The sequence below is a fragment of the Chryseobacterium vietnamense genome (genome assembly GCF_031454475.1).
Taxonomy (GTDB): Bacteria; Bacteroidota; Bacteroidia; order Flavobacteriales; family Weeksellaceae; genus Chryseobacterium; species Chryseobacterium vietnamense.
This window is the reverse complement of the sequence record NZ_JAVDQX010000001.1, coordinates 634,385-692,055: the sequence shown is the minus strand read 5'-3', so window position 1 is coordinate 692,055 and position 57,671 is coordinate 634,385. Positions and strand designations below refer to the sequence as shown.

Genomic DNA, 57,671 nt, shown 5'->3' with positions numbered 1-57,671 from the left:
TTCCAGTCATCACCAAAATAAGTCTTCATTTCATTGTCCAGTATTGTTTTTTTGTTGGTATCGCCTTCATATTTGAGAATAAGCATTGAAGCTACAAACCTCAGACTGCTCTGTTCTCTTGCCGAAGATTCCATCAATTTTGCTATGTCCAGACATTTTTCAAAATACCGGATCATTTTATCTTTTGTCAGAACCGTATCATTCAATGTAGCAATGATTCTGTAACACTCAATCGCCATTGCATATTCTCCTATTTTCTGAGCGGTTTCTGCGGCTTTTTCAAATATTTTTTCTGCTTTGGACTTTTTGGAGTTCCCTAACAAGTAGCTGCCATAATTCATGTACATCTGAACTTCCAAGGGTGTATCCGGCTCTACTTCTTCTAATATCATCTGATAGGTATCTTCCGCTTTATCTTTCTTCCTGTCTGCCGTATAAGTCTGTGTAAGCATAAAATAGGCAGAGATTTCTCCCTGTTTATTCTTTTGTTCTTTGGCAAGCTTCACTGCTGTTTTCAAGGCTTGCTCTGCTTCTTTGAATCTTTCCTTGCTTAAATGATTACTTGCTATAAGAATCTGCTGTTGAAAGTCCGTATCCGGACTATTCTTCTTTCGGTTGGTATGAGCAGCCGTATTCTGCATTAACTGATGAATGTCTACCTCTATTCTGAAGCTATGTGCTGAAGAGATCTTGGGCAAAGTTCTGTAAGTGTGATGCTCAGCCCAGACCAGTTTAATATCTTTATTTCCCGTTCTTTCACAGATACTACACCATTCTTTCACCCATAAAGCAAGTTCTCCGGTATCACTAATTCTGAGCGGAGCAATGTAGAGGTATATTTTAGCATCCTTAATATTCGGGAAGTTTTTCTTTAATTCCATTAAAGGATAAAAGGCTTTGTAAGCATCTGTTTTAAATTTTTCTTCCGGGTTTTTCAGCTCCCATTGCGGAATATTCTCTTCGCTTTTCTTCAGCATCTCGTAGAACTCAGTCCATTCATCCAATAAGGTTTGTCCGAAAGAGGCCATTCCTTTAAATTCCTGATAGTGCAGTAAAAAAATATCATTTCCATCCTCATCTTCAGAAAGCTTCGATTTAATAAATCCATCAAAAAGATCGGTTTCATGTTTTTCTCCCCAACAGATCAGCATGGGTTTTTCTTCATTCTTCGAAACAACTTTCTGCCATTGTCTTTTTAATTTAACCAGCTCCAAATCTACAGGATTCATTAATTCAGTTTTACAGTTCCACTTACAATATTCGTTTCGCTTCCCCCGCCGACATTAATTTTGCCTCCACTGCTAAGATTGGCTTCAGTATCACCTCTCATGGAAAGCGTATTGGTTCCGATATCCAGGGTATCAGATTTGATTCCAACACCGGAAGTAGGCTCACCGTCTTCAGGTCCTACTCCAACACCAATACTCGTTGTTCCACCAACACCAATATTGACTCCCTGTACAAATATTTCTTTTCCTTTAATCTGGATATTCCCATCTTTATCCATATAGATTGAACTGCTTCCGCAATTCAGCGTAATGGAAATTTTGCTGTCTATGCTTATATTTCCTGCTCCATCCAGAAAAACAGAATTCTGATCTTTATCTTTCACGGTAATTCCACCAGCATCGTCCAGACTCATTGTATGTCCGCTTTTACTGCTTAAGCTTTTAATATTATTTCCGGCACCGCCGCCACCGCCAACTCCGCCATGGAACATTCCTCCCATCACAAACGGACGGTCAGGATGCTGGTGTGCAAAATTGACTACTACCTGATCTCCTTCTTCCGGAATTGCCATGAAACCACGGTTTTTACTCACTTTTTCGCTTCCGCCGCCATCCGGAGTCATTACCCTGATATATTCTGTGGTGGTAGAACCGTTTTGCCAGTCGAACTGAACTTTAACCCGTCCCTGATTTAAAGGATCTGCATTGGAAATTACTTTGGCAAATTGTGCATCTGCTTTTGGAGTATGAAACTCCGGGCGCGGAATAAATCCAGTATCAGAAGCTATAGCCTCAAAAGTTCCGGTGTAATATCCTCTGGCATCTACCTCATGATGCATATCTGTAATCATCAGTTTGGTAAAATAGGTCGTTTCACTGCTTTCAGCTTTTCTCATCTCAATATCTGCAATACAGCCAGGATAAAGAAATGGCACTGTGGTAATTCCTGAAATAACAAATACTTCAGCAGCCTTACTTCCGGCTGTTCCTTTCTGGGAATTTTCCACATCCATAAAAGACACCGCTTTTATGGGAGCTACCCTTAACGAGGGAGTTGTAAAAGTTTTTCCTGAAATTTCATACGCTCTTTTGGCTATATCAGAGGTATGATTAATTTTTGAATTCCCTGCAGTCAGCTTTTCATTTTTACTGCTGTTATAACCATAAAATGAAGGATTCACATGCTGGGCTTTCATTTTTATTTTAACATCGCTCACACTGCTGCCATAGGTGAGCTTTACAGGCTTTTCCTGAGGAGGAAGTTTCCCGAAATGCAATACTTCACCATCATAATAGAACTGTTCACCATAGGCTTCTGCAATTCTGGCCAGATAGTTATAATGGGTCTCTTCATATTGTGAGCTGTAGGAAACGTTTCCATGGGCGGCATCTACTCTAAAATCAAATGTACCTTGTCCCAGACCTTCTTTGATCACCTGATCTGCAATACTGTTAAGACTGATTTCCTGCGTTCCGCCAAAACTTTGAATATGAGGAGCTGCATCTAAAAGCACTGTCGGGCTTGATCCCGTAAGAACAATATTTCCCAGACTTCCTTTTTCCTGGCTAAAACCAACCTCTGTGATAACTCCTACAAAGTTTCGTTCCGGACCGTCTTCAACATCTTTATACCTGAAAATTACAGTAATTCTTTTTCCAAGAAAGTTTTGAGCTTCTTCCAGGTTATGGTTTTCTGAACTTCCTAAAGTATCGTGAGCAAGCATCAAGTCGAATTCATGATGTTTTACTGCACTTTGTTTTAGCTGAAAATGCTTGAAATGTTTAATTACTTTTCCGTCAATTACGATTTCAAGTTTTACCACACGATTGATTCCTGCCACCTGGTTTCCCGGTATCGTACTGGCATTATAAATTCCTGAAGTAGGCTGTTTAGCCCATACTTTATCTTCTACCAGTGTGGGAGGGTTCGGTTGTTTAACCTGGTTCATAAACATTTGGGAGCCGTTTTGAGCCATTCCGGTATATGCCTGAGCCTGAACCATTTTTTCTGTAGCTTTTTTAACAGTTTTGCCCGATTTTTCCTGTACCTCCTGCGCAGCTTTGCTAACTGCCTGATCTGTCAAAGTTTCTTTAATATTCTTTACAGCTGAGATTTTATCTTTGGAAACAGGCATTTTGGGTGAATGATCGTCCTGAAACATAATTGTAATATTTTGATTGATTGGGTGTCAGATTTTTTTAAGTCTGAAATTGATCCGGACAATAAAGTTCAGATACATTTTCGTTACCCGCACTCCATCAGTAAAGAGGATTCCGGATATTAAGGTCAGCACAGGGCAGAAAAGGAAAAGCAGAGTAGTAAGTTTACTTTATATCCCTGTTGAAATTCAAGATATCTCTTGTTTTTATTGTTGTAATATGCAGATTTTAATCATTATTAATTTTTTGTAATCGGATTGGTGGTATTACAAAGATAAAACGGTAATTGCTATTCAGAAAATTTTCAACAGCTAATCTGAAATTTTGTCGTAGTTCTACGACTTTTCATCAATAATTCCAAAATAAATGAGTAAAAAAAAGAAATAAATACCTCTTTATCAACCAAATATTTAACAATTTTTAATAAATAAAAACAAAAAATTTATCCCTTATCATAGAAATAAATTAAAACATAAGAGCTGTTAACAAAGAAAAACCAGCTGTACATTGGCAGCTGGTTTATTTTTTAATCATCTTATGATCTTCAGTATTTTTTCTCCTGCAATTTCACACTTTTTTCCTGTACTTCTTCTGCAGAAAGTCCATAAATCTGGGGTGTTTTTACATCCAGAAGATTCAGATAGATATATAATTCTGCCCTGTGATGAATTTCATGTTCTATCATGGCACGAAGCCATTTCCATACAGAAATTTCACTATTAGCAGGAGTAAGGCATTTCCTCATAAGATCTTCGTCTGACAGTGCTTTGATAATTTCAAGGGTCTGTCTATGCATTTCATTGAAAAACTGAACTGTATTTTCATAGCCGTCAGCGAGATCTTTACCACATCCCGGATAAGCGCTTTTCCTTCCTGAAATAGTTTCTCCATACATATACCTTTCAATAGCTGCAATATGTCTTATCTGATCACCAATGGTAAATTTCCCGGGTTTATAGGAAAAATCAAGATGTTCAGGAGGAATAACTTCGATAATACGGTTGGTCCTTTCTCTTATTTTCCCATAATAATCAAGAAATGAATCCACAGTTTTTATTTCCATATTTTTTGCTTTATTTTATTTAAAGTGAATATAAGAAATCTAATGATATTGGATTCAGGGTTTTATTATAAATCATTCATAAGGTTGAAAAAATCCCCAAGAAGTGAAGATAAAATTTGGAAGCTTAATAAATAACCAATATTTTAGTTAAAAAATAACCATGATGAAAAGAGGAATTTGCTTGTGTATTATTCTGTTAAGCTTTAAAAATCTTACTGCCCAATCCGTAAAAATTGATCCTGAAAAGCTTCTTGAATATTATGAAACACAACGTTATGCTGATGCAGCCCAATATCTTCAGGGCCTATACCCCGGAGATACACAGGATATAAAAGCCCTTTCACAAATTGCTTATTGTAATATGATGGCCGGAAAATTACCGGATGCAGAGAAAAACTATCTGAAAATCAATACTATACACCCCAACAATCTGCCTACTTTATTCAGTTTAGCAACTATCAACTCCAGAAGGGGAAATGTTTCCAATGCCAAGAACTACCTTCAACAGATTATTCAACTTGACAGTCTTAATTTCAGTGCTTATAAACAACTTGCGGCTTATGCAGAAACCCCTGAATCCAGACTTAATTATCTTAAAAAAGCCAATATCCTGAACGCTACCGATCCTGATGTAGCTTATGATCTTTCCACAACCTACAGTGGTCTCAAACACTATCAGCCTGCTTATGACGTATTGAAAACAGCGATTGCTGCTGATCCTGAAAATTTTACTTTACAGCAAGCTCTGCTGCCCGTTGCCAACCAGCTGACCAAATACCCGGAAGTGATTGAAATTGGTGAAAAACTACTGAAAAATCATGCTGATGTCAATGTAATGAACGATATGGGACAGGCGTACTTTTATGTAAAGGATTATCAGAAATGTATAATGTTTTACAAAACGATGGAAGATATGGGGGTACAAAATGAGGGTACCTTATATTTTATGGCACTGAGCTACCGTGAACTGAAAGATTATAATAATGCTGCCCTCTATGCACAAAAGACTATTGATGAAGCTATTTCAGATCATACCAGCCTTTACTATGCAGCGCTGGCAGGTATTTACGAAGCCAAAAACCAATATAGCGATGCGGTGACAGCTTATAAAAGAGGACTGACTTTTGGGACCAGCAATATTATTTATTACCGTTTAGGCCTTCTTTATGATCTCAACCTGAAACAGCCTAAAAATGCAGCAATATATTATCAGATGTACCTCAAAAACAACCCGGATCAGGAAAAGGAAAAAGAGCAGATTGCTTATGTAAAAGAGAGAATTCCTGTTTTAAAGTAATTCAAAAAGAGATAAAAACACTTTGTGATTATAGTCACAAATGGAATGTTCAGTGAACCTTAATTTTGTATTGAACAATAAAAAAACATTTATGGACAATACATATCAAAACGTAGCAGAACAGTTTATTCAATATTTAAATGAGGAAAATTTTGAGAAGGCAGAAAGCTGCCTCGATCCTGATTTTACATTTACAGGAGTATTGGGCAAAAGAGAGGGAGCTTCTGTTTATATGAAAGATATGAAGCAGATGAAATTTAAGTATGAAATTCTGAGAGCCTTTACTTCCGGTGAGGATGTGTGCTTTTGGTATAATATCAACATGGGAGAAAAAACTATAGAATCTTCAGGATGGTATCACATTCAGGATGGAAAAATTCAAACCTTAAAAGTTCTGTTTGATCCAAGACCTTTACTGGATAAATAATAATCTGATAACAGAGAAGAAGATGGCTGTATTTCGTTTAAGGCAGGCTGAAAGAAAGATTTTAAAATACATTAAAATGCTGTCCCAAAATAAACTGGCGGATAAAAAAAATACTTTATTACCGGCTCCGGACGACGCCAAAACTGTAAATTGAGGTTCGTGAAGTTATGAAAACAGATCAGTAAGATTGATGATAGAAGATGGCAATTATTGCGGTTTAAAATGAAATCTTTTCATGCATTAAATCCATCCTGTTCTTTTTCTCCAGTCCATATATTCAATGTCTTTGCTGTCAATTTCCGGAATATCTTCGGATTCCGGAATTCTGTTGATATCTGATTCGGACAGAGCCCGAAGATTTACCTTTTCACGCTCTGCATTTAGATTTCTTTTGCTTTCTACCGGATAAATTGTTCCTTCAGAGGTCAATTGTGTCCCATACTTTTGAGGCTTACTCTGAAAAACCTGAATCCGATCGTATAAATAGGCTTTATGTAAAGGATTAATATCATGAGAATGCTCCTCCATCAAGTCATAACATGCTTTCATAAATTCAGGTTCACTAATAGCGTGCTGGATAATTAGCCAGGCTGCATCATTTGCTTTTTCGCCTACTTTTGAGATGGTGGGATAACCGATTTCTGCTATTATTTCCCTCAGCCTTTTTGCATTGGTTTTATGAATATTTTCCATTTCAGGATGGTAACCTCCGGATAATTCTCCGGCCAGCAGCAGCTTTTCCCGCAAGGCCAGGTCTTTGTCAGCCAGTTCGATGAGTTCTTTTTCAAAAGTAAGATTGTTCATATGATAGGTGGTGATTGATAATTGATAAATGATAAATGGTGATTGATAATTGAGGGATGATGGGACGTTTTAGATAATTGTATCAAGGATAAAGCGGGCTCTGTTTTCTACTGAAATTTTTGGAATTTCTATGATATTATAATCATATTCAAGATAAATTTCTTTCATACACTCAAAAGTTTCCACTGCTTTTTCAAAGGTCTGTTTTCTTTCAGGATCGTTTTCATAAATATCTTTCCATGGCGGAAGCATAAAAACATTGTTATGATAAACCATTTCTCCTGCTTTTAATGCCATAGATGCCGGAATTGAAATATTTTCAAGTTTCATATAGCCCAACGTGTCCAATATCCCTCGGTCAAAGAAAACAGGTTCTGTATTCACCATCTGGCTTATTTTCAGGTAAGTTTTTACAGATTCTTTAAACATCAGTTCTGCAAAAAGTTCTTTATCAAGCCATGGAAGACCTTCGCCACCGGAATTTATCTGTTCTTTAATGATTTTCCTTCCTTCTTCAGGTACGGTTATCAATCTGTGCCGGTTTAATTCATTCAGCAATGTTGTTTTTCCAGCTCCGGGACCTCCGGTAATGATATAGAATGTTGAAATATTCTGCTTCATGGATTTGAATTATAGTATAAATAAAGTTCCATCACACAACAGAAATCTCATACTGTGGAGTTTATCTGTTATTTTTAATGATACTTTTATAAGTGTTAATGCGATCCTCTTCCCGGTGCATATTACACAAGATCAGAAGATCATCTGTATGGTACTTTTGGGAAATCTCCTCCAATCTCTGATGAACAGATTGTGGCGTTTCTATAATAATTCTGTTCAAAGTAGTAAAGAATTCTTCTTCATCCTTTGTTCCCAGAACTTTCTGTTCCACTGCTTCCGGAGAAAGAACAGCATCAGGACTGACTAACTGCCTGGATTGTAAAAACTGATAGGCCATTCCGTAGGCGTTCCGTGTGGCATCTTCAATTTTATCTGCTACTGATACAGCTACCGTAATCTGTAATGAAGGCTGAGGAAAATATTGCATGCTATCAAATTCTCTGAGATACGTGTCGGTATTTTCGTTCCCATTTTCACGATTCATAAAAGCGGCAAAAGAATATCCGACTCCGTGTTTGGCGGCTTCTCTGGCAGAAGTCATTCCTGATCCCAACCACATAATTTCCGGAATATGCTGTACATGAGTTGGCTGCGCAATAAGTCGGTCATATACCCCTTCTTCATCTTTTATGAATTGAATGATCTCCTCCAGTTTTGTTTCCATATTGGATAGAATTACAGGTTTATGATTGTTCAGTGCCATTACAGCATCTTTTAATCCTCCGGGAGCTTTTCCCAGTCCAAGCATAAAACGCCCAGGATATAGGGTTGACAGCATTTTGGTCCACTCTGCGATTTTGTAGGCAGAATAGTTTCTCATCATGATTCCTGCTGTTCCTACTTTGATCCGGTTTGTTTTACTGAGGACAATTGCAGCTAAAAGTTCGGGACTGGAACTGGCATAGGCTTCTACTCCATGATGCTCAGAATACATAACACTGTGAAATCCTGTTTCTTCAGCCAATACAGCAAGATTCAGACTATTTTTCAGTGCAGATGCTGCACGATCTCCCATTGCTGTAGGTGACTGATCTAATATCCCTAATTTCAGCTTCATACTGTTGAATCAATTTTATGTGAAGGTATGAAAAAAGGTGATGTAATAGAGTAATGTAAACTTATTATTCTTTGGGTGGAAAAACAATTCCCTCATCCTTAATCAAGTCGTAGCCAAATGTCATAATGGTCTCTATCACAGGAATAGATTTCTTTCCTTTCTCTGTAAGGCTGTACTCTACTTTCGGGGGAACTACAGGAAAAACTTCTCTGTGAATCATCTCTTTAGCTTCCAATTCGCGCAACTGGCTCGTCAGCATCTTGTCAGTGATGTGCGGAATATCCTTTTTAAGCTCACTAAAACGGAGAGGCTTCTCCTGTAATCTCCACAGGATAGGCATTTTCCAGGTCCCACCAATATGACTTAATGCGAATTCAATCGGAGTATAGTACAATCTTTTATCATGGAAAAATTGAGGCATAGCTTTGTTTTTTGTATTAACACTTTCAAAAAGGTAAGTATAGAACTAAAAGGTAAGTATATAGCTTTATGATAGTCTATTCTGCAAATTTGCAAAAAAAATAATGAAAATGAATAAAAATCTTTATGTACTGGCACTTGGGGTTTTCGGAATTACCACCACAGAATTCGGAGTAATTGGCGTCTTACCGGAAATTGCTTCTACATTCCGTATCTCCATTGAAAAAGCAGGATGGTTACTCAGTATATTTGCAATGATTGTTGCTGTTTTCGGCCCTTTTATGCTCTTCTTATTATCATCATTCAGAAGAAAAAATTTATTGATCGTTTCCTTACTTATTTTTGTTGCTGCGAATATTCTGTCGGCATATATTTCAAATTTCCATATGTTGCTTATTGTCAGAATGCTTCCGGCATTTTTCCATCCTGTGTACTGGTCCATTGCCTTATCTGTTGCCGGTCAAAACTCAGATCCTCAAGAAAAGTCAAAAGCTGTAAGCATTATTTTTTCAGGGCTTACCCTGGCAACTGTTTTAGGAGTTCCATTGGCAACTTTTATGTGTGATCTGTTCTCCTGGCGGTCTTCTTTTTTACTTACAGCTTTCATTAACGGGATCGCCCTGATAGGTGTATGGATCTATTTACCATCAATTCAAAATACGGGAATATCATCCAATAAATTCTCCATGAAAGTATTTCGGAATAAACAGTTGTGGAGCGGGCTTTTCCTCGCATTTTTTATCATTACAGCCATGTATTCAACTTATGGCTATATGGCCGAATTTTTAAGAAGTGTTACCCGAATGGACGGCGAACAGATCAGTATTATGCTCTTCCTCTTTGGAACAGCAGGAATTGCAGGAAATAAAATTGCGGGGAAATATATGAGTAAATTTCCGTTCCAGACAACTTTTGTATTTTTAATTTTACTATCGGGAATCCATTTACTTATTGGATATTATGGAAGTCATTTTGTACCCATGGTACTGATCGTAGGTTGCTGGGGATTGGTTCATTCCGGAGGATTCCTGATCAGCAATATTAATGTAACCTCTTCTACTTTAGATGCATCAGAATTCATCAACAGTATTTTTACTTCCTGCGGAAACTTTGCAGTCACAGCCGGAACTCTGCTTGGAGGAGCCTGGATTGCCAATTATGGTATAGAACACATTATTTGGTCTAGCATTACGGGACTAGCTCTCGCTGTTATGATGGTGTTTATCAAAAAGAAGTATACAGAAACTAAGCTTTAATATAAAAAATAAAACCTTCCGAAATAAGGAAGGTTTCTTTATAAAAAATGATTATGCACATCTGATATCAGCACAACCGCCACCGCCTCCATTACCGTTTTTGTAATAACATGCTGAAGTTGGACATCCACATGCTATACACTCACTCTCTGCAGGCGGACGACCTCCTGTAATTGTTTTTAAATTTTGCCTTGCAATTTTCTTTAGATTTTTCATAATAAATAAGTTATTAATTTGCAGTGACAAAATAGTCAAAAAACCGCAAAATACCTTTAACACAGACTGTTAAATAATAATAAATTTACGATCCTGTTTTTTAAATGTAAAATAAAGAATCTCCCGTTGCTTCTACAAGGGGAGATTCTTTATAAATGTAATATTTTAGTGCCGGATGCTATTCGTGCATTATCTTTTTAACTTCATTAAATTCACTTTCAATCAAAGGATCAGGCTTGTAAGTTAATAAAGAAACGATCACATTGGTTACCAGAGAAAGTACAAATCCAGGGATGATTTCGTACCAGTCTTTCAGTGGATGCTGAAGATAGACCCATGCTAATACAGTAATTCCTCCTGCCATCATCCCGGCAAAACCTCCCTGCCATGTCGCTTTTTTCCATAAAAGAGACAGCAGGATCAGTGGTCCGAATGCAGAACCAAAGCCTGCCCATGCATTTCCCACAAGATTAAGAATACTATCCTTGGGATCCAGGGATAAAAGTACCGCAATGACAGCTACGAGTAAAACAGAAAGCCTGCTTGCCATTAATAATTGTCTGGAAGTTGCTTTTTTATTGAGAAAAGCTTTGTATATATCTTCTGTTAATGAGCTTGAAGTCACCAATAATTGCGAAGAAATAGTACTCATTACTGCTGCCAGAATTGCAGTAAGTAAAAATCCTGCAATAAACGGATGGAATAATATACGGGAGAAATAAATGAAAATAGTTTCCGCTTCCGTCTTTGATCCGTCAAATTTCATCATAGTATTCATATCGAATTTTTGCAGATAAGCAATTCCTACCAATCCTATGGCCAGTGCTCCGGCAACAGTAAATATCATCCATGTAATCCCAATACGTCTAGCTTTGATCAGATCTTTTGGCTTATCAATTGCCATAAAACGTACCAGAATATGGGGCTGACCACAATACCCTAATCCCCAGGCCAATAAAGAAACAATGCTTACGGTTGTTGTTCCTCTGAACAGGTCCAGATATTTTGGATTTTTTGCTTCAATCAGAGAAAAAGTCTCTCCCACACTTCCAATTTGGGTAATCGCTACAATCGGAACAATCACCAATGCCAGTACCATGATGGTTCCCTGCACAAAATCCGTAAGACTTACTGCCAGAAACCCACCTAAAAATGTATACAGCACTACCACCAGACTCGTCAGGAGAAGGCCTACAGTATAGTCCATTCCGAAAGCAGATTCGAATAATTTTCCTCCGGATACCATGCCTGCAGAAGTATACAGGGTAAAAAATACCAGAATGAAAACAGACGACGTGATCTTCAGAAGCTGATTTTTATTTTTAAACCTGTTTTCAAAAAATACAGGCAGTGTAATAGCATTCTGTGCCACCTCTGTATAAATTCTGAGTCTTGGTGCTACAATAATATAATTGAGATAAGCACCGATTGTTAATCCTATCGCAATCCAGGAACTTGAAATTCCGGACAGATACATTGCTCCCGGAACGCCCATCAAAAGCCATCCGCTCATATCAGCTGCTCCTGCAGACAATGCTGTTACAGCAGCTCCCATTTTTCGGCCGCCAATTAAAAATTCTTCTGAATTACTTGTTGATTTTCTATAAGAATATATGCCTATACCTATCATTAATAACAGATACAACCCCACAGAAATCCCTTCATATACTTGCATATCATTATTTTTACGAAGCCGAATATAACCTTTTTTTGAAAAAGGCGGAATTCCCTTCCATAAACAGAATCTTATCAAAAATCCAAAAAAATCAGAAAATCAATAAAATTTTAACACATTAACAACAGTAGCATCAAGGATAAAAGAAATTTACTTTAATATCTTTCTTATTAAATATCCGTATACGAAGAAACTATTGATTGCCGGTTTTAAACTTTATAAGAAGTTTTTCATCTTTCAGAAGATGACCTTCTTTAGAAATAAAGCCTTTATTGGTAAGGACAAACTCATACTCTTTATTAGGTTTAAGACCTACCAATACCAGCAAAGTTTTATTATTGTTTTCCATCCCTGCAATTTTGGTCATTGGATTATATTCTTTTCCCTTATCGGACAAATTGAAGGAATATTTTCCAGGAACCATTTCCTGTGAAAAAGTAATCCGGAGTTCTTTGGTATCAGCACTGACGTCTTCGGAACCATTGGCTGGCTCTATTTTCACTACATAAGGTAATTGATTTTGATATTCTTTGGCTAGCGTACCGACTTTTTCTTTAAAAAACATCGATTTGTCCACGAAATCGTCAACAGCTTTATTATCACTATAGTTCAGTTCAATAATGTCTTTGATGGCCTGTTTTTTATCTTTTGTATTCTGGTAGTACATTTTACTGATCACATATCCTACGTAGTATCCTAAGTCTGCTTCCTCTCCTTTTTGTCTTCCATTATAAAACCAGTTGGCAAGATTACCGGTAAACATTTCTTTTTTAAACCGGGCTTTAATTTCAGCTTCATGAGCCATTCCGTAAGAAATATATTTTCTTTGCGCAGATTCATTCGTCACAAGTTCAGCAATCAGATCACATGATCCTTCCTTTATGGCCTGGTTTAAGACCCTGTTTTGATTTCCGTTTTGCTGGGTATGAATATATTCGTGAATATTCAGGGAAACGATATTATCCAGCGACTGATTGGCAAACATACCCTTCAGCCATTCATCTTTAAATTCCGAGACCTCTGTAGACCCAATTCCGGTGGCAAGCTCAGCACCTACCAACACCATATTTCCGCTCACCGTTCCTCCAGCGTTAAGTCCACCGATTGTAAAATACATTTCAGCATCTTTAAGTTCAGGATACAATTGCTTCAGCCTGGCAACACCGGCTTCCAACTCTTTGGTTTTGGTTTTTATCGTTAAGGTATTCGGTCTTACTGAATTCCAGAATTCAGGATATTTTTCTATAGCTTTTACATACACACTATCGTTATAATCTCTGGCATTCATAAAAGCTTTTAAGCCTTTTGTTGCTTTATCAGTATAAAGTCTTTTAATAAGATCAAGCTTTGTGGAATAATCATTTGTTTTTTGAATGCTGTCATAAGCCATCCAAAAATTATCAATATCTGAAGTAAAAATTTTGGTTGATTTCTGTGAAAAAGCGGTTACAAATACGAGTGAAAAAATAATGGTAGTAAAACGTTTCATGGTCATTTTTAATACGACAATTATACATACAATTATTGTATTTCACAACTATCTTTTACCTTATAAACACTATAGATTTTAAAAGAACAGGAGATAAAGGCATCGTATAATAACTCCAAAAAAGCGAAGCCAAAACAGGTGTTTTATTATTTATTTATATTAATTCCAAATAATTTTAATTCTTTCCATTTTATTGTCACAAATATTTAATACTTTAGCTTAATAATTTGAACGAATGGGAATAATCCTTAAACCAATTGATATTGTAGATGACATTTCACAAGAAGATTTCCGTGAAAAATATCTAAAGCCATGTAAGCCAGTGGTAATCAGAAATATGGCAAGAAAGTGGCCCGCCTATCAAAAGTGGACGATGGATTACATGAAGGAAGTAGTAGGCGACGTTGAAGTTCCCCTTTATGACAGTTCCAAAGCAGATCCTGCAGCTCCTATCAATACTCCGACTACGAAAATGCCATTTCGCGATTATGTGGACCTTATTCAGAGAGAGCCTACTGATCTGAGAATTTTCTTCTTTGACCCTATAAAATTTGCTCCCAAACTGCTGGACGATTATGTTCCGCCAAAGAATCTTATGGGGGGATTTTTAGATAAATATCCAAGTATGTTTTTCGGAGGTAAAGGTTCTGTGACTTTCCTTCATTACGATATCGACATGCCTCATATTTTCCACACTCACTTCAATGGAAGAAAACATGTCCTTCTATTTGAATACAAGTGGAAAACACGTCTGTATAAACTTCCTTACGCTACCTATGCACTGGAAGATTATGATATTTCCAATCCTGATTTTGAAAAATTCCCTGCCCTGGATGGTATAGAGGGAATTGAGTGCTTCCTGGAACACGGTGATACATTATTCATGCCTACAGGTTGGTGGCACTGGATGAAATATCTGGATGGATCTTTCTCTATTTCACTGCGTGCATGGGATAAAAGCTGGGCTGTAAAAGCACATTCTCTTTGGAATCTTGCTGTGCAGCGTAATTTTGACAATTTCATGAAAGCCCGATACAAAAAGAGGTATATGGACTGGAAAGAAAGAAAAGCTGTAGAAAGAGCCCATATTGCACTGAAAAAAGGGCTTCCGAAGAAGTAATAAAACTTTTTAAAATAATTAATGAAGTGGATGATTTACCCTGAGTCATCCACTTTTTATTATCTTTTGAGATGTATTGCAAAAAATAATTAAATTGCAAACGTTCCCTAATACAAATACACATATATGTTTGAAAAATTAATCGATAGCTTTGAAAAGCTATGCCTGCAAATCATTATTGAAATATTGTTAGTTCCGGTAACCATCTTCAAGTTGTTTCAGGACCCGCGACGTTGCTATGATTTGTCTGTTCACGAGATGGAAAAAGAAGAGACTGAACGTTTTCACGACTACCTCTCTCCTATCAAACTTTCGGTTTATACATCGGTAATCGTTTCCGTTATTTTAATGGATTATGGTGGTGAGCACAATATTATTTCGAAGATCAAGGGACTCAGCATGGTAGAAAAAGCGCTGTTTATATTTTTAATGAATAATATTACTTCTGTTATATTTTCTGTTGCTATATTATGGTACAAAAAAGAGAAAGTGAATACAGTTACCTTCCGGACGTTATTATTTTCTTTTATTTATACAACGGTCTACACATCTACACCTTTTTTTATATTTATCAGCTCAGCTATGTTTCTGGGACAAACTTTGAATGCCAATGCTTATCTTGATCATTTGACGAAGGTAACTAAGCATGGAACAAGAGATTATTTGTTTTTTGTGGCCTTTCTGGTTTTTATCATCGTTGGAATTATCGGAATTTTCAAGCTTTTCAAAGCGTTGCACTACATCCTGAAGAATAATTTCAGCTACCATCCTTATATCGTATGGTTTTTCACCGTCCTTTTCTTCACTATTCAGCTTTATTATACTATGGGATTTATTTAAAATTATACTTTTTTCAGACATACTGGTCCGTTTATTTTCTACATTTGTAAAAATTTTATTTCATGCCCAAACCTCGCGAAAGAATATTAAATACAGCAATGGTTCTATTCCATAGGCAAGGTTATAACAATACGGGTATTAATCAAATCATCGATGAAGCTGAGGTATCCAAAGCAAGTTTTTACCAGCACTTTAAATCTAAAGATGATCTTTGTATTGAATTTCTGAATAAAAGATATGATTACTGGGTGTCTGAACTGGAAAAATTCACCTCAGAAGTAGAAACACTGCAGGAAAAGTTTCAGAAGTCCTTTGATTTCCTGATTGACATGAATGAAAGAGAAGACTTCAGAGGATGCAGCTTTCTGAATATTTTGTCGGAGATTCCTGCAGATAAGGACGAAATTCACAAAGTCATCCGTGATCATAAAATTAAGTTGAGAGAATCCTTCAATGAGGACATTCAAAATGATATGGTTTCAGCACACATCTATCTTCTTTTTGAAAGTTCCATTCTCACCAGCCAGCTTTACAGATCGAATGAATTAATCGAAAAGTCTAAAATTATCGTGCAGGATCTATTGAGTACTTCTCACTAAACGGAAATTCCAGGATTGGGCTAAGCCATTAGAATTATTTACAATATGTAAGGCGGGCTAAAGCCCACCCCTATTGAATTTTAACGACAAGATCTTTCATCTTTCATCTTTCATCTTTCATCTTTCATCTTTTATCTTTTATCTTTTATCTTACAAAACTCTCTATATTAACAATTCTTAAGAAAACCTTAATTTTCTCTTCAACTCTTTTACCAAACAGACGTTTAATTTTGTTGTGATTTTTATCTAAAAGTAAGAAAAGTGAGAAAAATTTTTACATCTGTTTTATTTTGTGCTTCTATTTTTTTCTATGCACAAACCGGCTCTTTGTCCGGAAACATCAATGACGATTCTAAAATTGCCCTGCCAGGAGCCAAGATCTCTCTAAGCCCGGGAAATATATATACAACCTCGGATGAGCACGGAAATTTTGTATTTCTGAATGTTCCTCCGGGAAGTTATACCATGAAAATTGATTATCTCGGTTATGGGGTGCATGAGTACAATGTGACAGTAGAACCAGAAAAAAACACCCGTCAGAATATTATTTTCGACAAGAAAGAAACATCAATTGCGGCTATTGTAGTTTCGGGAGCTACGCTGAAAAATCAGGCAAGAGCTTTAAACAAGCAAAAAAATAACGCCAATATCACCAATGTGATTTCTTCAGATCAGATCGGACGTTTTCCAGATGCCAATATCGGGGATGCTTTGAAACGTGTTCCGGGAATTACGATTCAAAATGACCAGGGTGAAGCCAGAAACCTTATCATCAGAGGGCTTGCACCTAATCTTAACTCAGTTACCCTGAATGGAGACCGAATTCCGTCTGCTGAGGGAGATAACCGCAACGTACAGATGGACCTGATTCCGTCTGACATGATTTCCACCATAGAAGTTAACAAGACTTTAACTCCGGATATGGATGCCGATGCCATCGGAGGTTCTGTCAATCTGATTACCAGAGCCTCCCCGAACGGACAAAGAATATCTGCAACCGTTGCCGGAGGCTACAATCCCATCCGTGAAAAAGGAAATTACACCGCCGGATTTGTCTATGGAAACCGATTTCTGGATAAAAAATTAGGCGCTGTATTCAGTTTTTCCTATAACAACAACAATTTCGGTTCTGATAATATAGAACCTGTATGGAGCCAGGCCAATGATCTTGCCCAAACGGTTTACGTGAGTAAAATGGGAGTCCGCTATTATAATGAACACCGTATCAGACACAGCTTTGATCTTAATATGGATTACGAATTTAACTCCAAAAACAAGATCTATGCTTCTGCAATGTACAACTTCAGAAATGATAAAGAAACCCGGTATGCCTTAGGATATAAAATAAAGCCAGTCTACAATGCTGATGAAACTGAGATTACAGACTGGAAAGGAAGCATTACAAGACAGAATAAAGGTGGCGATGCTGATAACGACAATACCCGTCTGGAAAAACAAAGAGTTCAGAACTATGCTTTAAGAGGAGAACATTTATTAGGATCTAAAGTGGATCTTGACTGGTCCGTCAACTATGCCATAGCCAGTGAAGACAAGCCTCATCAGCGTTATATTGAGTTTGAAAACAGCAAGATGAACTTCTCTCCCAACCTTAGCAATCCTGAAAAACCGATGTTCAATCTCCTTGCTGCGGATAACCTGGGAAGCTATAAACTGAGTGACCTTTCGGATGCCAATAGCTTTACACAGGAAAAAGAGCTGGGAGCAAAAGTGAATGTACGTTTTCCGTTCTCTGTGATTGATGGTCAGAAAGGACGTCTTCGTACCGGTTTCCGTATGCGTTTGAAGAAAAAGGAAAGAGAGAATGATTTCTATGCTTTTACCCCTGTCAACAATATGGGAAGTCTCTTATCTGTACCCACAATACATCTTGACGGTCAGAACTTCCAGCCGGGAAATTATGTTCCGGGAACATTCGTTGATCCTTCTTTCCTTGGAGGGTTGGATTTATTTAATCCTGCGTTGTTTAATGGTAAGCTGAAACCTGAAAAGTATCTTTCCAGCAACTACAATGCAAAAGAGCAGATTTATGCAGGCTATATCCGTTGGGATCAGGATTTTAATGACAAACTATCCATGATCGTGGGAGCTCGTCTTGAAACAACACAAATTGATTACACCGGAAACTATGTGATGAATGAAAAAGATCTGGTAGGGAAAATCAATAATACCAATACGTACACAAACGTACTTCCGAATATTTCCTTTAAGTATGTTCCAATGCAGGACCTTGTCCTTCGTGCAGCATTTACTACCGCTCTTGCCCGTCCGAATTACTACTCATTGGTTCCTTATCTGAATGTTATTTCAGAAGATGAAATTGTTGCAGCAGGAAATCCTCATCTAAAGGCAACCTATGCTTATAATTTTGATTTCATGGCTGAAAAATATTTCAAGTCTGTCGGAATTCTTTCCGGAGGATTTTTTTATAAAAACCTGAATAATTTTATTTATACCTATTCGAAAAGAAATTATACAGCCAATGATTTCGCTAATGATTTTGCAGGACAGACCAACCCTATTCCAGCCGGAGAGAACAACTGGAAATTTACGCAGCAGCGTAACGGAGACAATGTAGATATTTATGGTTTTGAAGTTGCCTTACAAAGACAGCTCGATTTTATTCCCGGAGCTTTCTGGAAAGGACTGGGTGTTTATGTCAACTATACTTATACAAAATCCAAAGCAAAAGGAATTACCAATGAAGAAGGGATTGAAAGAACAGATGTAGGATTTCCGGGAGCTGCCCCTCATATGTTCAACGGATCTTTATCGTGGGAAAACAAGCGTTTTTCGGCCAGAATCTCCATGAATTATGCTTCTCATTATATTGATGAGCTCGGTGGCAAGGCATTTGATGACCGTTATTATGATAAACAGTTTTTCCTTGATGCCAACGCTTCCTACAAGATTACGAGCAAGCTCAGAGTTTTTGCAGAAGCCAATAATCTGACCAATCAGCCGTTAAGATACTATCAGGGAATCCCCAGCAGAACCGCTCAGGCTGAATATTACAGACCGAGGTTTACGATGGGAGTGAAATTTGATTTTTAAATAAGCATGAAAAACATACAATATATACTGGCTCTTTCAGTTCTTCCTTTTGTGATCAACTGTACAGGGCAGAAAGAAGTTACGGAAAAATTAAAACCTACTGTTATCACGGAGACAGTGGTTCATGATACAGATGACCCTGCTATATGGATTAATCCTCAGGATGCCTCAAAAAGCATCATCCTCGGAACAGATAAAGATACTGATGGAGGATTGTATGCCTTTGATCTTAACGGAAAAATCATCAATAAGGTTTTAGGATTAAAACGTCCCAACAACGTTGATCTTGAATATGGTTTTATTTTAAATGGAAAGAAAACGGACATTGCTGCCGTAACGGAAAGGGAAACGAACAAAGTAAAATTATATTCGCTTCCCGACCTGAAAGAAGTGGGAGAAATCTCTGTATTTGACGGAGAATCAGAACGTGGCCCAATGGGAATTTCTCTCTATAAAAATCCTGAGACAGATGAAATATTTGTCATTGTGGGAAGAAAATCAGGCCCTGCTGACGGCTATCTATGGCAGTATAAGCTTTCTGAAAAAAATGGCTCCGTCACCGGAAATGTTGTGCGCAAATTTGGAAAATACAGTGGTCTGAAAGAGATTGAAAGCATTGCTGTAGATGATGAAATGGGTTATATTTATTACTCTGATGAACAGTTCGGGGTTCACAAATATTATGCTGATCCTGAAAAAGGAAATGAGGAACTGGCAGTTTTCGGAAAAGGCGATTTCAAATCTGATGTGGAAGGAATTTCCATCTATCCTTCTGCTGAAGGGAAAGGCTATATTCTGGTTTCCAATCAGCAGAATGATACTTTCAATGTATATTTGAGAGAAGATCAGTCCAAAGGAAGAATTGCAGAAATTCCTGTTTCTACGCTGGAAAGTGATGGGTCTGAAGTGACAAATGTTAACTTAGGTCCAAAATTTCCGAAAGGAGTTTTTGTTGCAATGAGCAACGGAAGAGTATTTCATTTTTATGATTGGAGAGAGGTTGAGAAAGCCATCAAATCTGCGGTGAAAGCCAAAAAATAAATACATTTTAAACCATTAAGGCTAATAAGGTTTTAAGAGTATTAAGTTGAGTTACAAGTATGAGATTGCTTCACCTTTGGTTCGCAATGACAGGTTGCTCTTCTTAATGCTCTTCTTTTGTTCTTAATTAACAAGACTTTAGAATTCTTCAACGCAAAGGTTATTTTGCAGTACGTATTATTTTTAGGAAGCTAAGAAAGAGTCGATTTTCAATCGGCTCATAAAGCAGAAGGTTATTCATAGCAGCTTTGTGACTCTACTTTCGTTTCTATCACTACATTTTTACTGCACATGTTTCCTTAAAAATTCTGCGGTGAATGATCTTTTATTTTTTAACAGATCCACCGGAGTTCCTTCAAACAATACTTCACCACCAAATTTCCCTGCGCCGGGTCCCATATCAATAATCCAGTCTGCCTGTGAAATGATATCAAGATTGTGTTCGATAACAATCAGCGTATTATTCTGATCCACAAGACCTTTAAAAAATGTAAGCAGTTTTTGGGTATCACTTGGATGCAGCCCTGTGCTGGGTTCATCAAGAATAATGATCTGATTGGTATTTTTCAGTTCTCTTGTCAGTTTCAGGCGTTGTCTTTCGCCTCCGGAAAAGCTGTCCAGCCTTTGTCCTACAGTCAGATAATCCAGTCCCAACTGTATCATCAGATCAAAATTTCTGAGCACAAATTCATCCTTAAAAAAATCAGTGGCTTCAGAAACCGTCAGGTTCATCACTTCAGCAATTGTTTTTCCATGGTATGTAAATTTCAGTACATCGGGATCAAATCCTGAACCTCCGCAAACTTCACAAGGCTGCTCGATATCATCCATAAAAGCAAGATCAATTTTTTCTATTCCTAAACCTTTACAGTTTTTACAGGCTCCTTCACTATTTCTGCTGAACAGTTTATCAGAAACATGATTAGACTGCGCAAAAAGCTTACGTACAATATCTGATATTCCCAGATAAGTAAGCAAATTGGAACGGGCACTTGCAGCAAACAAAGATTGATCGATAATGGTCACATCCGGATAAAGTTCCGGCAGAATACGGTTAATCAGAGTACTTTTGCCGGATCCTGCGACTCCTGTTACGACGGTCATTACTCCGGTCGGAATATTTACGGTCACATTTTTAAGATTATACCTATTCGCATTTTTAATTTTCAGGTAACCATCCGGCTTTCTGAATTTTTCGTTGATGGAAGGTTTCTTTGCGAAATAAGAACCTGTTTTACCAGCCGAATTTTTTAAGTTTTTAAATGTCCCGTCATAGACCACTTCTCCTCCATTTCTTCCTGAACCTGGCCCTATATCAATAATATGGTCTGCCATTTTTATCAGATCCGGATCATGCTCTACGATTAAAACAGAGTTTCCTTTATCCCTTATCTGCTGGATGATGGTGATGATATTCTGCAGATCTTTCGGATGAAGACCAATACTGGGTTCATCAAATATATATAAAAGATCTACCAGACTGTTTCCAAGGCTTCTTACCATTTTGATACGCTGAGACTCTCCTCCGGAAAGCGTGTTGGTACTTCTGTCAAGAGTCAGATACTGTAGTCCGATCGTGATGATATTCTGCAGTTTTGCGGAAAGCTCTTTGATGACAACTTCATATTGCTTTGAATCCAGTGAAGTAATAAACTCAAGCAGTTCATCCACGGAAAATTCCATACAATCAGCAATATTTTTACCTTCGATCTTACAGGACAATATTTTTTCATTTAACCGTTTTCCGTTGCATGATGGGCAGGTCTTGGTGATCACAATATTCTTCAAAGCATCTTTTCTTGTGATGTTTTCTTTAGAATCTTTTTTCAGAAATGCTTTTTCGATTCTTGGAACAATTCCTTCATATTTTACCGTTTTCCCCCATTCTTTATGAGGATGTCTAGGCTTGTGCTCCGGTGCATACAACAGGGTTTCCCATTCTTTATCGGAGAAATCTTTCAGCTTCTTATCATTATCGAAATACCCTGACAAAGTATATCTTGTTAAGCGCCATCCTCCAGGCTGAAAAGTTGGGAAACGGACAGCTCCTTCATGCAAAGATTTGTCACGGTCAATCAAGGTATTCACGTTCAAAGTTTGCACAAATCCTAATCCTTCACACTCCGGACACATTCCTTGAGGATGATTAAATGAAAAAACGTTAGAATATCCTACAAACGGCTCTCCCATCCTCGAAAACAGCAGTCTCAGGGAAGCAGACACATCCGCAGCCGTTCCCACCGTAGATCTTGCATTTCCGCCCAGCCGTTTTTGATTGATGATGATAGGAACATTAAGGTTTTCAATTTTATCTACATCCGGAACTCCATAATGCTGCAGACGGTTTCGGATAAAACTGTTCTGCGTCTCATTAATCTGTCTCTGTGCCTCGGCTCCTATGGTTTCAAAAACCAAAGATGATTTTCCGGATCCTGATACTCCCGTAAAAACCACGATCCTGTACTTTGGAATTTTTATGGAAATATTTTTGAGATTATTTTGCCGGGCATTGGTAATTTCTATATTTTCCATATTTAAAATGCTTAACTTTGTTAATAATTAACTAAGTTAAGTATATTTATCATGAAACCTATTGAAAAAGAATTTTTTAACACATTTACGGATTTCCAATGTCTCATTCTGGCACACATGAACCGGGGCGATATTAACGGAGTCACTGCAGCTCATTATAATATCATTGAATTTATTTTAAGAAAAGGAACAGCCACGGGAGGAGAAATATCTACTGCATTTAATATCAGCCAGGCAGCCATTTCAAAACAGTTGAAATTTTTGATCAGCCATGATTTTATTATCAGAAAGCAGGAGAAAACAGATCATCGAAAATTCAATCTTTCAGTAACGGATAAGGGAAGATTTATCATAGAAAATTCAGAGACATTCCGTAAGAATATTACACGGCAGACAGCTTCTATCCTTAGTTCTAAAGAACTGGAAAATTTTAATTATCTGCTGGGTAAAGTTTTGAATGAAATAAAACTGTAATACCCTGCTCTTACTTATAGGTTCCAAATATTCTGTCCCAGATAGATGTATAGAAACCGAAATTTTTACTTTCATCCAAATGATGCTGATTATGAAACCTGGTTGTACCCACAAAAAAGCGGTCAAAAGAAGCCGGAAAAAATTCCCTGTTCAGGTGCCCTATGGTTCCCCAGATAAGGTTCAGCAAAAGATAAATGGAAATAGAAACTATAGAAAAGTTATATCCTACGAGTAAAACCAGCAGCATCAGTCCAAATCCTATGGTTTCCAAAGGATGCAGAACAAAAAGGCTTAAAAAATTGGTACTGATATGCTCGTGGTGCTTTCGGTGCAGCACTTTATAGAGGAAAGGTAAATGCGCTGTAAAATGGAAGAAATACATCAGAAGATCCATTAAAAGCAGTAAAACAGCGACTTCGGTTATTATTCCAAGTACGGATTGTGTCTGTCCAAGCAGTATCCATCCGTTTTTCCATAAGAAAGCTCCCAAAAGCATAACAAAGCTGTTACATACTATGGTAAGAAAGCTGAGATAAAAGTCGGATCTGGTAACAGGATGATTTTTTTCCTGCAACTGACTTTTTCGGCAAGTTTTTTCGATAAAAATATATAAACCTATAGAAAACAGATATAGACAAATATTAGCGATCAGGCTGAATATAATCCATTCCGGCCATGAAAACTGCCAAAACATCTGTAAATAACCGGAAAGTTCTGCCTGAGTAAAATTCATAAGTCCTTCATCGTTCTTCTTGATGTTATAAAGGTATGAATTTCACTGTAAAATCAACTGATAAACTACATTCCGGTCTTATTTCTGTCTTGCCTTCCTTCTGAGCTCGCGCAGCCTTGATGTAAGTTTTTTCCTCAGATCGTTATGATAGGCGCGGTAATTTTTGATGCTGTTTTCCAGATTTTTTTTATTAAGCAGATATTCCTCGTACAGATGCCCCAGTTCTGAAATCTGGGTCATCACCTCCGAAGGGTGGCTTTCAGGATCTTCCGCAGCTTCTATCAGCAGACGGTAATATTCAATACGGCTGGTCAGGTTCATGTGAAGTTTTGGTTCTATTCCCTGCATGATTTTATGATTTTATGGTGTTTCTGAATAAGTAAAAGGACAAAAAGGTTTTATCCTTTTACTATTCGATATATTATTTTTACTATTAAATAAATCTTTTAATTTTTTTTCTTGAACCATTAAGACGGTATTAAGGTGCTAAGATGATGAAGATAAGCTTCGCATTAACTTAAAATCAGAATGATTGGTCTTAACTGTACTTTATTTCTTCAAGCTTCTTAATGGTTTAAAATATTGACATTCATTTTCTTTCTTTGTCTTTTTCATTCAAATTATTTTTCCATCATCACCGGGGGCACATCACTCTGATATACAATCTTAACTTTTCCATTCTTTTCGTACCCTGCCGATTTGAAATAACCTCCGTTAAGAGCAGAATAAATAAGGGTTTCATTAGGATCCCCCAAAGGTAATAAGGGAAACTCTGCATATTCATTAACAATGATCTGCGGTGAAATTCCACTGCTGTATTCTCCGGCTCCGCTGGCATTAAATACTTTATAAATAACCGGATGAATCTGCCACGAAATTTTTCTGGGTTTACGTTTATCTTCCACTACAAATCCTGCCATATCTTTCCCCAGTGTGGTATCTCCCATTTGAATCACCTGCATATACGGTTTCAGATTGTTCACCACAATTTCAGCGGCAGAAGCTGTACTGTTCGATGTGAGAATAAATACTTTCTGTAATCCCAATGCATTAGTACGCAACGTTGTAAAGTCCAGCGCTTTGGGATCATAGGCAATTTGCTGGGCAAAAGTTCTTTTTACTTCACCTCCATTTTTATTTCCTTTAAAAATAATGAATGGTGAACCGGATGATAATCCTGAAGGAATCAATGAACACAGTGTCGCAGCTGAAGACACCGAACCTCCATAATTATAACGAAGATCGAGAATCAGTTCCTGTACTCCGGCCATTTTGAATTCCCCGAACTTTTGGTACAAGGTCTGTGTCATTCCGTCAGGAAAATCATAGATGTACAGATAGCCCACTTTTTTACCGTTTTTTTCAAAGATTTTGCTTAAAACTGGCTGTTCAAAAGAGAAACCATAGTAAACGGTAATATTTTTTTCATCTGTAACGCCACCGTTTTGCCACTTTCCAACGGTAAGTTCTACAACGGTCTGATCTTTAATAGATGAAGCCATTGCTTCGGCATTAGCAGCGGTCATTGCTTTTCCATTCACTTTGGTAATGATCATTCCTCTTTCCAGCCCTGCATTGAAAGCTGGAGAATTTTGAAGCACCAGCTTCACTACAGTAACCACTTCATTATTAGCCAGCTGAACAATGGTATAATCAAAACCGTACATATTCCTTATGGAGCGTGGATACGAAGAAGAATCTTCAGTATTTACCATGAAAGAAAACCGATCTTTGGAAGATAGCAGACTTTTGAAAAAATCTTTTACAGGAAGCTTATAATCCGGCTTTGCAGGCATCTCATCTGCCCAGTAATAATAGCGTTTCATGCTGTCCTGAACCCATAGATTTACACTTTCTGTACTTCCTTCCGGAAAGACGGGTGCATTTTCGTCATTATTATTCGTACACGAAATAAGAAAGACTGCGATAGCAATACACTGAAGTTTTAAAAAGATTTTCATACGTAATTACAGATATTCTGATACATCAATATCTCCTTTTACCACCCATTCTCCGTTTTCCATTTTTTCCTGAAGGACAATCATATTAGCTCCTGTGTGCTGTTTTAGTTTCACCTGAATCATCTTAGATCCTGCATAAGGCTCTGTAGTTCCCGGCTTGTATAATTCGAGATATACAGGAGCTGTTGAGCTGAAGAAACTATAGATTTTCACTGTCGTAAAATTATCTTTTCCAATGGTATCGAACTCAGCAAGCACTACTCCATTTTCTCTTTTCAGAACACCTTTCACATCTTTCAGTGGCGTTCCGGAAAATTCGCCAAGATTGGGAAAAATAAATTCAAAACCTACCTTCCCGAGATTCACCTGGGGTTTTACCGCATAGGTCTGCAGATAAATTCCGGGGAGATTAAAGAAATACAGGTTTTTATAATCATTTATATTGTCATATGTAATATTGTATTTTGCAATTTCAGCGCCTGTTTCATTATTGTAGACAGACAATTTATTGATTTCTCCCTGATCCAGAACAAACTGAAGCTGGGTTTCTATTTTATTGGTGTAAGACGTTTTTCCATCAATAGATACAGGTTGTCCGTTAAACCTCAACTGAATGACATCAGGTTTGGAAAATCCTTTGATATTAACTTCTCCGGGTTTCTGTACAGTATCATACAGCTCCATCGTATTGTTGTCTGTACATGAGAAAAGTACAGTAAAAAACAGTAGTAATGCGAAGATTTTATTCATCTTTCTTCAATTATTTCTTGTAAAAACTTAAAAATATTGCCCGGCCCATGAGCCGGGCAATATATAATTATAAAAAAACTAGTTGGATATATCTGGATAGCCTTTCAAAGAGTATCCATTCTTTTATATTAAAATTTCATGGTGTTTCTAAAATCAGATTCTAAGGGGATAGAATGATTATTTTTTAATAAACTTCAGCCTTTCCGTAGTCTTTCCATCTGTAATTTCTGCAATATAAGATCCGGATATAAGACCAGCTATATTAATACCTTTAGAATACTGAGAGTTTAATACTTTTTGTCCTGCTGCATTGTAAATAGAAACTGACGTCATGTTTTCTTTCAATGCCGGGTTAAGCTGCAGCTGTAAAGATTCTCTTACCGGATTTTCTGCTATTTGTGTTATAATTTTGTTGTTTTTTACATCCTTAGTTCCCAAAAATGAAGTAGCGTAAATTCCTATTTCATCAATATTAATGTTCTGGACATTATTTCCACTTGTTTTTCTGTTTGACCACATTCCGATATAGATCTTTTTCCCGGCAAAAGCAGAAAGATCAACAAGGGATTCTACAAACTGGGTTAGATCAGCCGGAAAAGGATTGGCTGAATCACCTACCTGTATTTTATACATACTCTGAACATCATTTCCCTCTGCATCTACTGTCATCGCCTGAAAGTCCGACAACGTAGGAACTTCTTTCTGCGGTATGCTTACATAGATAAAAAGCTCTCTGGCAACAATCGTATGAGTAGATCTCTGTCTCCCGATATAGGCGGCCAGCGTAACGGTTCCTGCAGTATTGGTAAGATCAATCTGAGGAGAAATAATCCAGTCATTTTCGGTAGCAAATCCAGTAGCACTTCCACTTGGGACCAAACTTATAGAATGGCGTAAAACGCCGGCAGTTCCATAGGCTAAAGCAGTTCCGTTGTGATAGATGTTCTCTCCTTGTATCCATCCATTGCCATTGCTGTTAAGGTCATGAAAGGTCCATCCCTGCAGATCGGCAGGAGTATCAAAAGAATTTCCCCATACCAGAGACTGTGCTGCAGCCAGGTGAGATAAAAACAGAACAGATGATAAAATTATTTTTTTCATAATACTGATGATTAAAATTTTGAAGTAAAAGCAAGGAATCAGCATAAGCTGTTCCCTGCTTTTTAAAGTTTTTTATTATTCTACAATAGAGAAATTGTATTTTGTCCAAAGTCCCTGGAAGTTTCCACAGTTTCTTGGAGATACATTCCAACCACCTTCGTTGAAGAAAGGCTGGCTCATACCCCAAAGAGATGCAGGAGTACCAGTCGCCAGGTTAGCTGCAGGGATTCCTGCTGTACCTGTACCCGTAACTGAAGTCGTAAATCCATGAACCTGAATTGTGCTGTATGCTGAAGCCGAAGAAAGTTCAGAACCTGTTCCTTCCACTTTGATTCCTACAGGATATCCTGTAACTACAGCGTTATTTAATGTTAATCTTCCGTGTCTTCTGATATGGATACCGTTTTCATACAAAGCACCTTTAGTAGAGTTTTTAGAACCAACAATCGTAAGGTTGTTGATCACCGGATGAGTCAACAATGTTGTAGAAGAACCTTCTGCGTTGTTATCAAGCTCGATACCGTTAGAATCAGGGCTTGCTCCGCTAAGACTGTGTGTAGAGTTGTAATCTGCCAAAGCTAATGCGCAAGTAATTGTTCCTGTATATCCGTTATCGAAGTCGAAGTTATCATCATCTGCAGCAAAAGAAACAAGGTTTGAAGCGTTTACAGTACCTCCGAAGAATTCAAAAGAGTCATCTTTTCCGAAAGAAACCTGAATATGATCCAAAGTAGTTCCGTTTCCTACTCCTCCTAACGTAAGACCGTTGATTTCATTACCTGAATTCGGAGCTAAAAGATCGTATCCCGCAAACTCGATACGTACATATTTCAATGTTCCCCCGTTATGAGAAGCATTGGTACCTCCGTAATAGAAATCAGAACCGGATAATCCTTCAATTGTTTTTGTGAAAGGAGTGTTTGTAGGCGCATCTCCTAATATAACAACACCACCGAAGTCTCCAGGAGCCGCTGTTGTATCTTCGTTTCCGTCTAACAATTTGTAGCTGGTGAAAATGATCGGCTGAGCTTCTGTACCCGCTGCGTTGATTTTTCCTGTTTTAGAAATTACCAAAACTCCTGTAGCTGTATTGTTTGTGCTTGGTTTGGCTTTAATGAATGTTCCAGGCTGAATTGTTAATGTAGCACCATTTTTTACCGTTACAATTCCATCTAATTCAACTACTCCACTCCATGTAGTATTTGAAGTAATAGCACCACTTACGGTAGTTACCGGAAGAGCAGAAGCTGTAAGGTACTCAGCAGAAGTAGATTTCATTTCGAATGGAGAAGATGAATCTGCCAGTTGATCGTTTTGACAAGCTGTAAGAGATAATGCTGCCACTGCAATTAGAGTTAGTCTTTTCATTGTTATAATTTTTAATAAATCCGGTTGTGTTATTTTTATACCAGATCAGTTTTTTATTCAGGAATATCTTCCTCTCTATTCCTTCGATTTGTTTTTTGGTGTTCATCCCATCGCTGCAGGAGGAGCTGCATTGCGGGAGTTCCCATAAGGTCCGTTAATGCCTGGGAAAAGCTGTTAACGTCCGGTTTTTTCAGAACTGTACTGCTGTGCGCATCATCAGTATCTTTCAGTTTTGATCAGGTTCCCGAAACCTGTACGTTTCTATAATTAAGATATCTTTCTATTGTTGTACTGGGCATATTCTCTGTCTAAAACATATAGTTCACACTGAGGCTGAACATTCTTCCGCTGTAAGCCCGAAACATAATTTTATCAATATTCTTATCATACCTGTCTGTTGCACCAGGCAAAAGTCCCCAGGCTTCGCGTTCCGTTCCGATTGCACTACCCAATCCCAGCGGTATTGCGTAGGAATTGTAATTATTATAATATTCCTTCACCCTGTTGAATAAGTTTCTTGCATTGAATTTTAATTCAAGGTTTTTATTCCGGAGAAATTTATAGGAGATCTGTGCATCTGCTACGGCGTAAGGGCGTTGTATTTCTTCCCCTTTGTACGCATACCCGACGGTAATGTACTGGTCGCCTTTTGCATTGTATAAAAAGCTCAGTCCCAAACGGTCGCCATCATAGGTCAATCCAAGATTATAGGCATAAGGAGTCTGCCCGAACAGAGGACGTTTTACTTCATAGGTTTCATCATTGTCACCCGTTTTATAGATATCCTTAAAGGCAATTACTTTAGTATGATTATAGGTAAAGTTTCCGCTTATGAAAAGTTTTTCCAGAAAAGTTCCTCCAGCAATAAATCCTAAATTCTTTCTAACCTCTGCCTCAACTCCTGCAAGCTTTGCATTTTTTGAATTACCGTTATAGAGATATAGATTCCCTTCACTTGAAATATGCCCTTCGCGTTCTATGGGTCTGTCTATATTTTTATAGTAAAGTCCTGCCGAAAATATTTCTCCAAGGCCGGGAAACCATTCGAATTTGAAATCATAATTATTAATGACAGAAGAGGTCATTTCTGTATTATAAATCAAACCGTTGGCAACAGGGTCAAAATAAGGAAGTCCTGTTCTTTCATTAAACTGCGGACGAATTACAGATTTATTATAGGCAAGCCTGAAATTGATTTTATTCGTAGGGCTGTAAGTAAAATTTACAGAAGGCATCCATTGCCACGGTTTATCTTCAATGGCCGCCCTTTCAACGTTCTTTGTATCACTTGGATCCAATTGCTGGGAAATAAGATCATACTTAAAATATTCTGCACGAACTCCCCATACCAACCTTAATTTATTTTTCCAACGGTTATCAAACATTACATAAAGAGCATGCTGTTTTACTTCTCCTTCATATTTATCATTTTTATACAATGCCTTGGTTTCCCACCCAATACCTCCCGGAATATAGTGAGATCCATTGAACCAGTCCGCAAGCGTACCATACATTGTCAGGTAATTTTTTTCACTATTCGGAACATCACGGTTTTCGTCTACCCTTAAGAAGAATTTCTGCTGCTGGTTGGTATTATTCTTTAATGTTCCTGCGTATCCTGTTTTCAACGTATTTTTAAAACTTCCGAAATCCTGATCCCACTTCACTGAAGCTCCGTAATTGTAATCGGTTTCTTTATTGGCGATGTATCCTCTGTAAAAATTTCCTCCGGTATTATAAATCTTGTGGTACGTAAGAATTTCACTTCCAATAAAATCATAGAGAGTAAGATACTGTGTATAATCTTTTGTATCAGAGGTTATCCCGGTTCTGGCTGCAAACCAGCTGACTTCTGTATTGCCTATTTTATGGTTTCCTTCCAGTTTATTCTGCAAAAGGGTCTGAAAAATGGGATAATTGGTATTATCAGTATAAGGTCTGTCTAAATTTTTGATCTGAGCAGGATCATTATTGGGGATGATTCCGTTATAAAAATAATTATAGGCCAATTCTGCATTGGAAGCCATTGAACTTCCAGTTGTATATTCATTCCAGCCGGTAACTCTTGTTAATGTATTATCAAAAATATGGGTGTACGAATTACGGAAGGAAATTCTGTTCTTCCCTAGCTGTAGTCCAAAATTGAGCATCCCCGCCAACGTAGAGTTATAATTATAGGAAGCTCCCTGGTTTTTAAAATTATAAAATGGTATTGGAGCTACTCCTTTTGTTTCCCAGTCGGCAACATAAGGCCCTGTGGTATCCAGCCAGTTTCCTCTTCCCGTATGGTCGATCTCCAGTTTATTTTGCTCATTTCTGATGACAAATGCTCCGGCAAAGCCCCACTTATTATTGTTTTTAAGGGCGTAAGTTCTTCCTAATGCCAGCTGGATATTAGATCCCATATCCCCTCTGGTTTTATAAGTACTGAAATTATCATGGGTAAACTGTCTTGATTGTTCAAAAAATCTTGGATCTGTCCAGTTCATCGGCTCAAGTCCTTTGGGAAAATCCCTTGTTCCGTCATCATACCCGAAATAGTCATACTTTCCTCGTTGACGGGTCAGAAACTCTTTGAATGCTGACTGGTCATTATAAGAAGTTCCCAATGTTACGGTTGTAAAATTTTCGTTGGGAATATCCTTGGTTCTTACTTCTACATAACCTCCTGCAAAACTGGCATTCATATCGGGTGTTGCAGATTTGCTGACCACTACACTTTCTACCATGGCGGTAGGAATGATATCAAATGAAAAGTTCTGATTATAGGCTTCTGTACTTGGCAGGTTGATCCCGTCCATGGCGGCGGTGTTCCAACGCTCTCCCATGGATCTTACCACTACATATTTATTGTCAATGGTAGTGATTCCCGTTACCCTTTTCAAAGTTCCTCCCACATCGCTGTCCGGTGTTTTGGAAATCTGCTCTGCGGAAATACCATCACTCATCTGGGCTGCCTTCTTCTGCTGGGCAAGAAGTCCTGCCTGAGTATCTGCTTTACGGGCTGCCGTAATTACAACTTCTTTGATATCTGTAATTTTATCAGAAGCCTTGTTTAAAGCAAATGAAACAGCATTCGTTTCTTTGTTCGTAACGGATATTTTTTCTACTCTCAGCGTATTATATTTAGGAGCTTTTATGGTCAGATTATAAGTTCCCGAAGGAAGATCGATGGTAAAATCGCCGTTATTGTCTGTGATCACAGTTTTCTGAGCAACAGTAATTTCCGCTCCGGTAATGGGATTTCCTACTTCATCCACAATTTTACCGGAAATTTTTCCGTTTCCCAGTACGGAAATAGTAGAACTTTCATATTTTATCGAAATAAGGTCACCATGCAGCCGGTACACAACAGGAAGTCCGTTGGTAATATCCTTCAGACAGTTATTGACAGAAGTATTTTCGCATTTCACTCCTCTTACCTTCAGCTCTTTAATATCTACCTTGGAATAAGCCAGTCTCATCCCCGTCTTTCCGGCAAACTCTTCTAAAACTTCAATTAACGGTCTGTTGGCAGGTACAGAAAATGTTACTTTCTGAACCAGCTCCTGAGCTTCTGCGGCTACAGTAAAAAATAAGGCTGCTATGGTAATCCCACATTTCAAACTTTTCATACTTAATAGTGTTCTCTTGATTATGATTATTTAATTTTTTTTGAATAATGATTTATTTCTTAAGGATATAGGTGTTTTCTTTTTTCTGTACTTCCAATCCCAGGATGAAGGCCAGTGATTCAATATTCTCACCAACAGTGCCGCCAGTGAAATCAGCAGTAATCTTCTTATCTTCAGCTTCCTTAGGATACTGAACCTTTGTATGATAATTGCTTTCCAGTACTGCTACTACTTCTTTCAGAGGAACATCGTTAAAGCTCAAAGACAATATTGCGGAAGCTTTGTTAACTGAGTTTTTCCTAGGTTTCAATGAAATAATTGCTGTAGTATGCGCAATTCCGAAATTCGTCCACTTCTGATTCGGCTTGAGGAAAGAAACAGGAACACCCGGTGAAGAAACAGCCACCTTCCCTTCATAAAGATCAACCGCTTTTTTCTTCCCTGACTGTGAAATTTTAAATACCGTCCCCAATACTTTGGTACTGAAACCATCCGCACGGACAATGAAAGGGTGTATTTTAGATTTTGCCACAGAGAATATTGCATCTCCTTTCAAATCCACAACTCTTGTAGACGAAGGAAAAGATTTTTCTACCGTCAGTTCTGCCCCTGGCAAAAGAGTAACTGTAGATCCATCTTCAAGATGAACAATACGGTTTACGGATTTTGCAAGATAAACATCCGGCTTAATGAACATAGTGTAGGTAAAAATTCCTCCCAATGATAAAAGCAGAATAATAACTGCAGCTATTTTATATAGATGTGTTCTAAAGCTTTTTGCCGATTGGATAGGAATATGGGCTGGCTGAGAAAAGTAATGTTCCAGTCCGGATAATATCCTCTCTCCCGATTCTTTAAGATGAAGAATATCCAGATCTTTTTCTGCAAGATTCTTCCATTGTTTTAAAAGTTCATTTTCTTTTTCAGAAATTGAGTCTTCCGTAACTTCCCGTTCCCAAAGTCTGAAAACAAAGGCTTCAATATTTTTAGATGTTAAACGTTTTTTCATAAGGTCTTTCATGTATTCACAGATACTTCTATCTATAAGACAGTGAAAATGAAAAACTTCCCCGCGGTATTCTTAACGTTATATTCACATTACAACCAAATTGTTAATAATTTTCATCATATTTCACATTTACTCAACATTAACATCCCATTTGACCCCTGCTTTTCAGAAATATTTAATCTTATCATACCCAAAGTTCACAAAAAGTTAATTTTCCTTTAGGTAATTTTGTATCACAATATGAGCCCAACAGACTATATATTATTAAAGAAAATAAAATCAGGCGACCGTCCTGCATTTATGCTGCTGTATGACCGGTATTGGGATAGTCTGTATCGCTTTGTTTTTATACGGACACGGGATAAGGAAGCCTCTGAAGAAATCCTCCAGAACCTATGGATCAGGATTCTTGAGAATACGGATGCCATACAAACCGATGATACAGAAAGTGCCAAAGGCTACCTTCTCCGTCATCTTCATTACCGGATTATTGATTTTTATAACAGCTACAAGAAAGCACCTCCTACTTTGAGTATTGACGAGTTTGATATTCCGAATGAAATTGAAATAGCAGATTCCGATTATTTTGAAATCCTTGAAGAAAATGAGATCAGTACTTTGTTAACCATGATTGATGAAGTAGTTTCCCGGCTTCCCTCAACGGAGCAGCAGGTCTACGATATGAGAATCAGGAAAAATATGTCTGTGAACGAAACAGCAGAAGCCCTGGGAATAAGCAACAAGACGGTGAGTAATAAATTAAGCAAAGCTTTAGGAGAAATCCGTGAGCAACTGAATCCGGAATATCAGTCTTCCAAGAAACTGGTCTCTATTCTGTTGTTGATGGAGGTTTTGACGAGGTATTGAGAGCGGGGTTCGGGATTCGGGGGTTGTGTTAATCATAAAGTATTAAAATTCACAGCGAAACGGATTCACTATTCTCCAAACACCGTCAGTAAAGCATTTTCAAAGTTCAATATTTTAAAGTCAGCAAGATCAGAATCAATGCTTTCATCATCATTGGTGAAAATTACAGTCTGCATTCCGGCTTCTTTTGCAGCTTTTAATCCCGATGGGCTGTCTTCAATTGCAATGCAGTGTTCCGGGGAAACTCCAAGATTTTTTGCAGAACTAAGATATACGGCCGGATGAGGTTTTCCCTGAGTTTCAAATTCTGATGAGTGAACGGTATCAAACAGATCACGAACCTGCAATTTTTCAAGAACCACATGGGCTACCCGCAAAGGAGCATTGGTAGCCAACCCTATTTTATATTCTTTATTCTTAAGATTTGTAATAAACCCCTGCACACCAGACATTGTACAGTCCTGGTCTTGAATCATTTCGATTACTCTTGTAACCACTTTATTTTCCAGATCGGATGAATCAAAATTTTCCCAAGGGAATCTTTCATACCAGAATTCCGTAACTTCCTGGGTGGTCATATATTTGGTTTGTGCCGCAAGATCATCCGTAACCTTAACGCCATAGGATGAAAATACATCCAGTTCTGCCTGAGTCCAGAATTTTTCTGAGTCGATCAATACACCGTCCATGTCAAATATTACTGCTTTTAAAGCCATCTTTTGAATAATAATTTAGGTTATGAAATCATGAATTATTGACTGATTTTATAAACACAGCGCTGCCCTCCGGAAATAATATGGTCTATTCTTTCCACTGTGTACTCCTTTCCTATCAGCGATTGGAAATTGGACAGTTCTGCACGGCAGAAACCCTGGCATTCTTTTGCGGCTGCACATATCGGGCAGTGGTTTTCAATCAGAAAATAGTCTTCACCTTCTTTTTTCCATTCTGCCATATAGCCTTCTTCACTACGGACTTTTGAAAGAGATTCGAGACGCTGTTCCAGTGATTTTGCCTTTGAAAGTACTTTTTCATACCGTTCATGGGTATTTTTTTCCCTGTCACTGATTAATAAATCCAATGCATTTTCACCCAAAAGATTTTTTACTGATTTCAAAATCTGAACTGTAACATCGGCGTGGGTATCAGGAAATTGGGCCAATCCTTTTTCAGTAAGCGTATAGTATGTAGACGGACGGCCAACTCCTTCGCTCTTCACCGAAGACCAGATCAATCCTTCCTGAGCAAGATTCAGTAAATGCTTCCTTGCCCCTTCTTTGGTGATGGACAATTCTTCAGCTATAAGAAGTGATGTAGCCTCACCTCTCATCTTTAAAAACATCAGAATACGATCCACAGCCGGCTTCTTCATTTGACAATATTTTGGTTGTTTTATTTTTCAACAACAAATATAGTCATTTTCTATAACCTCAAAAAAACAAAGGTTAAAACAAAGATTTACAATGGTTTATTTATTCCAAGCACGAAAGCAATAAAACAACCTAAAAGTTGTTTTATTAAAATATATTTCTACCTTTGTGTCATAGTAATCAAAAAAATATACGATGAATCCATTTACATTACCACAATTACCTTATGCTTACGATGCTCTGGTTCCTTTTATAGATACAGAAACAATGACCATTCATCATCAGAAACATCATCAGGCTTATGTAGACAATCTGAATGCTGCATTGGCACAAACCAATGAAGTTAATCCCGACCTTGATTCGTTACTGCAGAGGATAAGTGAATACAGTCCGGCTATAAGAAACAATGGCGGAGGTCATTATAACCACTCTTTATTCTGGGAAACTCTTTCATCTCAACCTAAGCTCATTCCTGAAGGTATGCTTCATGATGACATCACAGCTACTTTCGGAAGCCTTGACAATCTCAAAGCAGAAATGAAGAAGACAGGTTTGTCACAGTTTGGTTCCGGATGGGTGTGGTTATTTGTAAAATTCAACGGATCGCTGGCCATCAGCTCTACCCCTAACCAGGACAATCCGATGATGGATATTCTCTCGATGAACAGAGGTTTCCCGATTATTGGAATAGATGTCTGGGAACATGCTTATTATCTGAATTATCAGAACAAACGTGCAGATTATCTGGATGCTTTCTGGTCTGTACTGGATTGGTCGGCAGTTGAAAGAAAATATGAAGAAGCTTTGTCAAAAGTAAGATAAGTAACACTGAAAGTAAGTAAACTATGACTGAGGAAAATTTTATCAATAAAGCAAAGGCTTCAGGCATTATTGCCCTTGACCTTTCAGACTACAAACCGACTACGGAAATTGTAGAACTGGATATCAGAGATCATCTTTTCATGGGAATGATTGTGAAGGAGAAAGAATTTAAGGAATCAATTGCTACAGTGGATTTTTCTGTATACAATGAAAAAGCAGTAGCAATCATCTGTTCTACGGATGCGATCATTCCACCCTGGGCCTATATGCTGATTATGGAAAAATTGTCTCCTTATGCGTCTTATGCAGATTTAAACAATGCAGAAACGGTACTCCTTGATCTCTGGAAACGCCGTCTCATCTACGCTGACCTGAAACAGTATAAAAATCAGAAAGTGGTTGTCCGGGCAAGTACTCATCATGATCCTTCATTGTATTTATTGGCGGCTGGATTACTGAAACCTCTGGTCAAAACACTGATGTATGGTGAAATAGGATTACCCAAAGTAATTTTTAAACAATAAATAATGAAAGCAATTATATTTAACGGGTCACTGGAAAGAAGAACTTTATCTACTTCGGGACTGATTTCGGACTATTTTTCGGAACGTATGAAAATGCTGGGAATTCAGACTGATATTTTTACACTTGCTGATTCGGGCATTCCTTTATTCGATGTTACCCTTACAAAAACACCTCTTGCGGTAGAACGAATGACCCAAATGTTCACTGATGCTGATCTGCATATCTGGCTGGCTCCTCTTTATCATGGAAGTATTCCGGGAGTGATGAAAAACTGCCTGGACTGGCTTGAAGTAACCGCCAACAGGTACGAGCCTTATCTCACTGATAAAACTGTAGGACTGGTATGCTGGGCAGATGGTCTGCAGGCCATGCAGGGCATCAATGCTATGGATTCTATAGCCAAATCATTACGCGCCTGGCCACTGCCATTCAGCGTTCCGATTGTGAGGTCATCATTATTTAATGCTGATCAGTCCACTCAAATTTCAGATCTGTATTCCGGTAAGTTTGATAAGCTTATCAGCATTGCAACTTCTAAAAAAATCACCATTATTGACTGAGGATTATGGAGAATGAAATTACCATTACTGTTATAGACCAAAGCGGTACTGCACACACTTTACTATGTCCGTTAGAAATGGGGCTTACCCTTAAAGATATCTGCAAGGCCTACGAATTGCCTATGGAAGCCATGTGCGGAGGAATGGCTATGTGTGCCACCTGTCACTGCTTTATTCTGAGTGAAACGATTCATCTTCCGGAAAAAAATGATATTGAAGAGGCTTTATTATCAGAACTTTTTACTTCCAAAGCTACCAGCAGATTAGCCTGTCAGATTCATCTTACAGCCCAAATGGATGGTCTGTCGGTAGAAATTGCTGCAGATTAATGATTTAAAATAAAAAATAGCACACTTTATGCTGCTTATTTTCAAGGAACAGTGTTGAACTGCTGTAATTAAGTTTAGCAGGGATTTCCCAATCGTTTACCGTTGAAGAAATCCCTTTTTTAAACCCTTTAAATTCAAACAATATGGCTATAAAAATAACAGATGCCTGTATCAACTGTGGAGCCTGCGAACCTGAATGCCCCAACTCAGCCATTTACGAAGGTGCTATCGACTGGCGCTGGAAAGACAAAACAAAACTTTCAGGACCAACAATATTTCCTGATGGTACGGAAGATGATGCCGATGCTTATCATCCGGCTGTCTCAGATGAAGTGTATTATATTGTATCCGGAAAATGTACGGAATGTAAAGGCTTTCATGAAGAGCCCCAATGCAAGGCCGTGTGCCCTGTAGACTGCTGTGTGGATGATCCTGATCACAGGGAAACTGAAGAAGTATTATTGGACCGGCAAAAGTTCATGCACAGTGCCTAAGTACCCGATTGAGTAGTCTGATTAACGATATAAAGCAGGAAAACGACTAAAAATTTCTATCTTTTATATTTAATTTTCAATAGAGGCGGGTTTTAACCCGCCTTCTTATATTTCCCTTTCTTTCGGGGTTTAGCCAAAATTTATTTTGCCTTAATCTCAGTATAGATTTTCTGAGTGAAAGGAGTTTCTACACCTGTTTCAGAACCATATTTCAATACAGCACCTGCAAATAATTCCAGTTCGTTACTTTTTTTTCCTGAATGGATATCAAGCTGTAAGGAAGTTGGGGTTTCAAAAGGAAATGTAGAAGCTTTATCGAATGTTTTATCAATGATATCTTCCTGAAGATAGATGCCTTTTTTATCTGCGATCTGTTTGATTTCTTTCATAATTTCAATCGCTTCTTCCTTCTGTTGCTCATCTTTGCACAAAGTTCCAATAGATGAATTGTGCTTAGCTGTTACCAATCCGAAACTGGCAATGAAAATAAATTTCGTCCAGATATCTGATAATGAATCGTCTTTAAAATCAAAATCGATTTTACTTTCACTCAATAGCTCTGTAATCCATTCCACAGGTGCAGAAAAATGTTCAGGATCTCTTCCCACAATCATTTTTCCGGCTTTTCCTTTATGTTCCACTACTCCTTTTTCTTTGATATGGGAAGCCACGTAGATACAGGTTGGAAGAATGGTATGATCAGGAATTATTGTACGGATTCTGTCATAGATATCCGCTCCGTTCATCATCGGAAGTAGGACCGTATCTTTATTAATAACCGGCAGTAATTGTTGACAGACATTTTCAAGATCATATTCTTTTACACAAATCAAAACCAGATCTGGATTTTTGATCTCACTGATATTCTGAACTATATCATCAGGATGGCTCTGTGAATTGGAATGCTCGGGAGATAACAAAGTCAATCCGTTTTCTTTTACTTTATCATAAGTTTCTCCGCGCGCTACAAAAGAAACAGTATATTTTCCTGTAGTTTCATTGGTTTGATTGATTTTAAAACCGAAATAACCGCCTACACCACCCAATCCTACTACAACAATATGTTTTTTGTTCATGAAATTATTTTTAAGCAAAGATCAGTGATGCACTGTAAAATATCACTTGACAAATGAAAAGAAATCACATTTTGTGAATATCCCTTCTGATACGGCTCAGCGAGCTATCTTTAATCCCAAGGTAAGAAGCAATCACCTTCAAAGGGACATGTTGAAAAATATCAGGATCTTTCTTCATCAGGTTACAATATCTTGTGGAAGCCTTCTGGCTCGCCATTTCGATCAGGCGATCATGAATATTATAGTAATTAAGAACAAAAAGAAGCCTGCTGAACTCTCTGAATTCAGGGATATTATGGAAATTATGCTGTACATTTTCCAATCCTGTCTCCCAAAAAACACATTCGGTGATTGTCTGGTATATTTCTTTGGTAGGCTGTTGTCTGAAAAAGGACAAAAAATCATTAACGAAGCAGGGAGCCGTATAAATATTGGTGGTAATCTCCTCATTATCTTCATTCAGAATATAGGATCGCACATACCCTTTTTCCAGAAAATAGGTTTTGGTACTGATGGTATCTTTATCCAGCAAAACAGTATTCGCTTTTAACTCAAAATGGCAAAATTTTTCTGTAATTTTTTCAACCACTTCAGGTTTGATACTGAATAAAGAATGAAAGTAGGTATTAAGTGATGATTTGTTCATAAAATAGAAGCTGCAGCATATTTACTTTTTACATCTGCTCAAACAAAAATAGTCTTTATACACTAAAATAAACCATAAACTTTTTTAATAGATCAGCGGTAATTTTGTAATTTTCTTCTTTAAAAAATTATAATATTAAGATGGATACTGATTTCACTTACCATTTCATCGAACCTGATAAGCAGATCGCGGATTTTGTTGAAAATCTGGGTACTTTTCAAAACCTTTCGGATGAAGCTAAAGAAGTGGTGATCATTCCGGATGGAAGAATCGACTTATTCTTCTCGTATTCGGCATCAGAGCCTTTTCATATTACCCTTCTCGGGCTGGAAACCTATCCTGAACAAAGATTTATCGCTCCGCATATGACTGCTTTTGTTGTAAGCTTCAAACCTCTTGCTGTTGAATATATTTTAAATACCTCCATCGCCGATTTATTGAATATCGGAAAGGAGCTTTCTCCTGATTTTTGGAATTTTAAAGCTGACGATATCACTGATTTCAGCCACTGCTGTACGAAAGCAACTCAAAAAATAAAAGAACTGCTTCCTCAAAAAATAGATGAAAGAAAAATTAAACTTTTTGAACTGGTTTATGCTTCAAAAGGAGAAATGAGCGTACAGGAACTTTCTGAAAAAACAGGCTGGAGCAGCAGACAGATCAACCGGTACTTTACCAGACAGCTTGGGTTGTCATTAAAAGCCTACGCTACCATTTTGCGTTTCAGGGCATCATTGGAACATATTGCCCAGGGAAGACTTTTCCCGGAACTCAATTATACAGATCAGAACCATTTCATCAAAGAAGTAAAAAAATTCTCCGGCGTTGCCCCCAGGGAATTATCTAAAAATAAAAACGACCGATTTGTACTATTATCCGTGTTGAAAGGAAGATAAATTTGCATTGTAAAATTTAAATTAACAATGCTGATAGACAATAAATCAATAGCAATCGTTGGTGGCGGCCCGGCAGGGCTTACACTGGCAAGACTTTTACAATTGAAAGGTGCAGATGTAAAAGTATATGAAAGAGACTTTAATAAAGATGCACGTGTACAGGGTTCTCCTCTAGACATGCATGAAGATTCAGGTTTGGCTGCTATACGCAAGGCAGAACTTCTGGAGGAGTTTAAACAAGCCTTCCGTCCGGGTGCAGACAGAACACTGATCATGAATGAAAAGGCAGAAATATTTTTTAATGATCATGAGACAAAACCTGAAGAGGATTTTGGACATGAACATTTCCGCCCTGAAATAGACCGTGGCCCATTAAGAAACATGCTTCTGGAATCTCTATTTCCTGAAACAGTAGTCTGGGACAGTCATTTTCTTTCTATGGAACGTCAGAATGAAGGCTGGCTGCTGCATTTTAAAAACGGGAGGTCTGTGTACGCTGATATGGTCATTGCTTCAGATGGCGCCAACTCTAAAATCCGTCCTTATCTCCATACTAATACACCTGTTTACTCCGGAATCATTATGCTGGAAGGAAATGTTTCAAAAGAAAATGCTCCTCAAATCGATTCTTTGATCAAAGGTGGAAAAATAATGGCATTCGGAAATTCTCAAAATATTTTACTGGGACAGAAAGGCAATGGAGATCTTGGATTTTATGCGAGTTTTAAAGCCGATGAAAACTGGCCTTCCTCCAGCGGTCTTGATTTTTCTGATCGAGCACAGATGCTGAAATGGTTCAAAAAAGAATACTCCGAATGGGCGTCTATCTGGGAAGAATTGTTTGAAAGTGCAATGACTCCTTTTATCCCACGTCTGATTTACTCTATGCCCTTAGATCAAACCTGGGAAACTCAGCCCAATCTCACACTGATTGGGGATGCGGTGCACGTAATGCCACCATTTGCCGGAGAAGGTGCCAATATGGCAATGCTGGATGCCCTTGAACTGAGTGAGCATTTGACAGACAGCCGTTATACTACTTTGCAGGAAGCTGTTTCCGCCTACGAAAATACCATGCGTAAGAGGGCTGCCGCTGCCACAAAGGAATCCCTTGAAAATGGAGAACGGATGCATTCTGACAAATCATTAGCTACAATGCTTGATTTTTTCAACGGCCACCTGACTTCATAAGCAAAAACAAAAGGCTGCCTCAACCAGAGACAGCCTTTTTAGGTTTAATAAATTCTTTTTCTCTCCGCTTTTAGATCCGGGTGCGGAGATTCATTTATGTTATTTCTTAATCAATTTGGTATTATAAGTATTTTTATCATCTTTTATTGTTATTACATACATTCCCTTGATCAGAGAAGCAACATTAATTTTTCCGTCAATCTTACCTTCCTGAACCAGTCTTCCATCTGCACTGTAAATTTTATAGTCACCTTTACCTTTTAGGTTTTTCACTTCTACAAATGTATCTGCAGGGTTAGGATAAACGGAAACTTCTGATGATTTTGTATCTGCAGATTCTCTTACAGCAAGGGCGCCAGCTGTAATTTTAACCGGAAGATCCATAATACCTCCTGCCTGACTTGCCAGTTCGCCACATACATCATTCAGTGCGGTATTGGAAAACTTACCTACAATCCTCATTCTTAACAATTTATCCCCAGAATAGGTATTAGCTGGAACTGTAAAGTTAATATTCCCCATTCCAACGTTACCGGCAGGAGATGCTCCCGACGTCTGGGCAACTCTCTCTGTTGCTTCGAAAACTCCGTTTCTGTTGTAATCAATCCAAACGGATAGATTAACCTGCATACCAGCCTGCAGTAAGTTTCCTATTCTTGGTGAAATTGTATAGGTATTACCTTGTGTTAAATTGACAATCTTAGTCGGATCTTCACTTAAATCTTTATAAGACCTTGCCGTAGCATCTGTATAATCAATATTGGCAACTGCTACTTTCAAAATTGAACCTAAGTAAGGTGAACCTGAATTTAATATACAATAATCAATTCCTGTCTTTAATCCTTTTGTTTTAAATGTATAATTATTAGAGAAAGTTCCGGGAACTGAGTTAACTACAACTGCTACCTGTACTTCATAATTGGTTTCATCTTCTAAATTATTCAGCACTACAGAATTGACCTGGCTCACAGCATTAGACCAGTTTCCTGTTCCTGTTTTTCTGTAATTAACAGAGTATGTAGCTCCAGGAACACTGTTCCAGGATACCCTTGCTGTTGTTTTGAAAATCTCAGTATCTATTGTAGAAATACCTGTAGGTGCTGATGTAGGAGAGGTAGGCGCGCTACCCACAGTAATAGCTGGAGATACCGCATAAAAAATATTTCCCACCGCTGATACTCTCAGCTTTACTGGTCCGTTTATATTTCCTGGCATTTGTGTGCTATAGCTTCCGGTATTAGGGGTTGCAGCAACAAGATTTGTCCAGGTTGTGCCATTATCTGTAGTATAATCAATTTTCACACTTGCTGTATTATAAGGAGCAGCATTCGTATTGGCAACATCCCAATAGATGGTGTTTACAGCATCATTATACAATACTGAAGATGAAGTAAGCCCATTGAATTTGAACGGTCCGTCATTCGCTACAGTCACTGTCGTTGTTGAGCTTGAAACCATAGGACGCTGAGCATTTTGATCTCTTACCGTTACAGCATAATTCAATGTTCGGGGGATATAAGATACCGTTTCCCATGTTTGTTTGTCTGTTAGATTTCCATTCATAACACTTGCTAACTTTGGAAAATACCGTCTTCCGTTTGGAGTACCAGGAACAGATCTTGTTAATGCTCCTTTTGGATTGTATCCCCATCCGCTATCACCAGAGATGGTAGAAAACTCATCGGTACTGTCATTCTGTTCCCAGGTATAGTTTACAGCATCATTCTCTGCATCAGTGGCTGAAGCATCAAGATAATAAGCAGTTCCTTTAGGAATATTATAAGCAACCAGTGGATTAATGGCCGGTGCAGTATTATTGTTTATATTTTGAGAGGCTCCGCAATTAAGTTTATTTTCTAAATTAGTTAACACCTGATCAATGGATTTATAATGGAAATATCCATCAGCGTTAGCCTGCACATTATCATAGGTAATCCCGGCATAGCCCATAATAGTAGTACCTCCTCCCGGTTCTACGTTAGCTCCCTGATTGGCATCTGTAACAGAAGTATTTGAAAATGTATGATTAGCTCCAAGCTGATGTCCCATTTCATGTGCTGCCGTAAAATCAAAAACGTCCCCTACAGGAACTGGTCCCTGGGTGTAAGCGGAACCCTTTTTTATTTCAGTATTAGTGGCCGGATCTACGCAAACAATTCCGATTCCTCCTGCATTTCCACTTCTTTCAGCATTCTGATTAAGAACATGGCCGATATCATAGTTGGCATTTCCAACAACGTTGGTAAGAGTCTGTTGCAGCTGAAGATTTAAATTATTAGAGTAAGGATCTGTTGCAGGATCAAGATAGATGATACCCGGAAGATTCTGAACCGTCAGGTGAGCACCGAAATCGCGCTCAAAAACACCATTTATACGGGTCATAGTATTATTCATGGCAGCCAGTACTACGCCTTTCTTTACGTCGTCGGTCGCATTGGCCGGAGTTCCTGCTGCTGTTAACTGATATTGGCTGTATTCTCCTGTAACGGACAATGCCATTCTGAAATCTCTGTATTTTGTATTCGTAGGTCTGCTGGCAATGCCAACTCCAGAAAGCATTTTTTTACCATTCTCTACCAATTTATTAATATCCTTAAAATCACGTTCTCCGGTATCGCATTTAAAACCATGTTCTCCTTCATTCTTTGTTTTATAGAATACTCCATAAGTCTGTTTATCAGCACTTATTGGCTCTATAAACTGGAATATACCATTTTTAATGATCATAGACTGCATATCATTTGGAGACGTACTGAATCTTAGATACTTGGATGGATCATCCACACCTAATCCCATATAAGACCCCAGCTGATATTTATCGGCCAGAGATTTATCTAGCACAGGATTGCTATAGACAGCAAACTTTTCAATCTTTCCATCCACAGTAGGTAGAGAAATAATAACAGGTGTTGCACCTTTCCCTGTTTCTTCAGCATTTCTCAGTATTTCACGAAGTGATTTCAGATCCACCCTATAAGAATGCTGTACCTCTACTCCTTCTCTTATCTGTGAAGTTTTCTGAAAGACAGTTTCCCATCTCTGAGCATTAAAAACCGTAAAACAAGATGCTAATGCACAAACGAATAAAATTCTTTTTTTCATAAATTTATTTAAGATTACTTTGGTTTTATGATCATATATTGCTCATTTTTTACCAGGAGATCATTTAGAATTTTAATTTATACTACAAATAAATATTATCATTAATTCAACAAAACGAAATCAATAGCGAAAAATTCACAACAAATCACTTCACAAAGCTTGTATATTCTGAATAAAAAACAAAAATAAATGCTACTACACGTATACAGCAGCATCCACAATTGATTAATTATCAATTAATTACATTTATTACCGAATTTTATCTTAAATGATTCCGTTTTAACATATAAGTATTATTAAAAATTTCAACTTCAAAAACAGATGAAAAATAAATTAAAAATCAGAGAGAAAATAATACGTAAATGCTACTTAAATAACATGCAAAAAGATACATTATAAAAAATATGGACTAAAAAAATGAAGCAATTTAGAATCGCGGTCTCTTTTTTCATAAATAATTGTTTAAAACACACAAAGAAAACAACTCACTGTTTACCAATGTTTTAAAAGCACAAATACATGATGTAGTACCCATGTAGTAGAGTGTTTTTTCTTGTTTCAGTTTAAAATTTTCATATTTGACCACTGAGACCACTAAAAAAAACCGAGTGGTGAAAAGAGAATATTTTCGAGTACTGTCTGACCTGATAAATCAGACAGTTTTTTTTTGGATTATTTTAAGGTATCAAAGAAATGATAGATATCTGTTTCTCCAGGAATATTCAATTTTTTCCTGATCCTGTATTTTTTCTGCTGAATACTCCTATGCTGAACCATCGTATAATTGGCTATCTCCTTAGAGGTAAAATGTAGTTTAAGCATTGCGCAAAAAATCAGTTCAGAATTTTCAAGATTGGGACTAATTGTTAGAAGCTGGGCAATAAACTCTGGGTAAGTTTCTTTAAAACGATTCAAAAATTCGGGATCATTCCTTTTACCGAGATCTATAATTTCTTCCTGCTTATTATCATTCATTCTTATTTTCAGATTCTCGGCTTCTATAGCAAGAATTTTTTTCCGTTTCCTCAGGGCAATAATAATTCTCCAGGCATATAACCCCAACAGAACAAGGCCTATACACGACAGGGAAACGATCCAGTATATTTTACTTTTATGATGATTGGCATCCTTCTGAGTTACGGCAATAAAAGACTCCATATCCTGATTAATGGTAGCCAGTAAAGATGTATTTGTTTTGTAAAAAGCATCTGTATAAGCTTTCAAATAAAGATAAGCCTTCTCTTTATCCCCGGTACGTTCATATAAAACTCTGAGATCATTATAAATATACTTGGCATAATAAGCATAAATACGCTTTGTTTTTTCATTGATTTTCAAAGCCTTATTAAGAGCTATTTCTGCTTTATCATACTGTTTATAATTTAGAAAATATTCTCCCATAATCGTATTGGCATAGAGGGCTATTCCGTCTTCCTTACCACCGATATTGGCTTTGTTGTAGGCTATCGTTATGTATTTATATGCTGAATCTTTATCTTTATGCATATACACATAATCACTTATCGCACAATCTGCAAGCCCGGTATCATCTAATTTTTTTGCTTTATGGAAATATTCAAGTGCTTTTTCGTATTCTTTTTTTTGGATGAGATAAATAGCCTGTCTTAAGTAAATACTGAAAAGGATATCGTTTTTAAGCTCTGAATTATCACTTTTCTTTATAAAACTCATTGCTTCATTATTATATTGAAAAGCTTTATCAAGTCTTCGCAGCTCTATATTAAAGCGGCCATAAACATTATAAAACCTGGCTTTGTGTAAGTTATCCTCAGAATCATCCAGAATCTCTTTTGCATTATCAAAAAGAATCTGCGACTTTTGAAAGTTTTCCAGTGATATGTTCAGTTCTGCCAGATTGATATAACACAGTGCCTTTCCGTCTTCATAATTCATTTGATCGGCCTGTTTATAATATCTTTTATTAAGATTAATCAGCGAGTCATACTCTCCACCTAGTCTGAACTTTTCATTTTGTTTGAGCAAACCGGTGTCAAATTTCTTTTCGGCCTCTTTCTTTGTATGAGAATGGCACGAAACTAAAACAAAAAGTAAAACAGAAAGAACAATACGCATCATATGTTTCTCGGATTAAGCTAAATCTCTATATAAATTTGTGATTAACAATGATCTTCTTAAGATAACAATTTTGTATCATTATAAATTCTCAATGGTTATTTCGGATAAGATCAACAGTAAAATCTCTTCATAAAACAGAATCCTTCTGCTTTTATTGTGATCTAATTCTTTATTCTGCCAAGTTTTCGAAAAAGTCATAAATATCTGTTTCTCCGGGAATATTCAGTCTTTTTCTGATCCTGTATTTTTTCTGTTGAACAGACTTATGCTGTACAAAAGTATAATCTGCAATCTCTTTGGATGAAAAACGTAATTTCAGCATGGCACAGAAAGCCAGCTCCGAATTCTCAAGATCCGGATTGATTTCCAGAAGCGACCTAATAAATTCAGGATAGTATTCTTTGAATTTCAGCAGAAAAGAAGAATCGTTCTTTTTAGCGAGCTCAATGACTTCCTGCCGCTGCTTTACCCGGACATGGTTTTTCAATGTATCAGTTTGCTCTTTTAAAGTGTTTTTCTTCTTTTGTAACCGATTAATTATCTTCCGGACATATACACCTGAAACAGTAAGTAAGGTGATAGACAATGCAATAAATAACGGAAGATCATTTTTATGCCAATCTGATTCCTGTTTCATTTCTGAAATAAAATCTTCAGTAGCTTTATTCATGACAGCAAAGCGTTCCGCATCAAATCTGCCTTCCTCTTCCATATATTTCTTCAGATAAAAATAGGCCTTACCGCCATCATTTTTTTTCTTGTATAATTCTGCGAGTGCTTTGTAGACTTCTTTGATATGAGAAGAATAGGTCCGTCTTGTCTTAATATTGATTTCCAGTGCTTTTTTAAGTGCTTTTTCAGCCTGTTCACTATTATCAATTTCATTATAGTAATATCCCATTGTATAATACACCCAAAGAGATTCCACATCCGTTGTTTTCTGGCTGATCATTTTTTCATCTGCCCTGGCAATGTATATCCCTGCAGAATCAGGTTTATGGATGAACAGATAATATTGTGCCACCATACAATTGGTATAAGCTGAATTTTCAAGCATATTTGCTTTTGTAAAACATTTTAAAGAAGTTCCATACCATCCTTTCCATGCATAGTAAATTCCTTTGTTTACATAAAGTCTTGGCAGAAGTTTTTGGGTAAGTTTTGTTTTTTTTGCCTGTTTAAGATAATAAGAAGCTTTGTTATTACATGCTATGGCCTTATCATTGAGTTTAAGGTGAGAATAATACAGACTGTAATTATCATAAAAAACTGCTTTATGGTAAGCATTTTCAGAATTGAACAGATCTTTTTCTGCTTTATTGAAAAAAAACCGGGCTTTTTCATAATTCCCTGCGGAAACATTGACCCCTGCCATATTCAAATAGCACAGACCTTTTCCTCCTGTATACCTGATTTTGGCGGCTTTCTTCAGATATTCTTTATTAAGCTTAACAAAAGCTTCATATTCACCGGACAGCTGAAGCTCTGAACTTTCCGTCAGTAGAGATACATCAAAGTTTTCTTGATCTGTATTTTGAGATTCCCTGCGGCAAGAAAACATAACAAGAGATAACCCCATGCAGATTGTAAAGGCTATTATTTTCTTTATACCTTTTGAGTGTGTCTTTATATTTTTAAAAATGATTAAGTCAGTTTTTCCCATCACCACCACTTTTCCCTATATATCTACATATCTACCTATTCACTTATTTGTAAATAAGCTGATAATTTTCTACCGTTATTTCAATATTATTCCCCAATGAGTGTTATAAATATACATAATTTATTATGTTCATTGTGAAATAAACGGATTATTTCGCAAAAATGTAACATTGAAATAAATTATGTAAAACCTCTTTTAAACAAAGACTTTTAAAATTAACAGACTGCTTTTAACAGCTTTCTGATCAAAATATTATATTTTGTTTATAATAAGACTATCGCAAATGAAAATTGTTACAAATTGATGTGACCGTTTTAAAATTTTAATGAATTATTTAAAATTCCATTGTCAGACAAAATTATCCTGATATTTGTATATTGATGTAAATGAAAAATCTGATGAGCATGAATACGATCAGCTATCGAAAACTTTTTCCCGAAGAAAGTAAAGCATACCGCACAATCCGTCTGGAAAGTCTGAAACAGTTCCCTGAATCATTTGGGGCCAATTATCATGAAGCACTGAAAACTGAAAAATTTCAGCTGGAAAGCGATATTGAAGAACAGACTGTTGGAAGGTTTGTATTAGGTGCATATGCTGCTGATGTGCTTATAGGCATATGTACTTTTATTAAAAGTGACAAAAACTCGGGTACGATTTATCAAATGTATGTCAAAAGAGAGTTTCAGGGCAAGAACATTGGTCAGGGATTGCTTGAAGCTGTTATTCATGAAGCGGGCAGACAATTCAATGGTATTGAAATTCTTTTGGAAGTTGCACCCGGAAATGACAAAGCTTATCATTTATACAGAAAGACAGGATTTTTGGAAGTAGAAAATACCTCTGTCCAGGATTTCAGCCATTGTATTATAATGAAATATATGCCTGAATAAAAATTGAATAACAATCAAACTACGGATACAGAAACCTAGTATTGCATAGTTAAATATTATAATGGAATTAGGGTATTTGCTAAATTTAACGGAGAGAAAGGATACAGCTATATACAACGTATCATTAATTTTTAAGTTAAATCAAAACATGAAAACGGAAAATTTTGAAACAATATGTGAAGACGGTATACAGCTTAAAGGTATTCTACTTATTCCGGATCATCCCAAAGCCGTCATTCAGTTTAACTGTGGCACCGGAACAAGAAAAGAATTTTATTTGTCTTTCCTTACCTATCTCGCTGAAAATGATTTTCTGTGCTGTCTTTGGGATTACCGGGGAAGCGGAGATTCTTCTTCCGGAAACCTGAAATCCTGTGATTTTACCTTTTCAGATTATGGAGTAAAAGATATGCCCGCCATCAAGGATTTTCTCAATAACAGATTTCCTGATCTTCCATTTATGATTGTGGGTCACAGTGCGGGCGGACAGCAAATAGGATTTATGAAAAACCTGGACAATGTAAAAGGAATGATCAATTTTGCTGTATCAGCGGGCTATTACATGAATATGCCTCTTTCCTACAGAATGAAGGCGTATTTTTACTTTTACATTTTTGCACCAGTAAGTGTTTTCATGATAGGCTATGTGAAAGCCAAAACCTTTGGATTAATGGAAAATCTTCCCAGGAATGTAGTGTTTGAATGGCGTACCTGGCTTGAAAAGAAAGATTATTTTTTCGATGCCCAGTTTTATGGTACAAGTGTCCCTATAGGGCATTTCAAGAATTATGCATTCCCTATCCATTTATTCTGGACTACAGATGATACCATTTCAAGCCAGAAAAATACAGAAACGTACTGGCAGCATATTGACAGTAAAAAAGGTATCACCTTTACAAAATTAATTCCTTCGGAATTAGGATTGAAAAAAATTGATCATTTCGGGTTTTTTAAAAAAAATATGAAAGACAAGCTCTGGGGGAATGTGGTAGAAAAATTAAACGGTTTCCTTTAAACCGCTTAATTCTGATCATTTTTTTAGACTCTGTACAAATTTCTCAAACTTGCGGTCTGTATTTCGTAAGACCGGTCCATGCCCAAAGCAGATAACAGCCGGATTCAACTCTGCCAATTTCTGAAGCGATGCAATATTTCGCTGCTGATCTGTGGTGAACATATTCGGAGGAAGCCGAAGCCCTGGCACTGTTGTAAGAAGGTTCATATTTGTAGCTGCATCCCCAATGATAAGTACCCCGTCCTGCTCACGGAACAAAGAAATATGACCTCCTGAATGTCCGGGTGTTTCTATTACCTGAAAATTTCCGATCTTATCGTTTTCAGCAATTGTCTGTTCTACTTTATGTCCCTGCCCTGCCCAGTATTTTTGCTGAAGCTTTGCAATCCAATGCTGAGGAGCCGGATAATCATTGGTTACCATACCTGTTTCAGTTCTGAAAACTTCATTGGGATGGCAGAGCAGAGGTATCCCGAATCCTGCGCATATCTGATCACTGCAGCCCTGGTGGTCTGCATGGGCATGTGTCAGTACATGTTGATCAACAGGGATTTTCTGAAGGACTTTTTTTATAGTTTCATACGAACTTCGTATTCCGGAGTCTACTAATGTTCCTTCAATAATATAGCAGTTGATACTGTTTCGCGGCATCAGTGGAATGTGGAATACTTCAGGAGCAATTGGATGTAGCATAATTTTTTTATGCAAATCTACATTGCTGATCAGAATGACATAAGGACATTTGTCCTATAACACATTAGGTTTATGTATTTGTCCTTTCACCCGTGTAAGTGATCGTTGGGTGATGCCCAGGTACGATGCCAGATCCTGCGTTGCTATGCGCTGAACAAGCATCGGTTCATGAGATAAGACATGACGGTATTTATCCACGGCAGACCTGTTATTGTAATTCAGCATATAGCGTTCTTTTTGGTTATACTCCTGCTCTATTACTGATTTTATAACTCGGTTCAGAGCGGTCACCTGACCAAGCAGGTGCTGATAGTCCGGGTAGCTTATCCTATAAATTACACTATCTTCTACTGTTCTGATACTTCTTCTGGATTTTTCCTGCATCATAAACTCGGGAAACGAAGTGACAAATTCATTTTCAAATTTGAAGCAGGTTATATTTTCCTTTCCTTCGTCATCGATGGCATATGCTTTTACAGCACCACTGACGATAAATCCAATATGACGACAGATTTCGCCTTCGCGAATAAAAAAATCACCTTTTTTTAAGTTAAGCGGTTTGAAGAACTGCGCAGATAAGTTGATTTCATCAGCTAACAGCCCTCCTGTTGAGGATAGATAATTTTCAAATACATTAGTCATTTCGCACTCTTTTGCTCTTTTATTTTCTTTTTAGCCATCTATGGATTACCATCAAATCCAGCATTCAAAACTAGTAATTATTATACAATCAAAAAAACAAACTTTATGGGCCATATATTCAACAATAGTTGAGGCATTACAGAGGAATTCCTTCTGAAAATTCTTTTGCCAACAAAAAATTGTGATCGCATCGGATCTTAAGAAACTTAGTTATACTGCTTCTTCTCAAGACTTTTTATATTAATTTCTTATTAATCTAACAATCAGCATTTGTTTTTCTCAAATAAATTCACTATATTGATAGTATGAAAAAAAATGAACGTCAGGACAATATAACACACGCTGGTAAAGTGAACGAGCGGACAAAAGCATTAGAAGTGCTTGAACAAGCGAAAAAAGTACAAGGAAAAATTACATTTCTGCGGCAAGGGGCTGGGAGAAACTTTAAACCGAAAAATGAAAAATAAAGAATTTTTCTGAATTTTAACCACAATTAGAAAAAGTACAGAAAAAATAATTCTAAAGATCATAAGAATAGAAATGTGAGATCAAAGTATAAAATCTTAATAACCTGATCATAATAATCTGTTCAAGTGAGACGATTACTCAGAATCTACAACTGATCCGTCTCAAAATTTTAGAATGTTTTTGAAAACTATAGCAGCTGCTATAAATAAAATCCCTGCAAATCAATGATTTGCAGGGATTTTATATTTTTTGATGCTTTATTTGAAAACTTTATTTTCGCATCTTGAAAATAGTGACCCGGCTGGGATTCGAACCCAGGACCCATACATTAAAAGTGTATTGCTCTACCAGCTGAGCTACCGAGTCGGTCAGTTACTTTTTTAAGTAAATCCCTTTGTTTAAGGGACTGCAAAGATAGAAACTTTTTCTTTATTCACAATACTTTCCAGATATTTTGTTGATCAAAATATGTTAACCTTTACAAAATCAGAGATAAAAATTTATACTCTTCAGCAGGTCTGCTATTTTGAAACTGAAATACTATAAATGAACAAGAACTCTAATCTTAATTTAAAAATGGACTGCTCAATTGAGTACCCCATTTTACCTGTGACCCGGCTGGGATTCGAACCCAGGACCCATACATTAAAAGTGTATTGCTCTACCAGCTGAGCTACCGAGTCGGCCACTTACTTTTTAAGTAAATCCCTTTGTTTAAGGGACTGCAAAGATAGGAAAACCCTCTTTAAATCCAAATTTTCCCAAGCTTTTTTATAATAAAATTCACAGCAAAAAAGTCAAACATCTGTTTATAAATTAATTACGCTTCATATTTTCATCAATGAAATTACAGGATTAATAAGAGTTTCAGAATATATTAGTTTTTTAGCATCAAAAATTGTTTGGTCACATCAAAAACAATATATATCTTAGCAACTAAGATAATTAGAAAATAATTAAATTAATGACTAAAGATAATATTCAAAATTTTCGCGAAACCAGCAGAGCCTATTCTGACGCATCAATCTTCATGCACGAAGCCATAGCAAGAAAAGCAGGACTTTCCAGTACTGATCATAAATACCTCGGGCTTATTCTGAAGTATGAATCCATTACCGCTGGTGAAATATCTAAACTGACAGGCCTTACTACCGGGGCTGTCACAGGCTTAATTGACCGTTTGGAAAAGAAAGAACTTATTAAAAGACAGTTTATTAAAGAAGACCGCAGAAAAGTAATAATCATCCCGAATGTGGAAAACAGTATGAAATTACTCGGTCCTGTTTTTGAAGAACTGCAGCAAAAAACCCTGGCACTTATTTCCGGTTTTTCCAAAAAGGAAATAGAAACTATTGAACGGTATTTCAGGGAAGCTACCGTTCTTATGAAAGAAACAGCAGATCATTTAAATAACCCGTAAACCAATACAAGATCATGGAAAGTTTAACAGCTACTTATGTAACACGTGCAGAAATATGGCTATGCATTACCACATTGCTTTATTTTCTTATGAATGGAGCGCAGATCTTCGAAACCCTCATATTTGTACCCAAATGGGCCTCTTCCCCACCCTTTACGTTTAAGCTGCTTCAGGACGGAAATGGAGTAAGTCTGAAGTATTTTTGGATCATCCTTCATTCTTTGCATGAAATTGCCTTTATTCTTGCAGTTATTTTTTGCTGGAAAATAGATCCGGTAAGGAGCTGGCTTTTAATTTTGTTTATTATTCACACGGCTGTCAGGGTCTGGACATTAACATTTTTTGCTCCGAACATCATACAGTTTCAGAACCTGGCAGCCAATCCTTCTGTTCCACAAGAAATTTTAATGAGAATATCTTTTTGGAAAACACTTAATTATGTTCGGGTTGCTATTTATATTGCCATTTCAATAGGCCTTATTCCTCTATGTATTAAACTTTTCAGCTTTCGTCATTAGTTATTTATTCAAAAAAAAATCGCCAACTGTAAAAGCCTGCGAAATTTTTAAATCAAACTATTTTTCTATTGCGGAACATCAGTTTTACTATTCTGATATTCAAAAATCTTTACGATGGTATCAACAATTTCCTGCCCCAGATGTTTTCCAATAAGATAGAGAGCAGCATCAATTCCGGCTGTAATTCCAGCAGTAGTAATCAGCCGTTCCTGATCAACATAACGTACATTCCGGAGAACAGTGGCTGTCGGATTATATTGTTCTAAAGCATCCAGCAGCATATTATGAGTTGTGATATCGTGACCGGCAAGTATGCCCGTTCCGGATAACAGCATGCTTCCCGTACATACTGTAAACACAACAGTTCCGGTATTATAATGATTTTTAATCCATTTCACCACCGTTTCCTCAAAATCCTTATCCTGAATATATTTCATGATGTGGTCAGGATTTGCTCCGGGAATGACTATCATATCCGGTTTTGGACATGTCTGCAAGTCATAAGTGGGAATAACAGCCATCGTATTGGCTTCCGTGTATACAGGTTCTTTTGTTTTTCCGACTGTAAAACAATAATAGCTGTCGGGCTGTATGACATTTGCTTTAACAAAAACATCCAAAGGACCGTTTAAATCAAGTACTTCAACCTGATCATAGACTAAAAATGCTACATTCATTGTTTTACTGTTTTGTTCGTGTTTCATAATTCTATTATTTTAAGTTGATAATTATGCTCATAAGGGCATAGTTCTTCCTTACTGATAATTGATGATCATCAGTTTTTATAGTAAAAAAGAAAGAAAAAATGATTATTCTGTACGTTTAAATGTTTTCCGGTATTGCGCCGGAGTAAGGGAAATATTCTTAAGAAACAGACGGCGCAGCGAAAGAACACTGCCAAAGCCGCATTTATCAGCCACTATTTCTATACTCATATTGGTATATTCAAGCATATTTCTGGCCTGATCCAACCTCATCTTTTCAATGAACCTGCCAGGAGTTATTCCTGATTCTTTTACAAATACCCGCGAAAAGTTGCGGGCACTCATGTTCAGAGATTCAGCAATATATTCTACTGTTACAGTCTCCCCCAGCTTGTCTTTCAACAGATCCCGAACCTGTTTTGTAAAAGGAGACATGTTTTCATATTCCGGCAATGCGTTTCCAAACTGAGACTGCATTCCGGGTCTTTTTAGATGCAGAACAAGATGACAGGCGACTTCTGCTGCCAAAGCTTTACCAAAATCCTCTTCCAACATTGCCAATGCCAGATCCATACCTGAAGAAACACCTCCTGAAGTATAGATAGGTTTGTCACAAATGAAAAATGGATTAACATTAACCTCCAGCTTTGGGTAAGATTTCTGCAGTTCATCAGCAAATTTCCAATGGGTAGTTACCTGTCGCCCATCCAGCAAACCTGCTTTGGCAAGAACAAATGCGCCTACACATACTGACCCCATCCGCCTTACTTGTGGTGCTATATTTTGAAGATAATGATAAACATCGGGACTAATTTCATCCAGCACACTCAAAGTGGTACCAGCCACCAGTAAAGTGTCTACAGAAAAATCAATATCATAAATGGTATGACTGCACGATAGCGGCATTCCCGAACCGGAATAGATTATTTTCTCTGATGTGCCGGATACCAGATAAACATGATAACCGGAATCCTGTCTTTCGTTATTCAAAAAGCGGTTTGCAGATGTAAAAACATCCCACGGTCCGGCAATATCAAGCAGCTGTACCTGTGGCAGTGCCAAAAGCACTATGTTTTTCTTCCCGGTATCCTGTACTTCTTTCTTCATATCTCGTTCTGTATGAGTGCAAATGTAGAGAGAAAGCGGCTTGTCTGCAATGACAAAAAACATACAGTTCCGGCCAAAATATTTTTCCTGCAATAACAAAAGAGACTGCCTCATCAGACAGTCTCAGCACTCTACTATAAAATTAGCTAATAAGCTATACTTTTTCTATTATTACAATTATGCAGGTGATAATCTTCGGGATTTCAGATAAAGGGCAGTTCGGTTGAGATATGGGAAAAGAAAAATCAACAGCAATGAGGCAGCAAGAAGCCACACCATCATTTCATAATAATCCATAGCAAAACGCACATGATCCTGCACATTTATTCTTCCTATCAACAATTTATTGGCTGCTTTTACCGCCTTATCTTCAGACATTCCTCTGGAAATCAGTTTAGCCGTCTGCTGATGAAGAAAATGTTTGACTTCCGGATCTACAGCACTTAAATGATCCTGAAAAGCATTATAATGGCGGCTTTTTTCAAACAGTTCAAAAAAATTGATCAGGGCAATACTGATACAAAATCCGAGGTAACGTATCGCCAGTGCTATGGCAGCCGCTGACGGACCAATTACAGCAGGAACAGAAGAAATAATATAAATAATCGTCGGAACCATAATCAATCCCACTCCCAAGCCCTGAAT

The 57,671-nt window shown here is 37.3% G+C and carries 53 protein-coding genes and 2 tRNA genes (2 of these 55 running past the window's edge); 22 read left to right on the top strand and 33 right to left on the bottom strand.

Annotated features, from left to right (window positions below; translation table 11 throughout):
• The 3 genes from J2786_RS03085 to J2786_RS03075 all read right to left on the bottom strand — a co-directional run.
• Positions 1 to 1,229: the 5' portion of a tetratricopeptide repeat protein gene (locus tag J2786_RS03085; protein ID WP_047431541.1), read on the bottom strand. Its footprint begins 31 nt before the window's first position; 1,229 of the gene's 1,260 nt are visible here — the first part of the coding sequence; it begins with the start codon at positions 1,227 to 1,229; its stop codon lies beyond the left edge, outside the window.
• A complete protein-coding gene (locus J2786_RS03080; protein ID WP_047431544.1) occupies positions 1,229 to 3,391 on the bottom strand; it encodes a type VI secretion system Vgr family protein in 2,163 nt (720 codons plus the stop codon). Before J2786_RS03080 ends, J2786_RS03085 begins: the two co-directional genes overlap by 1 nt.
• 542 nt (positions 3,392 to 3,933) lie before the next feature.
• Complete coding sequence (locus J2786_RS03075; RefSeq protein ID WP_047431547.1) at positions 3,934 to 4,452, bottom strand: DinB family protein; 519 nt, start codon at positions 4,450 to 4,452, stop codon at positions 3,934 to 3,936.
• Positions 4,453 to 4,612: 160 nt separating this feature from the next.
• Between J2786_RS03075 and J2786_RS03070 the strand changes: the two genes are divergently transcribed.
• Together J2786_RS03070 and J2786_RS03065 are read left to right on the top strand one after the other, a co-directional pair.
• Positions 4,613 to 5,749, top strand: a complete 1,137-nt coding sequence (locus J2786_RS03070; protein WP_142014999.1) for a tetratricopeptide repeat protein — start codon at positions 4,613 to 4,615, stop codon at positions 5,747 to 5,749.
• A gap of 91 nt (positions 5,750 to 5,840) precedes the next feature.
• Positions 5,841 to 6,176, top strand: coding sequence for a nuclear transport factor 2 family protein (locus J2786_RS03065; protein WP_047433312.1), 336 nt, complete (start codon positions 5,841 to 5,843; stop codon positions 6,174 to 6,176).
• Between the two features lie 240 nt (positions 6,177 to 6,416).
• On the opposite strand, the gene J2786_RS03060 is transcribed toward J2786_RS03065, so the two are convergent.
• From J2786_RS03060 to J2786_RS03045, 4 genes are all read right to left on the bottom strand, one after another.
• Positions 6,417 to 6,980, bottom strand: coding sequence for a DUF6624 domain-containing protein (locus J2786_RS03060; protein WP_047431553.1), 564 nt, complete (start codon positions 6,978 to 6,980; stop codon positions 6,417 to 6,419).
• 69 nt (positions 6,981 to 7,049) lie between these two features.
• Positions 7,050 to 7,601 carry an AAA family ATPase gene (locus J2786_RS03055; protein WP_082001967.1) on the bottom strand — a complete coding sequence of 184 codons (552 nt, stop codon included), beginning with the start codon at positions 7,599 to 7,601 and terminating at the stop codon, positions 7,050 to 7,052.
• A 61-nt stretch (positions 7,602 to 7,662) separates the two neighbouring features.
• Positions 7,663 to 8,658, bottom strand: coding sequence for an MsnO8 family LLM class oxidoreductase (locus J2786_RS03050; protein WP_052186983.1), 996 nt, complete (start codon positions 8,656 to 8,658; stop codon positions 7,663 to 7,665).
• A gap of 64 nt (positions 8,659 to 8,722) precedes the next feature.
• The gene (locus tag J2786_RS03045) at positions 8,723 to 9,079 is read right to left on the bottom strand and encodes a winged helix-turn-helix transcriptional regulator (protein ID WP_047431556.1); all 357 of its coding nucleotides are present in this window, start codon (positions 9,077 to 9,079) and stop codon (positions 8,723 to 8,725) included.
• A 109-nt stretch (positions 9,080 to 9,188) separates the two neighbouring features.
• Here J2786_RS03045 and J2786_RS03040 point away from each other — a divergent pair, with 109 nt between their 5' ends.
• Positions 9,189 to 10,334, top strand: a complete 1,146-nt coding sequence (locus tag J2786_RS03040) for an MFS transporter (RefSeq protein ID WP_310023929.1) — start codon at positions 9,189 to 9,191, stop codon at positions 10,332 to 10,334.
• A 51-nt stretch (positions 10,335 to 10,385) separates the two neighbouring features.
• Here the strand turns inward: J2786_RS03040 and J2786_RS03035 are convergent, their stop codons facing one another.
• From J2786_RS03035 to J2786_RS03025, 3 genes are all read right to left on the bottom strand, one after another.
• Positions 10,386 to 10,550 carry a bacteriocin-like protein gene (locus J2786_RS03035; RefSeq protein ID WP_156121439.1) on the bottom strand — a complete coding sequence of 55 codons (165 nt, stop codon included), beginning with the start codon at positions 10,548 to 10,550 and terminating at the stop codon, positions 10,386 to 10,388.
• 178 nt (positions 10,551 to 10,728) lie between these two features.
• On the bottom strand, positions 10,729 to 12,225 hold the full coding sequence (gene putP, locus J2786_RS03030; protein WP_047433315.1) for a sodium/proline symporter PutP: 1,497 nt from the start codon (positions 12,223 to 12,225) through the stop codon (positions 10,729 to 10,731).
• 193 nt (positions 12,226 to 12,418) lie between these two features.
• Complete coding sequence (locus J2786_RS03025) at positions 12,419 to 13,714, bottom strand: gliding motility protein GldB-related protein (protein WP_185097539.1); 1,296 nt, start codon at positions 13,712 to 13,714, stop codon at positions 12,419 to 12,421.
• 235 nt (positions 13,715 to 13,949) lie between these two features.
• On the opposite strand from J2786_RS03025, the gene J2786_RS03020 reads away from it, so the two are divergent.
• The 5 genes from J2786_RS03020 (at position 13,950) to J2786_RS03000 (ending at position 20,386) form a co-directional block, all read left to right on the top strand.
• Positions 13,950 to 14,834 (top strand): cupin-like domain-containing protein, encoded by an 885-nt coding sequence (locus J2786_RS03020; protein WP_047431565.1) that lies wholly within the window; start codon positions 13,950 to 13,952, stop codon positions 14,832 to 14,834.
• A gap of 126 nt (positions 14,835 to 14,960) precedes the next feature.
• Positions 14,961 to 15,674 carry a hypothetical protein gene (locus J2786_RS03015; RefSeq protein WP_047431568.1) on the top strand — a complete coding sequence of 238 codons (714 nt, stop codon included), beginning with the start codon at positions 14,961 to 14,963 and terminating at the stop codon, positions 15,672 to 15,674.
• 62 nt (positions 15,675 to 15,736) lie between these two features.
• Positions 15,737 to 16,273, top strand: coding sequence for a TetR/AcrR family transcriptional regulator (locus J2786_RS03010; protein ID WP_047431571.1), 537 nt, complete (start codon positions 15,737 to 15,739; stop codon positions 16,271 to 16,273).
• A 261-nt stretch (positions 16,274 to 16,534) separates the two neighbouring features.
• Positions 16,535 to 19,345: a TonB-dependent receptor gene (locus J2786_RS03005; protein WP_047431573.1), complete on the top strand. Its 2,811-nt coding sequence runs from the start codon at positions 16,535 to 16,537 to the stop codon at positions 19,343 to 19,345.
• Between the two features lie 6 nt (positions 19,346 to 19,351).
• Entirely contained in the window at positions 19,352 to 20,386 is a 1,035-nt protein-coding gene (locus tag J2786_RS03000; protein WP_310023923.1) for a phytase, read from the top strand.
• A gap of 282 nt (positions 20,387 to 20,668) precedes the next feature.
• On the opposite strand, the gene J2786_RS02995 is transcribed toward J2786_RS03000, so the two are convergent.
• Positions 20,669 to 22,918: an ATP-binding cassette domain-containing protein gene (locus J2786_RS02995; protein WP_047431579.1), complete on the bottom strand. Its 2,250-nt coding sequence runs from the start codon at positions 22,916 to 22,918 to the stop codon at positions 20,669 to 20,671.
• Between the two features lie 51 nt (positions 22,919 to 22,969).
• On the opposite strand from J2786_RS02995, the gene J2786_RS02990 reads away from it, so the two are divergent.
• The gene (locus J2786_RS02990; RefSeq protein ID WP_047431582.1) at positions 22,970 to 23,392 is read left to right on the top strand and encodes a MarR family winged helix-turn-helix transcriptional regulator; all 423 of its coding nucleotides are present in this window, start codon (positions 22,970 to 22,972) and stop codon (positions 23,390 to 23,392) included.
• A 10-nt stretch (positions 23,393 to 23,402) separates the two neighbouring features.
• Here J2786_RS02990 and J2786_RS02985 read toward each other — a convergent pair whose 3' ends face one another.
• The 8 genes from J2786_RS02985 to J2786_RS02950 all read right to left on the bottom strand — a co-directional run bounded on the left by J2786_RS02985 (position 23,403) and on the right by J2786_RS02950 (position 33,928).
• Positions 23,403 to 24,125, bottom strand: a complete 723-nt coding sequence (locus J2786_RS02985; RefSeq protein WP_052186984.1) for a sterol desaturase family protein — start codon at positions 24,123 to 24,125, stop codon at positions 23,403 to 23,405.
• Between the two features lie 78 nt (positions 24,126 to 24,203).
• On the bottom strand, positions 24,204 to 24,473 hold the full coding sequence (locus J2786_RS02980) for a hypothetical protein (protein ID WP_047431584.1): 270 nt from the start codon (positions 24,471 to 24,473) through the stop codon (positions 24,204 to 24,206).
• A gap of 272 nt (positions 24,474 to 24,745) precedes the next feature.
• Positions 24,746 to 26,086, bottom strand: coding sequence for a S41 family peptidase (locus tag J2786_RS02975; RefSeq protein ID WP_047431586.1), 1,341 nt, complete (start codon positions 26,084 to 26,086; stop codon positions 24,746 to 24,748).
• 6 nt (positions 26,087 to 26,092) lie between these two features.
• Complete coding sequence (locus tag J2786_RS02970; RefSeq protein WP_310023917.1) at positions 26,093 to 26,836, bottom strand: hypothetical protein; 744 nt, start codon at positions 26,834 to 26,836, stop codon at positions 26,093 to 26,095.
• 177 nt (positions 26,837 to 27,013) lie between these two features.
• Positions 27,014 to 27,937 (bottom strand): T9SS-dependent choice-of-anchor J family protein, encoded by a 924-nt coding sequence (locus tag J2786_RS02965; protein ID WP_047433318.1) that lies wholly within the window; start codon positions 27,935 to 27,937, stop codon positions 27,014 to 27,016.
• Between the two features lie 75 nt (positions 27,938 to 28,012).
• Positions 28,013 to 29,305 (bottom strand): beta-helix domain-containing protein, encoded by a 1,293-nt coding sequence (locus J2786_RS02960; RefSeq protein ID WP_047431597.1) that lies wholly within the window; start codon positions 29,303 to 29,305, stop codon positions 28,013 to 28,015.
• A 308-nt stretch (positions 29,306 to 29,613) separates the two neighbouring features.
• On the bottom strand, positions 29,614 to 32,919 hold the full coding sequence (locus J2786_RS02955; RefSeq protein WP_047431599.1) for a TonB-dependent receptor: 3,306 nt from the start codon (positions 32,917 to 32,919) through the stop codon (positions 29,614 to 29,616).
• Positions 32,920 to 32,971: 52 nt separating this feature from the next.
• Positions 32,972 to 33,928, bottom strand: coding sequence for a FecR family protein (locus tag J2786_RS02950; RefSeq protein ID WP_310023914.1), 957 nt, complete (start codon positions 33,926 to 33,928; stop codon positions 32,972 to 32,974).
• 240 nt (positions 33,929 to 34,168) lie between these two features.
• On the opposite strand from J2786_RS02950, the gene J2786_RS02945 reads away from it, so the two are divergent.
• Positions 34,169 to 34,795, top strand: a complete 627-nt coding sequence (locus tag J2786_RS02945) for an RNA polymerase sigma factor (protein ID WP_047431605.1) — start codon at positions 34,169 to 34,171, stop codon at positions 34,793 to 34,795.
• A gap of 68 nt (positions 34,796 to 34,863) precedes the next feature.
• Here the strand turns inward: J2786_RS02945 and hxpB are convergent, their stop codons facing one another.
• Positions 34,864 to 35,511 (bottom strand): hexitol phosphatase HxpB, encoded by a 648-nt coding sequence (hxpB, locus tag J2786_RS02940; protein WP_047431608.1) that lies wholly within the window; start codon positions 35,509 to 35,511, stop codon positions 34,864 to 34,866.
• Between the two features lie 35 nt (positions 35,512 to 35,546).
• Positions 35,547 to 36,167: a helix-turn-helix transcriptional regulator gene (locus J2786_RS02935; RefSeq protein WP_310023910.1), complete on the bottom strand. Its 621-nt coding sequence runs from the start codon at positions 36,165 to 36,167 to the stop codon at positions 35,547 to 35,549.
• Positions 36,168 to 36,360: 193 nt separating this feature from the next.
• Between J2786_RS02935 and J2786_RS02930 the strand changes: the two genes are divergently transcribed.
• The 5 genes from J2786_RS02930 to J2786_RS02910 all read left to right on the top strand — a co-directional run bounded on the left by J2786_RS02930 (position 36,361) and on the right by J2786_RS02910 (position 38,895).
• Positions 36,361 to 36,987 carry a superoxide dismutase gene (locus tag J2786_RS02930; RefSeq protein WP_047431613.1) on the top strand — a complete coding sequence of 209 codons (627 nt, stop codon included), beginning with the start codon at positions 36,361 to 36,363 and terminating at the stop codon, positions 36,985 to 36,987.
• A gap of 23 nt (positions 36,988 to 37,010) precedes the next feature.
• Positions 37,011 to 37,511 (top strand): DUF2480 family protein, encoded by a 501-nt coding sequence (locus tag J2786_RS02925; protein ID WP_047431616.1) that lies wholly within the window; start codon positions 37,011 to 37,013, stop codon positions 37,509 to 37,511.
• A 3-nt stretch (positions 37,512 to 37,514) separates the two neighbouring features.
• On the top strand, positions 37,515 to 38,072 hold the full coding sequence (locus J2786_RS02920) for an NADPH-dependent FMN reductase (protein WP_047431618.1): 558 nt from the start codon (positions 37,515 to 37,517) through the stop codon (positions 38,070 to 38,072).
• Between the two features lie 5 nt (positions 38,073 to 38,077).
• Complete coding sequence (locus J2786_RS02915; RefSeq protein WP_047431621.1) at positions 38,078 to 38,401, top strand: 2Fe-2S iron-sulfur cluster-binding protein; 324 nt, start codon at positions 38,078 to 38,080, stop codon at positions 38,399 to 38,401.
• Between the two features lie 143 nt (positions 38,402 to 38,544).
• A complete protein-coding gene (locus J2786_RS02910; RefSeq protein WP_047431624.1) occupies positions 38,545 to 38,895 on the top strand; it encodes a 4Fe-4S dicluster domain-containing protein in 351 nt (116 codons plus the stop codon).
• Between the two features lie 140 nt (positions 38,896 to 39,035).
• On the opposite strand, the gene J2786_RS02905 is transcribed toward J2786_RS02910, so the two are convergent.
• Positions 39,036 to 39,971, bottom strand: coding sequence for a ketopantoate reductase family protein (locus J2786_RS02905; RefSeq protein ID WP_047431627.1), 936 nt, complete (start codon positions 39,969 to 39,971; stop codon positions 39,036 to 39,038).
• A 64-nt stretch (positions 39,972 to 40,035) separates the two neighbouring features.
• Positions 40,036 to 40,617, bottom strand: coding sequence for a Crp/Fnr family transcriptional regulator (locus J2786_RS02900; protein WP_047431630.1), 582 nt, complete (start codon positions 40,615 to 40,617; stop codon positions 40,036 to 40,038).
• A 140-nt stretch (positions 40,618 to 40,757) separates the two neighbouring features.
• Here J2786_RS02900 and J2786_RS02895 point away from each other — a divergent pair, with 140 nt between their 5' ends.
• Together J2786_RS02895 and J2786_RS02890 are read left to right on the top strand one after the other, a co-directional pair.
• Positions 40,758 to 41,513, top strand: a complete 756-nt coding sequence (locus J2786_RS02895; RefSeq protein WP_047431633.1) for a helix-turn-helix domain-containing protein — start codon at positions 40,758 to 40,760, stop codon at positions 41,511 to 41,513.
• A gap of 27 nt (positions 41,514 to 41,540) precedes the next feature.
• Positions 41,541 to 42,704 (top strand): FAD-dependent oxidoreductase, encoded by a 1,164-nt coding sequence (locus J2786_RS02890; protein WP_047431639.1) that lies wholly within the window; start codon positions 41,541 to 41,543, stop codon positions 42,702 to 42,704.
• Positions 42,705 to 42,803: 99 nt separating this feature from the next.
• On the opposite strand, the gene J2786_RS02885 is transcribed toward J2786_RS02890, so the two are convergent.
• From J2786_RS02885 to J2786_RS02875, 3 genes are all read right to left on the bottom strand, one after another.
• A complete protein-coding gene (locus J2786_RS02885; protein WP_310023901.1) occupies positions 42,804 to 45,806 on the bottom strand; it encodes a reprolysin-like metallopeptidase in 3,003 nt (1,000 codons plus the stop codon).
• A gap of 672 nt (positions 45,807 to 46,478) precedes the next feature.
• Positions 46,479 to 47,903: a tetratricopeptide repeat protein gene (locus J2786_RS02880; protein ID WP_156121441.1), complete on the bottom strand. Its 1,425-nt coding sequence runs from the start codon at positions 47,901 to 47,903 to the stop codon at positions 46,479 to 46,481.
• 169 nt (positions 47,904 to 48,072) lie between these two features.
• Positions 48,073 to 49,566 (bottom strand): tetratricopeptide repeat protein, encoded by a 1,494-nt coding sequence (locus tag J2786_RS02875; RefSeq protein WP_156121443.1) that lies wholly within the window; start codon positions 49,564 to 49,566, stop codon positions 48,073 to 48,075.
• 404 nt (positions 49,567 to 49,970) lie between these two features.
• Here J2786_RS02875 and J2786_RS02870 point away from each other — a divergent pair, with 404 nt between their 5' ends.
• Together J2786_RS02870 and J2786_RS02865 are read left to right on the top strand one after the other, a co-directional pair.
• Positions 49,971 to 50,459 carry a GNAT family N-acetyltransferase gene (locus J2786_RS02870; protein ID WP_052187052.1) on the top strand — a complete coding sequence of 163 codons (489 nt, stop codon included), beginning with the start codon at positions 49,971 to 49,973 and terminating at the stop codon, positions 50,457 to 50,459.
• Between the two features lie 148 nt (positions 50,460 to 50,607).
• Entirely contained in the window at positions 50,608 to 51,474 is an 867-nt protein-coding gene (locus J2786_RS02865) for an alpha/beta hydrolase family protein (protein WP_047431647.1), read from the top strand.
• A gap of 15 nt (positions 51,475 to 51,489) precedes the next feature.
• Here the strand turns inward: J2786_RS02865 and J2786_RS02860 are convergent, their stop codons facing one another.
• Positions 51,490 to 52,167 carry an MBL fold metallo-hydrolase gene (locus tag J2786_RS02860; RefSeq protein WP_047431649.1) on the bottom strand — a complete coding sequence of 226 codons (678 nt, stop codon included), beginning with the start codon at positions 52,165 to 52,167 and terminating at the stop codon, positions 51,490 to 51,492.
• Between the two features lie 54 nt (positions 52,168 to 52,221).
• On the bottom strand, positions 52,222 to 52,809 hold the full coding sequence (locus tag J2786_RS02855; RefSeq protein WP_047431651.1) for a Crp/Fnr family transcriptional regulator: 588 nt from the start codon (positions 52,807 to 52,809) through the stop codon (positions 52,222 to 52,224).
• 305 nt (positions 52,810 to 53,114) lie between these two features.
• On the opposite strand from J2786_RS02855, the gene J2786_RS02850 reads away from it, so the two are divergent.
• A complete protein-coding gene (locus J2786_RS02850) occupies positions 53,115 to 53,276 on the top strand; it encodes a hypothetical protein (RefSeq protein WP_156121445.1) in 162 nt (53 codons plus the stop codon).
• A gap of 294 nt (positions 53,277 to 53,570) precedes the next feature.
• Here J2786_RS02850 and J2786_RS02845 read toward each other — a convergent pair.
• Both J2786_RS02845 and J2786_RS02840 read right to left on the bottom strand, forming a co-directional pair.
• Positions 53,571 to 53,643 (bottom strand) — tRNA-Lys (locus tag J2786_RS02845).
• Positions 53,644 to 53,887: 244 nt separating this feature from the next.
• Positions 53,888 to 53,960 (bottom strand) — tRNA-Lys (locus J2786_RS02840).
• A gap of 281 nt (positions 53,961 to 54,241) precedes the next feature.
• Between J2786_RS02840 and J2786_RS02835 the strand changes: the two genes are divergently transcribed.
• The gene (locus J2786_RS02835; RefSeq protein ID WP_047431665.1) at positions 54,242 to 54,697 is read left to right on the top strand and encodes a MarR family winged helix-turn-helix transcriptional regulator; all 456 of its coding nucleotides are present in this window, start codon (positions 54,242 to 54,244) and stop codon (positions 54,695 to 54,697) included.
• 14 nt (positions 54,698 to 54,711) lie between these two features.
• Complete coding sequence (locus J2786_RS02830) at positions 54,712 to 55,215, top strand: hypothetical protein (protein ID WP_047431668.1); 504 nt, start codon at positions 54,712 to 54,714, stop codon at positions 55,213 to 55,215.
• Between the two features lie 65 nt (positions 55,216 to 55,280).
• Here J2786_RS02830 and J2786_RS02825 read toward each other — a convergent pair whose 3' ends face one another.
• From J2786_RS02825 to J2786_RS02815, 3 genes are all read right to left on the bottom strand, one after another.
• Positions 55,281 to 55,919 carry a DJ-1/PfpI family protein gene (locus J2786_RS02825; protein ID WP_047431672.1) on the bottom strand — a complete coding sequence of 213 codons (639 nt, stop codon included), beginning with the start codon at positions 55,917 to 55,919 and terminating at the stop codon, positions 55,281 to 55,283.
• A 105-nt stretch (positions 55,920 to 56,024) separates the two neighbouring features.
• Positions 56,025 to 57,026: a GlxA family transcriptional regulator gene (locus J2786_RS02820; protein WP_047431676.1), complete on the bottom strand. Its 1,002-nt coding sequence runs from the start codon at positions 57,024 to 57,026 to the stop codon at positions 56,025 to 56,027.
• Positions 57,027 to 57,203: 177 nt separating this feature from the next.
• Positions 57,204 to 57,671, bottom strand: partial view of an efflux MFS transporter permease gene (locus J2786_RS02815; RefSeq protein ID WP_047433322.1) — the 3' portion only. It continues 1,125 nt past the right edge of the window; only the last 468 of its 1,593 coding nucleotides appear in the window; its start codon lies beyond the right edge, outside the window — the gene reads right to left on this strand; its stop codon occupies positions 57,204 to 57,206.

What these genes read in the sequence shown, in the direction of transcription:
- J2786_RS02930 (WP_047431613.1), top strand. Translation starts at nt 36,361, where the DNA reads ATGAATCCATTTACATTACCACAATTACCTTATGCTTACGATGCTCTG.
- J2786_RS03025 (WP_185097539.1), bottom strand. Translation starts at nt 13,714, where the DNA reads ATGAAACGTTTTACTACCATTATTTTTTCACTCGTATTTGTAACCGCT.
- J2786_RS03000 (WP_310023923.1), top strand. Translation starts at nt 19,352, where the DNA reads ATGAAAAACATACAATATATACTGGCTCTTTCAGTTCTTCCTTTTGTG.
- J2786_RS03035 (WP_156121439.1), bottom strand. Translation starts at nt 10,550, where the DNA reads ATGAAAAATCTAAAGAAAATTGCAAGGCAAAATTTAAAAACAATTACA.
- J2786_RS02990 (WP_047431582.1), top strand. Translation starts at nt 22,970, where the DNA reads ATGAAACCTATTGAAAAAGAATTTTTTAACACATTTACGGATTTCCAA.
- J2786_RS02870 (WP_052187052.1), top strand. Translation starts at nt 49,971, where the DNA reads ATGAATACGATCAGCTATCGAAAACTTTTTCCCGAAGAAAGTAAAGCA.
- J2786_RS02875 (WP_156121443.1), bottom strand. Translation starts at nt 49,566, where the DNA reads ATGGGAAAAACTGACTTAATCATTTTTAAAAATATAAAGACACACTCA.
- J2786_RS02910 (WP_047431624.1), top strand. Translation starts at nt 38,545, where the DNA reads ATGGCTATAAAAATAACAGATGCCTGTATCAACTGTGGAGCCTGCGAA.
- J2786_RS02850 (WP_156121445.1), top strand. Translation starts at nt 53,115, where the DNA reads ATGAAAAAAAATGAACGTCAGGACAATATAACACACGCTGGTAAAGTG.
- J2786_RS02860 (WP_047431649.1), bottom strand. Translation starts at nt 52,167, where the DNA reads ATGCTACATCCAATTGCTCCTGAAGTATTCCACATTCCACTGATGCCG.
- putP (WP_047433315.1), bottom strand. Translation starts at nt 12,225, where the DNA reads ATGCAAGTATATGAAGGGATTTCTGTGGGGTTGTATCTGTTATTAATG.
- J2786_RS03070 (WP_142014999.1), top strand. Translation starts at nt 4,613, where the DNA reads ATGATGAAAAGAGGAATTTGCTTGTGTATTATTCTGTTAAGCTTTAAA.
- J2786_RS02960 (WP_047431597.1), bottom strand. Translation starts at nt 29,305, where the DNA reads ATGAAAAGACTAACTCTAATTGCAGTGGCAGCATTATCTCTTACAGCT.
- J2786_RS02915 (WP_047431621.1), top strand. Translation starts at nt 38,078, where the DNA reads ATGGAGAATGAAATTACCATTACTGTTATAGACCAAAGCGGTACTGCA.
- J2786_RS03080 (WP_047431544.1), bottom strand. Translation starts at nt 3,391, where the DNA reads ATGTTTCAGGACGATCATTCACCCAAAATGCCTGTTTCCAAAGATAAA.
- J2786_RS02900 (WP_047431630.1), bottom strand. Translation starts at nt 40,617, where the DNA reads ATGAACAAATCATCACTTAATACCTACTTTCATTCTTTATTCAGTATC.
- J2786_RS03050 (WP_052186983.1), bottom strand. Translation starts at nt 8,658, where the DNA reads ATGAAGCTGAAATTAGGGATATTAGATCAGTCACCTACAGCAATGGGA.
- J2786_RS02950 (WP_310023914.1), bottom strand. Translation starts at nt 33,928, where the DNA reads ATGAAAAAACGTTTAACATCTAAAAATATTGAAGCCTTTGTTTTCAGA.
- J2786_RS02945 (WP_047431605.1), top strand. Translation starts at nt 34,169, where the DNA reads ATGAGCCCAACAGACTATATATTATTAAAGAAAATAAAATCAGGCGAC.
- J2786_RS02835 (WP_047431665.1), top strand. Translation starts at nt 54,242, where the DNA reads ATGACTAAAGATAATATTCAAAATTTTCGCGAAACCAGCAGAGCCTAT.
- J2786_RS03010 (WP_047431571.1), top strand. Translation starts at nt 15,737, where the DNA reads ATGCCCAAACCTCGCGAAAGAATATTAAATACAGCAATGGTTCTATTC.
- J2786_RS02895 (WP_047431633.1), top strand. Translation starts at nt 40,758, where the DNA reads ATGGATACTGATTTCACTTACCATTTCATCGAACCTGATAAGCAGATC.
- J2786_RS02970 (WP_310023917.1), bottom strand. Translation starts at nt 26,836, where the DNA reads ATGAATAAAATCTTCGCATTACTACTGTTTTTTACTGTACTTTTCTCA.
- J2786_RS02935 (WP_310023910.1), bottom strand. Translation starts at nt 36,167, where the DNA reads ATGAAGAAGCCGGCTGTGGATCGTATTCTGATGTTTTTAAAGATGAGA.
- J2786_RS03065 (WP_047433312.1), top strand. Translation starts at nt 5,841, where the DNA reads ATGGACAATACATATCAAAACGTAGCAGAACAGTTTATTCAATATTTA.
- J2786_RS03020 (WP_047431565.1), top strand. Translation starts at nt 13,950, where the DNA reads ATGGGAATAATCCTTAAACCAATTGATATTGTAGATGACATTTCACAA.
- J2786_RS03060 (WP_047431553.1), bottom strand. Translation starts at nt 6,980, where the DNA reads ATGAACAATCTTACTTTTGAAAAAGAACTCATCGAACTGGCTGACAAA.
- J2786_RS03015 (WP_047431568.1), top strand. Translation starts at nt 14,961, where the DNA reads ATGTTTGAAAAATTAATCGATAGCTTTGAAAAGCTATGCCTGCAAATC.
- J2786_RS02980 (WP_047431584.1), bottom strand. Translation starts at nt 24,473, where the DNA reads ATGCAGGGAATAGAACCAAAACTTCACATGAACCTGACCAGCCGTATT.
- J2786_RS02830 (WP_047431668.1), top strand. Translation starts at nt 54,712, where the DNA reads ATGGAAAGTTTAACAGCTACTTATGTAACACGTGCAGAAATATGGCTA.
- hxpB (WP_047431608.1), bottom strand. Translation starts at nt 35,511, where the DNA reads ATGGCTTTAAAAGCAGTAATATTTGACATGGACGGTGTATTGATCGAC.
- J2786_RS02820 (WP_047431676.1), bottom strand. Translation starts at nt 57,026, where the DNA reads ATGAAGAAAGAAGTACAGGATACCGGGAAGAAAAACATAGTGCTTTTG.
- J2786_RS03045 (WP_047431556.1), bottom strand. Translation starts at nt 9,079, where the DNA reads ATGCCTCAATTTTTCCATGATAAAAGATTGTACTATACTCCGATTGAA.
- J2786_RS02925 (WP_047431616.1), top strand. Translation starts at nt 37,011, where the DNA reads ATGACTGAGGAAAATTTTATCAATAAAGCAAAGGCTTCAGGCATTATT.
- J2786_RS03040 (WP_310023929.1), top strand. Translation starts at nt 9,189, where the DNA reads ATGAATAAAAATCTTTATGTACTGGCACTTGGGGTTTTCGGAATTACC.
- J2786_RS02885 (WP_310023901.1), bottom strand. Translation starts at nt 45,806, where the DNA reads ATGAAAAAAAGAATTTTATTCGTTTGTGCATTAGCATCTTGTTTTACG.
- J2786_RS02985 (WP_052186984.1), bottom strand. Translation starts at nt 24,125, where the DNA reads ATGAATTTTACTCAGGCAGAACTTTCCGGTTATTTACAGATGTTTTGG.
- J2786_RS03055 (WP_082001967.1), bottom strand. Translation starts at nt 7,601, where the DNA reads ATGAAGCAGAATATTTCAACATTCTATATCATTACCGGAGGTCCCGGA.
- J2786_RS02855 (WP_047431651.1), bottom strand. Translation starts at nt 52,809, where the DNA reads ATGACTAATGTATTTGAAAATTATCTATCCTCAACAGGAGGGCTGTTA.
- J2786_RS02955 (WP_047431599.1), bottom strand. Translation starts at nt 32,919, where the DNA reads ATGAAAAGTTTGAAATGTGGGATTACCATAGCAGCCTTATTTTTTACT.
- J2786_RS02995 (WP_047431579.1), bottom strand. Translation starts at nt 22,918, where the DNA reads ATGGAAAATATAGAAATTACCAATGCCCGGCAAAATAATCTCAAAAAT.
- J2786_RS02920 (WP_047431618.1), top strand. Translation starts at nt 37,515, where the DNA reads ATGAAAGCAATTATATTTAACGGGTCACTGGAAAGAAGAACTTTATCT.
- J2786_RS02825 (WP_047431672.1), bottom strand. Translation starts at nt 55,919, where the DNA reads ATGAAACACGAACAAAACAGTAAAACAATGAATGTAGCATTTTTAGTC.
- J2786_RS02880 (WP_156121441.1), bottom strand. Translation starts at nt 47,903, where the DNA reads ATGATGCGTATTGTTCTTTCTGTTTTACTTTTTGTTTTAGTTTCGTGC.
- J2786_RS02905 (WP_047431627.1), bottom strand. Translation starts at nt 39,971, where the DNA reads ATGAACAAAAAACATATTGTTGTAGTAGGATTGGGTGGTGTAGGCGGT.
- J2786_RS02865 (WP_047431647.1), top strand. Translation starts at nt 50,608, where the DNA reads ATGAAAACGGAAAATTTTGAAACAATATGTGAAGACGGTATACAGCTT.
- J2786_RS02965 (WP_047433318.1), bottom strand. Translation starts at nt 27,937, where the DNA reads ATGAAAAAAATAATTTTATCATCTGTTCTGTTTTTATCTCACCTGGCT.
- J2786_RS02975 (WP_047431586.1), bottom strand. Translation starts at nt 26,086, where the DNA reads ATGAAAATCTTTTTAAAACTTCAGTGTATTGCTATCGCAGTCTTTCTT.
- J2786_RS02890 (WP_047431639.1), top strand. Translation starts at nt 41,541, where the DNA reads ATGCTGATAGACAATAAATCAATAGCAATCGTTGGTGGCGGCCCGGCA.
- J2786_RS03075 (WP_047431547.1), bottom strand. Translation starts at nt 4,452, where the DNA reads ATGGAAATAAAAACTGTGGATTCATTTCTTGATTATTATGGGAAAATA.